The organism is Rhodococcus sp. LB1 (assembly GCF_001583455.1).
GTDB classification, from domain to species: domain Bacteria; phylum Actinomycetota; class Actinomycetes; order Mycobacteriales; family Mycobacteriaceae; genus Rhodococcus_F; species Rhodococcus_F opacus.
In genome coordinates this window covers 1-47463 of sequence record NZ_LTCZ01000053.1, presented here as the reverse complement: position 1 = coordinate 47463, position 47463 = coordinate 1, and the positions used below count along the sequence as shown (strand labels likewise).

Here is a 47463-nt window from a genome sequence, read left to right as displayed (position 1 = left end):
CCCCGCCTCATTCGTGGGTCTATCTGTTGCTGTCGAGAATCACCTGCGGAATACCCGCACCGACCGGGACGAACTCGCAACGAGCCAGCGGAGTCGCGTCCTGGTCGAGCGCCGCCCGGACGAGGTCGAGCGCGAACGGATCGTAGGGCGCCTGGAAATGTCCGGTGCCGTCCTGGGGGCATCGATCCTGGATCAGGATGTTGTCGGCCCCGGCGCCGTGGAGCGCCATGTTCGTGTACGGCTGGATCATCTCGTCGTACCGAGACCCGATCGTCGTGTACGCGACACCGGGCACGGTGTCACCGCCCGCGTTGAGGGCGTTCATGAACGGCGAGCCCTGCATCTGCTGACTGACGGCCACCGACGTCACCGTGCGGGCGAAGTCCGGTCCGCCGGGAAGCGCCTGCACGATCGGAACGAGGCCGTACATCACTCCCCCGTAGCTGGGCGACGCCAGTCCGACCCAGTGGTCGACGAACGGGGCGCCGCCGAGCTTGTTGACGTAGTACCGCGTGACGTTCGCACCCTGCGAGTATCCGACGGTGTCCACTTTGTCGGCGCCGGTCGCGTCGCGGACCCGGTCGACGAACCGGCCGAACTCCTCCGCGCTCGCGACGATGTCCTCGGTGCCGTAGGAATCGGCACCCGGTGCTCCGCCGTAGTTGAGCGCGAACACGCAGTAGCCGTCCGCGGCGAGCATGGGCGACAGGGCGGCCCAGTCCGCGTAGGCGCTGGCGTCGGTGCCGTGCGCGAGCACCACCGGCTCCGGGTGGTCCGGGGAGGGTGTGCAGGAGAAGTCGTTCGATCCCGCGGGTGCGCTGTCCGGGTGCTCGTGCGCATACGCGGCGGCGGCACTACGGCCGTTCTGAGGAAGCCCGGCCGTGGTGGGCACGACGGGCTGGGCCGGTGAGGCGTCGTCCGCGTGGGCGGTGGACACTGCGCCGGACATCAGCAGGACGACACCCGTGACGACCGCACCGGCACCCCGAAACCTCATGATCTCTCCCGACTTCGCCGTGACATTCCTGTGAACCTTCCCAGAATGTGCACGCGCTGTCGCGCCGAGTCGGCGGGCCCGCGGTGAGCCGTGGCGCCCTACGAGTCGGTGTCATCCTTGCCGGCTTCGCTCTGATCGTCTTCCGCGAGAAGGCGATACATCGCGCGCCGCGCCTCGGTGAGGATCTCGCCGGCACGCCGGACCTGGTCGTCGTCACCGACCGCGGCGACCTGACCCGCGGCACCCATCAGCAACCCGATCAGACCCCGCAGGTCCTCGGCGGGCCGGCCGACACTCTCCCGCACGTCGTCCCACGGGGTGCCGAGTTCGGTCTTGTTCGCTTCGACGAAGGCCTTGCCCTCGTCCGTCAGGCGTGCAGTCTTGCGACCCGCCACCTTTTCGATGAGCACCAGACCCTCGTCCTCGAGCTGTGACAACGCGGGGTAGATCGAACCGGGACTGGGCTTCCAGACCCCGTCGCTGCGTTCGACGATCTGCTGAATCAGCTCGTAGCCGTGCATCGGCTCCTCGGTGAGCAGCAGCAGGATCGCGGAGCGGACATCGCCGCGCCGTCCCCTGCCACCCCGTCCGCGTCCGCGTCCGAAGTGCATTCCCGGACCGAAGCCGGGATCACCCTCGGGGCCGAAGCGGCCTCGCCGGTGTCCGTGACGGTGGGGCCCCTCGGGCCCTCCCGTCCGTTCGCGTGTGAATCGGTCCCGTCGGGCACCCCTGTGTTCGAAATGGAAGTCTTCCATCATCAGCCTCCTTCTGTATCGCTGATGCATCAACGATATATCGTCAATTGGAACCCGACAAGACCCATTTCTGTGACGATCGTCAAGTCGGCCCGTACCCGAAGGGCGCTGTGGCCGGCTGAGCCCGGAGGCGTTCGCGCTCAGCCGGCGGCCGCGCCGAACCACCTGGGCAGTTGGCCGACCAGATCCTGCTGGTCTCCCCCGACCCATGCCACGTAGCCGTCCGGCCGCAGCAGCACCGCGGGCACGTCCAGTTCCTCGCTGACGTCGACGACGTGGTCGACCCGGTCTGCCCAGCCCGCCACCGAAAGCCGGCCGGTCTGGTCGAGCAGCAATCCGCGGCCACCGTGCATCAGCGCGTAGAGGCGCCCCCGCTTCAGCCCGATGTCGCGCAGCCGGCGGCCGAGCAGTTCGTGCCCCTCCCCGAAGTCGTAGCGGACCCCGATCGCGGTGACTTTCTCGGTCAGGTACCGGTTCACCTCCTCGAGGTCCATCAGTTCCGACAGCAGCCGTCGCACCGCCTGGGGACCCGGGGCGGCGGACAGCAGCTCGGACTGCACGCGGGTGTTGTTCAGCACGTCGGCCGCTACCGGGTGCCGTTCGGTGTGGTAGCTGTCCAGCAGCCCCTCCGGTGCCCAGCCGTTGACCTCGGCGGCCAGTTTCCAGCCCAGATTGAACGCGTCCTGGACGCCGAGGTTGAGGCCCTGCCCGCCCAGCGGTGGATGGACGTGCGCCGCGTCGCCGGCCAGCAACACCCGGCCGACCCGGTAGCGCTCGGCCAGCCGGGTGGCGTCGCCGAAGCGGGACAGCCACCGCGGTGAGTGCACGCCGAAGTCGGTGCCGGCGAACACCCGCAGCTGTTGCTTGAACTCCTCGAGGGTCGGCGGGACCGACCGGTCCTCGGCCACCCCCTCGGCGGGCACGACGACGCGGTACACCCCGTCCCCGGAGGGCCCGGCGCCGAACCCCTTGTGGGTCTTGCGGACCTCAGCCACCACCGCGTTCAGCGTCTCCGGCGGCGCGGCCACCTCCATCTCGCCCAGCAGCGACTCGACCCGGGTGGGCTCGCCGGGGAAGCCGACGCCGAGCAGCTTGCGCACCGTGCTGCGGCCGCCGTCGCAACCGACGAGGTAGCGCGAGTGCAGCTGTGTGCCGTCGGCCGGCAGGGCGGTCACCCCGTCCTCGTTCTGGCTCAGCCCGACCAGTTCGCAGCAACGCCGGATCTCGACGCCGAGTTCGGTGGCGTGCTCGATCAGCAGGCGCTCGGTGACGGGCTGCGGGATGCCGAGAATGTACGGATGTGCGGTGTCCAGCCGGTCGGGCCGCGGCTTGCTGATACCGGCGAAGAAACCGCCGACGGGGTACTGCTTGCCGAGCGCGAGGAACCGCTCCAGCAGACCGCGCTGGTCCATCACCTCGACGCTGCGCACGTGCAGGCCCAGCGACCGGACATGCCTGGTCGGCTCGGCCTCCTTCTCCAGCACGAGCACCTGCACGCCGTGCAGCCGCAACTCGCAGGCCAGCATCAGGCCGGTCGGTCCGCTGCCGGCAACGATCACGTCAATCATGAAAACCCCCACATACGCCGCGAACTGATTTCCGCAGGCTTGGCTTCGGTGGGAGATTCTGCGGCACGACCCGGGTCTTGCCGCAAGGCCCCCGGTGCGTTATATGGTGAAAGTGGCAGGGAGGGGTAAACCTCCGTGCCATTCCTTTGTGTCACCCCGGGGGCGGAACTAGCCGATCCGAATGGGGTCGATCTGGACCCGGGCAGGCTGCGAGTCCTTACGCGCGCTGCGCACCGACTGCGCCTCTCCCAGCACTTTGGCCAGCGGCTTTCCCTCGCCACGGGGCACCCGGATCAGCATCCGCTCCACGTCCGCCGGCTCCGGCGCGTCGCCGGTGAACGGCAGCCGCTCCCCCGCCGGCAACTCGACCGGACCGAGCAATTCCGCATTCGCCGGCAGATCGGCGAGCTCCAGGAGGTCGGCGATCGCCTTCGCGCTGCCGTCGATCGCCGCGAGGTGGATGGCGGGCGGAAATCCGACCTCCGCCCGCTCCTCGTACTGCGCACGGGCGTGACCGACCGGATCCCAGCGAACCAGCGCCTGCACGGTCGGAATCCCCGAATCGGCGACCACGACCACCTGACCGCCCTCGACGAACGGGCGCACGAGCGACGACGCCGTCATCCACCGCCGCAGCGTCTCCTCGGCGGCGCGCAGGTCGGGACGACCCAGCAGCGCCCAGCCGTCCAGCAGCAACGCCGCGCCGTAGCCGCCCGGCATCACCGGTTCGGCCCCGACCGTCGACACCACGAGGGTGGGACCCTCCTTCACCTCGTCGACGACGTCCGTGCCCCCCGACATCCGGACGGCGACCCCGGGAAACGCGCGACCCAGTTCCTCGGCGGTCCGTCCGGCACCGACCACGACGGCCCGCAGCGCCTTCGCTCCGCACGCGTGGCAGCGGTGTGCGGCGTCGGCGACGCCACACCACCGGCACGCGGGCGTCCCCGCCCCGTCCGGGCCGGCCGCTGACGGCAGCGCGAGAGGTCCGTTGCATCGTCGGCATCGCGCGGGCGCCCGGCACTTGCCGCACGCGAGGCTGGGCACGTAGCCGCGCCGGGGCACCTGAACCAGCACTCCCCGGCCGGCGCCGAGCGCCTCCCGGGCAGCCGCGAACGCGATCGCGGGCAGCCGGGCTGCGCGGGCACCGGGATCGCGGGCCAGGGCGTGGTCACTGTCAGCGAGTGCGGTGATCTTCGGGGCGGCCGCCCGCACCGAGTCCCGGGAGGCCACGAGATCGTGCGCCCACCCCGAGTCGACCAGCGCCTGGGCCTCCGCGGTGCGCGCATGTCCGGCCAGTACCACCGCGCAGCCACTGGCGTACGCGCGGAGCAGCGCCACCTCGCGAGCGTGCGGATACGGTGCGCGCGGCTCGGAATGGTTGTCGTCCCCGTCGTCCCAGACCACGATCAGCCCGGTGCGCGGCGTCGGCGCGAACACCGAACTCCGGGTCCCGACGACGACCTTTGCCGTCCCGCGCAGCGCCGCCAGCCAACGCCGGTAGCGCAGCGCCGGACCGAGACCGGCAGCGAGTCCGACGACCGCGTCCTTACCCAGCAGCTTTTCCACCGCCGCGACCACGCGGTCGAGATCGCGCTGATCGGGCACGACGACGACGGTGCTCGCCCCGGTGGCGGCGACGAGCCCCGACAGTTCCGCGAGACGCGCCGGCCAGTCCTCGCCGGGGAGCGCCTGCCAGACCGCGCGCGGGGCACGCTCCCCCGACAGTGCGGTCAGGAACGCGCCGCCGTGCACGTACCGGTCCCACGCCTCGGTCTCGATTGCGGTGTCCGGCACCTCGGGGGGCTCGGACGCGGCCTCGGACTCCGCCCGGGCGTGTCTCGGCGGGATCGCGAGCCGCAGGACGTCCGCGCGGGTTCCGGCGTATCGGCCGGCGACGAGGTCGACCACCCGGGTGATCTCCTCGGTCAGAACCCGCTCGGGCGAGATCACCCGTTCGAGCCAGCCGAAACGGCCCTGATGGTCGCTGGTCGCGTTCCGGGAGACGACGAACCCGTCGACGAGACGTCCGGCGAACCGGATGCGCACCCGGACCCCGGGCTGCGCCTGCTCGTCGAGGTCCTTCGGAACGAGATAGTCGAATTCGCGGTCGAGGTGGGCTAGCGGAAGCAGCGGCAGCACCCGGGCAACCGGATCTACTTCTGCCGCAACCTTTTCCGCGCTCACGCGGCGGCTCCTACCGCAGCGGCGCCCGCCGCGCCGTGACTACCGATCAGAGGCCCGCGGCTGCCCGAAGCTTCTCCGCCCGGTCGATGCTCTCCCACGGGAGGTCGATGTCGGTGCGGCCGAAGTGACCGTACGCCGCGGTCTGTGCGTAGATCGGACGCAGCAGGTCGAGGTCGCGGATGATGGCGCCGGGTCGCAGGTCGAACGTTTCGGTGATGGCCTGCTGGATCCGCGCCGGATCCGTCTTCTCGGTACCGAACGTCTCGACGAACAGACCCACCGGTGCCGCCTTGCCGATCGCGTACGCCACCTGGACCTCGATCCGGTCCGCGAGGCCTGCCGCGACCGCGTTCTTGGCCACCCAGCGCATGGCGTAGGCCGCCGACCGGTCGACCTTCGAGGGGTCCTTACCGGAGAACGCGCCGCCGCCGTGGCGGGCCATGCCGCCGTAGGTGTCGACGATGATCTTGCGACCTGTCAGGCCGGCGTCACCCATCGGGCCGCCGAGCACGAACTTGCCGGTCGGGTTGACGAGCAGGCGGATGTCCGAGACGTCGAGTTCGGGCATGTCGATTTCGGCGAGAACCGATCCGAGAACCTTCTCCCGCAGATCCGGGGTCAGCAGGTTGTCGAGGTCGATGTCCGCGGCGTGCTGCGTCGAGATGACCACGGTGTCGAGGCGAACCGCCTTGTCACCGTCGTATTCGATGGTGACCTGGGTCTTGCCGTCCGGGCGCAGGTACGGCAGGACACCGGACTTGCGGACCTCGGTGAGACGACGCGACAGGCGGTGCGCCAGCGCGATCGGCAGCGGCATCAGTTCCGGGGTGTCGGTGGTGGCGAACCCGAACATCAGTCCCTGGTCGCCCGCGCCCTGACGGTCGATCTCGTCGTCGCTCAGTTCGCCGGTGCGGACCTCGTGCGAGTGGTCGACGCCCTGGGCGATCTCCGGGGACTGTGCACCGATCGCGACGTTGACGCCGCAGGAGTTGCCGTCGAAGCCCTTGGCCGAGGAGTCGTACCCGATCTCGAGCACGGTGTCGCGCACGATCTTGGGAATGTCGGCGTAGGCGGTGGTCGTGACCTCGCCGGCGACGTGGACCTGTCCGGTGGTCACCAGTGTCTCGACGGCGACGCGGGCGCGCGGGTCGTCGGTGAGGAGCGCGTCGAGGATGGAGTCGCTGATCGCATCACAAATCTTGTCCGGGTGCCCCTCGGTCACAGACTCACTGGTGAATAGCCGACTACCGGACTGGCTCACAGAATTCCCTCTCGACAGTTGTCCTGAACAGCACTTGAAAACAGCTTAGCTGCGTAATACCGCGAACGACCCTAGCGCCACCCCGGCGGGAGTGACACCCTTCGAATCACCGAAACTCTGCCGGATCTTCCGTCAGAGTGTCCGGAACAGCTGGTCGACGGCGTCGAGCACCCGGCTCGCCATCAACGCCTTCGATCCGTGCTCGAGCGCGGACTCGGAACCGTCGGCTCCGAGCAGCCACCCGTCGTTGTGGTCGACCTCGAACGCCTTGCCCTCGCCGACCGCGTTGACGACGAGGAGGTCGCAGCCCTTACGTGCGAGCTTGGCCCGCGCGTACGCGAGGACGTCGCCGTCGGCGTCGCCCGTCTCGGCCGCGAATCCGACGATCACGGTCTTCGACGGGATCTCGCCGTCCCGCCGGGACTGCACCAGGCCGGCGAGGATGTCCTCGTTCTTGGTGAGTGCGATCGAGTCGGGCTCGCCCGCACCCTTCTTGATCTTGCTCGCCACCGTCGTCGACGGCCGGAAGTCGGCCACTGCCGCGGCCATGATCACGGCGTCGAATCCGGGCGCGTGCTTGGCGACCGCGACCCGCATGTCTTCCGCCGTGCGGACGTGCACCACGTCGACGGCGGCCGGGTCGGCGAGGCCGGCGGTGTAGCCGGAGACGAGGGTGACCTCGGCCCCGCGCTGCACGGCGAGCCGGGCGATGGCATATCCCTGCTTGCCCGAACTGCGGTTACCGAGGAATCGCACCGGGTCGAGTGGCTCGCGGGTGCCGCCCGCGGACACGAGGACCCGCCGGCCCTCGAGATCACGGGGCAGCGCGTCGGGACGCTCGACCAGCAGCGACGCCAACCCGACGATCTCGTCGGGTTCGGGCAGCCGGCCTGCGCCGGTGTCCTTGCCGGTGAGGCGGCCCGATGCGGGTTCGATGACGGTCACGCCGCGTGCGCGCAGCGTGGCGACGTTCGCGACGGTGGCCGGGTGCTCCCACATCTCCGTGTGCATCGCGGGAGCGAACACCACGGGACATCGCGCGGTGAGCAGCGTCGCGGTGAGGAGGTCGTCGGCGCGTCCCGCCACGGCGCGCGCCATGAGGTCGGCGGTGGCGGGCGCGATGACGACGAGATCCGCTTCCTGTCCCAGACGAACATGCGGAACCTGCGGAACGTCGGCGAACACACCCGTGTGCACGGGGTTGCCCGACAGCGCCTCGAACGTCGCCTTGCCGACGAACTCGAGAGCGGACTCCGTCGGGATGACCCGCACATGGTGCCCGGCCTCCGTGAAGGCCCGAATGACGGCACAGCTCTTGTACGCGGCGATGCCGCCACCGACACCGACGACGATCCGCTTGCGCGCTGCCCCCGAGGGAACCGGTTCCGGTGAATCCGTCACGTTCCCGGAGCCCGGGCCCGCTGCCTGTTCAGGCACGGCAGATCCTCCGCTCACTCGCCTTCGGTGTGCTCGAGAAGATCGGAGTGGATCTCACGCAGCGCGATCGACAGCGGCTTCTCCTGCAGGCCCGGCTCCACGAGGGGGCCGACGTACTCGAGGATGCCGTCACCGAGCTGGTTGTAGTAATCGTTGATCTGACGCGCCCGCTTGGCCGCGTAGATCACCAGCGCGTACTTCGACGACGTGCGAGCGAGAAGCTCGTCGATCGGAGGATTGGTGATGCCGAGCGGGGTGTCGTAAGCCGGCAGGGCGCCGTGGCTGGGTGTTGCGGACGCTACTGCGGGGGTGCTGCTCACTCGGTATCTCCTGAAATAGTTCTGGCTAGTTGATGTGAGATCTAGTGGGTCGACTCGGACTGTTCCGGTCGTCCAACCAACAAGGATACCAACTCGTCGCACGATCGGCTGACATCCTCGTTCACGATGACCTCGTCGAACTCGTCCTGCGCCTCCAGCTCGACTCTCGCGGTCGCGAGACGCCGCTCCACGACGTCGGCGGATTCGGTGCCCCGGCCGGTCAATCTCTCGACCAGCACGTCCCAACTCGGGGGCGCCATGAAGACGAGCAGCGCCTCCGGCATCGCGGCGCGGACGGCCCGCGCACCGGCGAGGTCGACCTCGACGAGCACCGGTTTGCCCTGTTCGATCGCCCGGCGGACGGGTGCGGCCGGGGTTCCCGACAGCTGGAGTCCGCCGTGGATCTCGGCCCATTCGAGCAGCTCACCGGATTCGATCATCCGCTGGAACTCGTCGCGAGAGGTGAACCGGTAGTCCTTGCCGTCCACCTCGCCCGGGCGTGGGTCGCGCGTCGTCGCGGACACGCTGAAGACGAGCTCCGGCATCCGTTCACGCAGGAGTCGCACCACGCTGGACTTACCGACGGCCGAGGGGCCGGCCAGTACTACCAGCCGACCCCTCCGCACTGCGGTCTTGCTCTCTGACACTTGTGCGTCAGCTACCACTGTCGTGCTCAGGCCTCGAAGTCGAACCTGGCGAGCAGGGCCTTCCGCTGCCGATCGCCGAGGCCACGGAGGCGACGGGTCGGAGCGATCTCCAGCTCGGTCATGATCTCCTGCGCCTTGACCTTGCCCACCTTGGGCAGCGCCTCGAGCAGTGCCGACACCTTCATCTTGCCCAGGATCTCGTCGTCCTCGGCGTCCTTGAGAACCTGCTTGAGGTCGGTGCCACCACGCTTCAGGCGCTCCTTGAGCTCAGCCCTGGCCTTGCGGGCAGCAGCTGCCTTCTCCAAAGCAGCAGCGCGCTGCTCATCAGTCAACTGGGGAAGGGCCACGGTTCCTCCGTCTCGTCGTTGGCAAATAGTCCAAACCACTGGATAACCAGCAGCGATAGCGACCGTACTCACGCCCGGCGCCGATTGCGAACCCACCCCCCGAGGTCAGAGCCGGATTCGGGTGGGCTATGAGAGTGCGGACTCGATCTCGTCGCGGACTTTGACGGCCGCTTCACGCAGTGCCGTCACCGACGGTCCGGCACCGAGAACACCACGAGAACTGTTCGGCAACAACAGTTTTCGAGAATCGGGAAAAATGTCGGCGAGATCACCGGGAGTCGCGCCCTGGGCGCCGAGACCGGGCGCGAGAATCGGTCCGGAAAAATTCGACAAATCCAGGCCGTGTCCGCGTGTCGCACCCACCACCAGACCCACCAGACCGGGTTGCGCGTCGTTGTGCCGGGCCGCCGCGTCCACCACGGACTGGGCCACGGACACTCCCCCGGCGGTCTGCGCCGCCTGCAGGTCGCCGCCCTCCGGATTGGACGTCCGGGCCAGCACGAAGAGCCCGCGGCCCTGCTCCGCCGCCAGGGACATCGCCGGGTCGAGCGCCCCGAACCCCAGATACGGCGACACCGTCACGGCATCGGACGACAGAGCCGACTGCGCACCCAGCCAGGACTGCGCGTACGCCGCCATCGTCGACCCGATGTCCCCGCGCTTGGCATCGGCGACGACGAGCGTCCCTGCCTCTCTGAGGACCGAAATGGTGCGTTCGAGCACCGCGTACCCGGCGGAGCCGTACGCTTCGAAGAACGCCACCTGAGGCTTCACGACGGCCACCTCACCGACGAAGGCCTCCACGCAGATCTCCGCGAACGTCTCCAGCCCCTCGGCGGAGACGGGCAGCCCCCACGCCTCGAGCAGTCCCGGATGCGGATCGATCCCGACGCACAACCGCCCCCGGTGCTCGACCGCCGACGTCAGCCGATGCACCCAGGAGTGGTGGTGATGGTGTCCGCTCACGACGACGCGGACCCGGTCGCGGGAGCCACGACCACGGCGGGCGACCGCAGCCGCGCGTGCAGCGCCTGGAGCGACTGGACACCGATGTCGCCGCGGATCGCGGCTTCGATGCCCTGCACCGCGGCGGACGCACCCTGCACGGTGGTGACGCACGGGATGTTCATGGCGACGGCCGCGCTGCGGATCTCGTAGCCGTCGACGCGCGGTCCGGAGTTGCCGTACGGCGTGTTGATCACCATGTCGACCTCGCCGTCGCGGATCGTCTCGACGATGGTGCGCTCACCCGCCTCCAGCTTCTCGCCGGAGTGCTTGTGCACCTCCTGGCAGGTGATCCCGTTCCGGCGGAGAACCGCCGCAGTTCCCTCGGTGGCCAGGATCCGGAAGCCCAGGTCGGCGAGCCGCTTGACCGGGAAGATCAGCGATCGCTTGTCCTTGTTGGCGACGGAGACGAACACCGACCCCGACGTGGGCAGCGAGCCGTACGCGGCCGTCTGGCTCTTCGCGAACGCGGTGCCGAAGTCGGCGTCGATGCCCATGACCTCGCCGGTCGACTTCATCTCCGGGCTCAGCAGGGTGTCCACCCCGGTGCCGTCGGCGCGCCGGAACCGGTTGAACGGCAGCACGGCCTCCTTCACGGCGACAGGCGCGTCCGCCGGGGTCGAACCGCCGTCGCCGGTGGCCGGGAGCACACCGCTCGCACGCAGATCGGCGATGGACTCGCCCAGCATGACGCGGGCGCACGCCTTGGCGAGCTGCACCGCCGTCGCCTTCGACACGAACGGCACGGTGCGGCTGGCGCGGGGGTTGGCCTCCAGGACGTACAGGATGTCGTCCTTCAGTGCGTACTGGACGTTGAGCAGGCCCTTGACGCCGATGCCCTTGGCGAGCGCCTCCGTGGAGCGGCGGACGTTCTCCAGGTCGGCGCGGCCGAGGGTGATCGGCGGCAGCGCACAGGCCGAGTCGCCCGAGTGGATGCCGGCCTCCTCGATGTGCTCCATCACACCGCCGAGGTACACCTCGGAGCCGTCGCAGAGCGCGTCGACGTCGATCTCGATGGCGTCTTCCAGGAACCGGTCGACCAGGACGGGCCGGTCGTCGGAGATCTCGGTGGCGCGGGAGATGTAGCTCTCCAGCGACGCCTCGTCGTAGACGATCTCCATGCCGCGGCCACCGAGGACGTACGACGGGCGCACCAGCACCGGGTACCCGATGCCGGCCGCGATCTCGCGGGCCCCGGCGAACGTGGTGGCGGTGCCGAACTTGGGAGCGGGCAGACCGGCTTCGACCAGCACCTTGCCGAACTCGCCGCGATCCTCCGCGAGGTCGATCGCCTCCGGGCTGGTGCCGACGATCGGCACACCCGCGGCCTTCAGCCGCTTCGCCAGGCCCAGCGGGGTCTGACCGCCGAGCTGCACGATCACCCCGGCGACGGTGCCCGAGAGCGACTCGGCCCGGTACACCTCGAGCACGTCCTCGAACGTGAGCGGCTCGAAGTACAGGCGGTCGGCGGTGTCGTAGTCGGTGGAGACGGTCTCCGGGTTGCAGTTGACCATCACCGTCTCGTAACCGGCCTCCGACAGCGTCAGTGCGGCGTGGACGCAGGAGTAGTCGAACTCGATGCCCTGACCGATGCGGTTCGGTCCGGAACCGAGGATCAGGACCTTCGGACGCTCGGTCTGCGGGGCCACCTCGGACTCGGCCGCCGGGTCGAGTTCGTACGTGGAGTAGTGGTACGGCGTCTTCGCCTCGAATTCGGCGGCGCAGGTGTCGACCGTCTTGTACACGGGGTGGACGTTCCACTGCTCACGCAGCGCCCGGACGGCGTCCTCGCCGCCGATCTCGGGGCGCAGGGCCGCGATCTGCCGATCCGACAGGCCGTGGTGCTTGGCGCGGCGCAGAACCCGCTCCGTCACCTCGGGCGCCTCACGCAACCCGTCGCCGAGCTCGTGGATCTGCAGGATCTGGTCGAGGAACCACGGGTCGATCTTCGTGGCGTCGAACAGCTGCTCGACGGTGGCACCGAGAGCGAACGCCTTCTCGAGGCCGTAGACGCGGCCGTCGCGGGGGATGCTCAGTTCCGCCAGGAGGCTGTCGAGGTCGGTGGCCTCCACCTCGGGGCCCGTCCAGTACCCGGCCCGCTTGGTCTCCAGCGAGCGCAGCACCTTCCCGAACGCCTCGGTGAAGTTGCGGCCGATGGACATGGCCTCACCGACCGACTTCATCGTGGTGGTGAGGGTGTCGTCGGCGCCGGGGAACTTCTCGAACGCGAACCGCGGAGCCTTGACGACGACGTAGTCGAGGGTCGGCTCGAAGCACGCCGGGGTTTCCTTGGTGATGTCGTTGACGATTTCGTCCAGGGTGTAGCCGATGGCGAGCTTCGCGGCGATCTTCGCGATCGGGAAGCCGGTCGCCTTCGACGCGAGCGCACTGGACCGCGACACGCGCGGGTTCATCTCGATGACGACGAGGCGCCCGTCGGTGGGGTCCATGGCGAACTGGATGTTGCAGCCACCGGTGTCGACTCCGACCTCGCGGAGGATGTCTATCGAGAGGTCGCGCATCGCCTGGTACTCACGGTCCGTGAGCGTCATGGCGGGGGCGACGGTGATCGAGTCACCGGTGTGCACGCCGACCGGGTCGACGTTCTCGATCGAGCACACGATCACGACGTTGTCGCGGCCGTCGCGCATCAGCTCGAGCTCGTATTCCTTCCACCCGAGGATCGACTCCTCGATCAGCACGTTGGCGGTGGGCGACGCGGCGAGGCCGCCGCCGGCGATCCGCGTCAGGTCCTCGTCGTCGTAGGCCATGCCGGAGCCGAGGCCGCCCATCGTGAACGACGGCCGCACGACGACGGGGAAGCCCAGTTCGGCGACCGTGTCGCGGACCTCGTCCATCGTGTAGCAGACACGGGAGCGCGCGGACTCGCCGCCGACCTTGGCGACGATGTCCTTGAACTTCTGCCGGTCCTCGCCGCGCTGGATGGCGTCGAAGTCGGCGCCGATCAGCTCGACGTCGTACTTCTCGAGGATGCCCTGCTCGTGCAGCGCCACCGCGGTGTTCAGGGCCGTCTGGCCGCCGAGGGTCGCGAGGACGGCGTCGATCGGGTGGCCCTTCTCGGCCTCGAGGGCGATGACTTTCTCGACGAACTCGGCGGTGATCGGCTCCACGTATGTGGCGTCCGCGAACTCGGGGTCGGTCATGATCGTGGCCGGGTTGGAGTTGACGAGGCTGACCCGCAGGCCCTCCTCGCGCAGCACCCGGCAGGCCTGGGTTCCGGAGTAGTCGAACTCACAGGCCTGGCCGATGACGATCGGGCCGGAGCCGATCACCAGGATGTGGGAGAGATCTGTACGGCGTGGCATTAGTTCTTGACTCCCTCGAGCAGGCTGGTGAAGCGGTCGAACAGGTACGCGGCGTCGTGCGGGCCCGCCGCGGCCTCGGGGTGGTACTGCACCGAGAAGGCGGATCCGTCGAGCAGGCGGACCCCCTCGACGGCACCGTCGTTGGCGCAGGTGTGGCTGATCACGGCCTTACCGAACGGGGTGTCGAACTCCTGCCCGGCCTCGCCCTCGAGCGCGAACCCGTGGTTCTGCGCGGTGATCGCGATGCGTCCCGTCTCGTGTTCGACGACCGGGATGTTGATGCCCCGGTGACCGAACTTCATCTTGTAGGTGCCGAGACCGAGAGCCCGCCCGAGGATCTGGTTGCCGAAGCAGATGCCGAACAGCGGCAGGCCCTGCCCGATGACTTCCTTCGTGAGGTGCACGGCACCGTCGGCGGTCGCCGGGTCGCCGGGACCGTTGGAGAGGAAGACGCCGTCGGCCTTCAGATCGAGGATCTGCTCGAGCGTCGCGTTGGACGGGAGCACGTGCACCCGGATGCCGCGCTCGGCGAACATGCGCGGGGTGTTGGTCTTGATGCCGAGGTCGATCGCCGCGACGGTGAAGCGCGATTCTCCCCCGGTCGGCTCGACGACGTAACCGCTGGTGGTGCTGACCTCACCGGCGAGATCCGCGCCGAGCATCGACGGCTGGCTCTTCACGCGGTCGAGCAGCACGTCGGTGTCGGCCAGTGCGTCGCCGGAGAACACCCCGGCGCGCATGGAGCCGCGGGTGCGCAGGTGGCGGACCAGGGCGCGGGTGTCGATGCCGGCGATCCCGACGACTCCCTGCTTCACGAGCTCGTCCTGCAGGGAGCCGGTGGCGCGCCAGCTGGAGGTGCGGCGGGCGGGGTCGCGGACGACGTACCCGGCGACCCAGATCTTCGCCTCGGCGCTGCTGCCGGTGGGACCGACGGACTCGTCGTCCTCGTCGTTCCATCCGGTGTTGCCGATCTGCGGCGCGGTGGCCACGACGATCTGGCGGTGGTAGCTGGGGTCGGTGAGGGTCTCCTGGTAACCGGTCATGCCGGTGCTGAAGACAGCCTCACCGAGGGTCTGGCCGACGGCACCGAACGTGGTGCCCCGGAATACCCGTCCGTCCTCGAGGACCAGTACTGCAGAGTCGGTGTCGTAGCCGCTCATGCGTTCTCTCCGTTCTGCTCGACCTCACCAGAGCTCGCCGCATTCGCTGAATCTTCACTGTCTGTCTTGCCGTCCGGCTCCCCTGCGCTGACCCAGGCGGGGTACACGGACTTGTCGTCGCTCCGGAAACCGGTGTCGATCTCGGTGCCCGTCGGCAGTTCCCACCGGATCACGAGGACGCCGTCCTTGCTCATGACCTTGCCCGCGAGACCGCGCTCGGTGCGCACGGCGCGGACCGCGTCCTGCGGGATCCAGATCGCCGACGCTCCGTCACGTTCGAGCAGGATCCCGGCTGCGTATCGGGAGATTTCCCCCGTCGCCCGGAAACCGAGGTCGCCGACCGCGATCCGGTCCTGCCAGCTCGGGGCCAGGGTGCTGCCCACGTACAGTCCGGTGGCCGGGGCGATCGTCTGCTCGCCGAGGTGCGCGGGCACGGGGGGAAGTTGCCCGACCCGGTCGGCCTGACGGCGGGCACGACCGCGCCACCCGATGTACATGAGGAAGATGGCCAGCGCCCAGAACGCGACGAGGCCGACTACCCACAGAATTCTCTCCACCGTCATCCCCTGCCGTTTCGCACCGGGACGCGGGCCTGGCCGTCGCTCGCGGTGATCCGGCCACGGAGGATCGTCGTGGTCACCCGCGCCGGCAGAGTCATCGACTCGTACGGCGTGTTGTGGGCGACGCTGGCGAGATCGGGGCCGTGGACCGTCCATTCGGCGTCCGGGTCGATCAGCACGAGGTTGGCGGGCTCGCCGACCTCGATCGGGCGACCCTGGTCGTCGAGTCCGACGATCTCGGCGGGCCGCTCGCTCATCACCCGGGCGACGCCGCGCCAGTCGAGCAGGCCCGTGCGGACCATCGTCTGCGCGACGATCGACAGAGCGGTCTCCAGACCCAGCATTCCGGGTCGGGCGGCCGCGAACTCGCAGCACTTGTCCTGCTCGGCGTGCGGTGCGTGATCGGTCGCGACGCAGTCGATGATCCCCTCGGCCAGTCCGGCCCGGAGCGCGGCGACGTCGCTCGCCTCCCGCAGGGGCGGATTCACCTTGTTCACGGCGTCGTAGGTCTCGAGCCGGGTGTCGTCGAGCAGCAGATGGTGCGGGGTGACCTCGGCGGTGATCGAAATGCCTTGGCCGCGTGCCCACTTCATCAGTTCGACGGTGCCCGCGGTGGAGGCGTGGCAAATGTGCACACGCGCCCCGGCGTCGCGGGCGAGCAGCGCGTCGCGGGCGACGATCGATTCCTCGGCGGCGCGCGGCCAGCCCGCGAGCCCGAGCCGGGCGGAGGTGGGGCCCTCGTGCGCGACGGCGCCGACGGTCAGCCGCGGTTCCTCCGCGTGCTGTGCGATGAGCACCCCGAGCGAACTCGAGTACTCGAGCGCCCGGCGCATGATCAGCGGGTCGTAGACGCAGTGGCCGTCGTCCGAGAACATGCGCACCCGGCCGATTCCCGACGCCATCGTGGCCATCTCGGCGAGCTGCTTGCCCTCGAGCCCGACGGTGACGGCGCCGACGGGGTGTACGTCGACGAGCCCGACTTCCTGGCCGCGGCGCCACACGTGATCGGTGACGACCACCGAATCGGCGACCGGGCTGGTGTTGGCCATCGCGAATACCGCGGTGTACCCGCCGAGCGCGGCGGCGGCCGAACCGGAATCGATGGTCTCGGTGTCCTCGCGGCCGGGTTCACGCAGGTGCGTGTGCAGGTCGACGAAACCGGGGAGCAGGATCTGCCCCGCCGCGTCGATCACCTCGACGTCCGGCGCGCTGTCCTTGCCCGCGTCCGCGCCGATGGCGACGATGACGCCGTCACCGAGCAGAACGTCGGTGGGCTCACCCTCGCCGTACAGCAACACGTTCTTGATGAGCACTGTCTCTCCTGTCACTGCACTGTCACTCATCCCGCTACCACTCATCCCGCAACTTCCTCCGCTCCGACCAGCAGCCGGAACAGCACCGCCATCCGCATGTGCACACCGTTGGTCACCTGCTGCAGCACGGCGGTTCTCGTCGAATCGGCCACCGCCGACGCGATCTCCATGCCGCGCAGCATCGGACCGGGGTGCAGCACCACCGCGTGCTCGGGAAGCAGCGCGAGCCGCTTCTCCGACAGGCCGTAATTGATCGAGTACTCCCGCTGGGACGGGAAGAACCCACCGTTCATCCGTTCCGCCTGCACGCGCAGCATGAGGACGGCGTCGAGGCCGGGAAGCTCCGCGTCCAGCGAATGCGCCACCGACACCGGCCAGGTGGACACCCCCACGGGGAGCAGCGTGGGCGGCGCGACGAGGACCACCTCGGCGCCGAGCATCGACAGCAACAGTGCGTTCGACCGCGCGACCCGGCTGTGCAGGATGTCGCCGACGATGGCGATGCGCTTGCCCTCGATGTCGCCGAGACGCTGACGCAGTGTGAGCGCGTCGAGCAGCGCCTGGGTGGGATGTTCATGGGTACCGTCGCCGGCGTTGATGACCGCCGGTCCGCCGTCGTCCTGATGCCCGGTCCACTTCGCGATCTGGTGCGCCGCACCCGACGCGGGGTGGCGCACGATCAGAGCGTCGGCGCCGGCAGCGCGCAGCGTCATCGCCGTGTCCCGGAGGGATTCGCCCTTGGACACCGACGAACTCGAGGCGCTGACGTTGATGACGTCGGCGCTCATCCACTTCCCGGCGACCTCGAACGACACGCGGGTCCGGGTCGAGTTCTCGAAGAACACGGTCATGACCGTCCGGCCGCGCAGCGTCGGGAGCTTCCGCACCTCACGTCCGAGGAGGGCTTGTTCGAAGCGTTCGGCCTCGTCGAGGAGTTCGACAGCCGAGTCCCGTGTCAGGTCCGCGATCGACAACAGGTGCTTCACTTAGCTCTTCCCCCCGGAGATCATGACCGCGTCGCGGCCATCGTGTTCGCTCAGGAGCACCTTGACGTCCTCGGTGCGGGCGGTGGGCACGTTCTTGCCCACGTAGTCGGCGCGCAGCGGCAGTTCGCGGTGCCCACGGTCGACGAGGACGGCGAGCTGAACGGCGCGCGGCCGCCCGAGGTCACGGAGGGCGTCGAGCGCCGAGCGGACGGTGCGGCCGGAGAACAGCACGTCGTCGACGAGCACGACCAGAGTGTTGTCGACACCGCCCTCGGGCACCGACGTGCGCTCGAGGGGACGGTGCGGTTTGGTGCGCAGGTCGTCGCGGTACAGGGTGATGTCGAGCGAGCCGACCGATGGGCGCACCCCGGAGAATTCTTCGACCTTCCCGGCGAGGCGCGCGGCGAGCGTCGTGCCCCGGGTGGGGATGCCGATCAGGACGACACGCGGCGCGTCACCGTCGGCGGCGTCCAGCGCGGTCTTCTCGATGATCTGGTGCGCGATTCGCGCAATGGTCCGTCCCACATCGGCTGCGGACAGCAGCTCGCGTGCGGGTTCGACGGACGGGGACGACTCTGGTGTTGAATCCGCCGGTTCCCCGGCGGGGCGAGACCCTTCGGGCACGCGCATACAACGACCTCCTTCTCCGCCTCACTGGACGGATCGTTAAAGGATGCCTGACGCGGACAGCTTATCAGCGCGTCGACTGCGCCAGGCCCGGACCCCTGACCTGCGGGCCCGCCGTCGCGGGCCCGCAGCGGGACACGAACTTACGAGCCTGCGTCGGTCGACTCGCCGCCGGCGGTCTCGGCGCGCCGCGACGTCGCGGCCGCAGCCGACCGCACCTGCGGGGCCACCAGCACGACCTGACCGAGGATGCCGTTCACGAAACCCGGCGACTCGTCGGTGGACAGCTGTTTGGCCAGCTCCACCGCCTCGTCCACGGCCACGACCGGAGGCACGTCGGTGGCGTGGAACAGCTCCCACACGGCGATGCGCAGGATGGCGCGGTCGACGGCGGGCAGCCGCTCGAGCGTCCAGTCCTGCAGGTGGGACGAGATCACCTCGTCGATGCGGTCCAGGTTCTCCGCGACCCCGGTCACCACGGTGACGGTGTACGGAGCGACCGGTGCCACGGAATCGTCCTTACCGGACAGGTCCGCGCGTTCGGTCGCGAGATCGACCGGATCGAGATCTCGCGCCTCGGCCTCGAAGAGGAAATCGACGGCGCGCTTGCGGGCCTTGTGCCGTGCGCCGAGTTTCTTATGCGTACCGGACACTCAGGAATTCACACGCCCGAGGTAGTTGCCGTCGCGGGAATCGACCTTCAGCTTGTCGCCGGTGTTGATGAACAGCGGAACGTTGATCTCGGCACCGGTCTCGAGGGTGGCCGGCTTGGTGCCACCGGTGGAGCGGTCGCCCTGCAGACCGGGATCGGTGTGCTGGACCACCAGTTCGACGGTGACGGGCAGTTCCACGAACAGCGGAACGTCCTCGTGCGTCGCAACCTGCACGGCCATGTTCTCGAGCATGAAGCGGGCGCCGTCGCCGACGGTGGCCTCGCTGATCGAGATCTGGTCGTAGGTGTCGCCGTCCATGAAGATGTAGTCGGTGCCGTCGTGGTACAGGTACGTCATGTCGCGGCGGTCGACCGTGGCCGTGTCCACCTTGACGCCGGCGTTGAACGTCTTGTCGACGACCTTGCCCGAGAGCACGTTCTTCAACTTGGTGCGCACGAACGCGGGACCCTTGCCGGGCTTCACGTGCTGGAACTCGGTAATCGTCCACAGCTGGCCCTCGATCTGCAGGACCAGGCCGTTCTTGAAATCACTAGTGGAAGCCACTTGCTTCGCGTCTCCTCGATAAGGTCGAAACCGTCTACACGACAGTCAGGTCTTTGGTGGTGAGTGTGAGCAGCTCCGGTCCCTGCTCACGAACCACGAGCGTGTCCTCGATCCGCACGCCTCCGCGCCCGGAGAAGTACACGCCCGGCTCGACGGTCACCGCCGCACCGTCCAGAAGTGTACCGGTGCCCAGCTTGCCGATTCCCGGAGCTTCGTGGATCTCCAGGCCGACGCCGTGTCCGAGCCCGTGCAGGAACAGTTCTCCGTAGCCCGCGTCTTCGATGACCCGGCGGGCGGCACCGTCCACGGCGGACACCTCCGCGCCCGGGCGCAGCGCGTCCCGTCCAGCCTTTTGCGACCGCGCGACCAGCGCATACACGTCCCGTTGCCAGTCGGCGGCCTGCCCCAGGACATACGTTCTGGTCATGTCCGAGTGGTACCCGCCGACCTCGGCGCCGAAGTCCAGCTTCACGAAGTCACCGCCGGCGAGCACCGCCTCGGTCGGGCGATGGTGCGGGATCGCCGAGTTGGCGCCCGCCGCGACGATGGTCTCGAACGAGATGCCGTCGGCACCGTGCGCGAGCATCAGCGCCTCGAGTTCCCGGCCCACCTCCTTCTCGGTGCGCCCGGGGCGGAGGCCACCACGCTCGATCAGCTCGGCGAGCGCGGAGTCGGCGGCCAGGCACGCCGCCCGCAGCAAGCCGACCTCGAAATCGTCCTTCACCATCCGCAGTTCCTCGACGAGACCCGGAACGGGATCGAGCCGCGCGTCCGGCGCGAGCACCGACCAGGCCGCGAACTCGTCCACCGTGACGACGTGACTCTCGAACGCCAGCGAGGACGGACTCCGCCGCCCCACCGATTCGATGAGGTGCGCGGCGCTGGCACGGGCGATCTCGGCCCGCAGATCGGGAACCTGTTCCCCGACCTGCGTGAGATAGCGGCCGTCGGTGCAGATGACGGTGCGCTCCTCGGCGCCCTCGGCGTCGGCGGCGTGCACGAGCAGGGCGGCGTTGGATCCGGTGAACCCGGTGAGATAGCGGATGTTCACCAGATTCGTCACCAGAAGCGCGTCGAGATCCCGGGCGGCGAGGGCCGCGCGCAGCGCCGCGCGCCGCGAACCATGATCAGCAGGCATGTCGTCAAACGTACCGGCAAATCGTCACCCGGAGGGCGCGGATCGACGGCACCCGTCCGGTGGAGAGAACAGGTTCCAGAGCGCGCCCGTGTGGGTTAGACCACACGGGTGAAAACCCGCTCGTTACGCTGTGCCCATGAATGCGTGGGTGGTACGCGGCCTCGGCATGGCCCTGATACATGTTTTCGTTCGTGTGATCCTCGGTGTGTCGATCACACAGTGGCCCCTTCAGGGTTCCGCTCTGAGATGGCTCGCACTGCTGATCGTCGTGTTCGTGGCACTGATCTGGGCCGGCATCGACGGCATCCGGGACCGTCGCCGGAACCCCGAGCCGGAGGACGGCGCCGACCTGACGATGCTGTGGCTGAAGGCGGCCCTGCTCGGCGGCATCGTCGCGGGTGTGGGGAGCTGGCTGGCCAACCTGATTCCGTCCCTCAACGTCACCCAGAACTCGTTCTTCTTCGAGATCACGTCGGGGGCCGCGTTCACGGTCCTGCTGATCTTCGTGCCGGCCATGCTCGCCGTGTTCCTCGGCCGGTTCTTCGTCAGCCGCGAGTCCAGGAAGACGCAGAAGGACCGCAGCGAGCGTCGGCCGGCGGTGCACGGCGTCGGCACGGCCGCAGGGGCCGCAGCGGGGGGAACCGCAGCAGCAGCCGTCGCCGACGACGAGGGCTACGGACAGAACTACCCAGGCCAGGCCTACGAGCAGACCGCGGACACCGGTTACGCCGGGTCCGACGCCGACACGGCGGTGTTCGAACCGGTGCACAACTACCGCGAGGACACGTCCGACCTCGATCAGCCGCAGGGCGGGGACACCGGGTGGCAGGATCCTGTCGACCTCGGGAAGCGCACCACCGACGACCAGCGCCGCGTCTCGCTTTCGTGCCGCTACGTCACAGCAGGACGGCACCGCCGGTGCCCGGCTTCTCTTCCCGCGCCACCGCGGAGTACGCGGCCACGAGCAGAGACGGGTCCGGACCCTCGAGCCGTCCGGGCTTCGCGAGCCCGTCGAGGACGACGAACCGCAGGACGCCCGCCCGGTTCTTCTTGTCGGTCTGCATTCCCTCGACCAACTGGCCGAACGCGTCCGCGTCGTACGTGGTGGGCAGACCCACCAGTTCCAGGATGGTGCGGTGCCGATCCGCCGTCGCATCGTCGAGGCGTCCCGCCAGACGCCCCAGCTCGGCCGCGAACACGAGCCCGACGGCGACCGCCGCACCGTGGCGCCAGCGGTAGCGCTCACGCCGCTCGATCGCATGCCCGAGGGTGTGCCCGTAGTTGAGGATCTCGCGCAGATCGGACTCGCGCAGATCGGCGGCAACGACCTTGGCCTTGACCTCCACGGACCGCCGGATCAGTTCGGGCAGAACGGTTCCCGTGGGGTCGAGAGCGGCTTCGGGGTCCTTCTCGATGAGATCCAGGATCACCGGGTCGGCGATGAAGCCGGTCTTCACGACCTCCGCCATCCCGGCGACGATCTCGTTGCGTGGCACCGTCTCGAGCGTCGCCAGGTCGATCAGCACCGCCGACGGCTCGTGGAAGGAACCCACCAGGTTCTTGCCGGCCTCGGTGTTGATGCCGGTCTTGCCGCCGACCGCCGCATCCACCATCGCGAGCAACGTCGTGGGCACGTGGATCACGCGCACACCGCGCATCCACGTCGCCGCGACGAACCCGGCGAGGTCGGTGGCCGCGCCGCCGCCCAGGCTGACCACGGCGTCGCTGCGGGTCAGCCCGATCCGGCCGAGGACCTCCCAGCAGAAGCCGGCCACAGCCAGATCCTTGCCGTCCTCCGCGTCCGGAATCTCGATGCGGTGCGCATCGATTCCCTTTTCGGCGAGCGCCGCGCGCACCGCCTCCGCCGTCTCCGCCAGCGGCGGCTGATGGAAGATCGCCACCGTCCTCGTGCCGGTGAGTTCGTCCACCAGCTCGCCGAGCAATCCGCGCCCGATGATGACCGGGTAGGGGTTCGCCGTCTGCACCTGTACGCGTACCGGTTCGGTCACTGTCTGCTGCTCCGCTCCGTCTTGTCCGAGATTCTCGGATGTCTCTGTTCCGCCGGGGTCGCCCATCACTCGGCGACTCCGCCGGGGTCGCCCATCACTCGGCGAGTTTCGCCACCAGCTGCTGCACCACACGGGCGGGGCTCCGACCGTCCGTGCGTATCCGGATGGACGCCACCTGCCGGTACAACGGTCGGCGCTTGCGCATCAACTCGGTGTACTTCTGGCGGGGGTCGCCACCGGCGAGAAGGGGGCGCGCGGTGTTGGTCCCCGTGCGCTTGAGCCCCTCGGCCACGCTGATCTCGAGATAGATCACGGTGTGGCCCTTCAACAATTCCCGGGTGCGCTCGGAGAGGATGGATCCACCGCCGAGCGACACGATCCCCTCGTGGCTCTCGATGGCCTTCCGGACGATCTCTTCCTCGAGCGCGCGGAAGGCGGGTTCGCCCTCCTGGACGAAGATCTCGGCGATCGTGCGTCCCGCCTCTTCCTCGACCGCCACGTCGGTGTCGAACAACGGAAGGTCCAGGGCCTGCGCGAGGCGCCGCCCGATCGTGGACTTACCCGCTCCCGGGGGGCCGACGAGTACGGCTTTCGGTGCCATCATCCGTCACCGCCCCGACGCGACGGCAGACCGGCTGGTCATCGCGCGAGCCGGGCTGCGACGCCCGACGCGTAACGCTCGTAGTTGGCGGTCGTCTCGGCAACCGAGTCGCCCCCGAACTTCTCGAGTGCCGCCTGGGCGACGACCAACGCGACCATCGCCTCGGCCACGACACCGGCGGCGGGCACCGCGCACACGTCGGACCGCTGGTGAATGGCCACGGCCTCCTCACCGGTCGACATGTCGACGGTGGCCAGTGCGCGCGGAACCGTCGAGATCGGCTTCATCGCCGCGCGAACGCGGAGCGCCTCCCCGTTGGTCATGCCACCCTCGAGACCGCCCGCGCGGTTGGTCGAACGCAGGATTCCGTCCGGGCCCGGACGCATCTCGTCGTGCGCCTGGCTGCCGCGACGGCGCGCGGTCTCGAAGCCGTCGCCGACCTCGACACCCTTGATGGCCTGGATTCCCATCAGGGCGGACGCGAGACGGGCGTCGAGGCGGTCCGCGCCGCTGATGAACGATCCGAGACCCACGGGGAGACCGTGGATGACGACCTCGACGACACCGCCGAGGGTGTCGCCGTCACGCTTGGCGGCCTCGATCTCGGCGATCATCGATTCCTCGGCGGCCTTGTCGAAGGCACGTACCGGGCTGGCGTCGATCGCCGCCAGATCCGACGCGGTGGGTTCTGGGCCGACGTAGGGGGCGGACGCGCCGATGGAGATCACGTGGGACAGCACCTCGACGCCGAACACCTGGCGGAGGAAGCTGCGGGCGAACGTCGCGGCCGCGACCCGGGCCGCGGTCTCGCGCGCACTCGCGCGTTCGAGAACCGGGCGGGCGTCGTCGAATCCGTACTTGAGCATGCCCGAGTAGTCGGCGTGACCGGGGCGCGGGCGGGTGAGCGGCGCATTCCGCGCCTGATCGGCGAGCAGTTCGGCGTCCACCGGGTCCGCGGACATGATGGTTTCCCACTTGGGCCATTCCGTGTTGCCCACCTCGACGGCGATCGGTCCGCCGAGCGTCCGCCCGTGGCGCACGCCACCGACGATGGTGACCTTGTCGGCCTCGAACTTCATCCGCGCACCGCGGCCGTAGCCGAGGCGGCGTCGCGCGAGTTGGGTCGAGATGTCCTCGGACGTCACTTCGACGCCCGCGACCATCCCCTCGAGCATCGCGACGAGGGCGGGACCATGGGATTCTCCGGCAGTTATCCAGCGCAGCACGCCCAATATCCTTCCATGTCGCCGCGCCCGGCAGTGACGGTGGTCCTCCCAACCGCGTGCCGGGCGCGGACTCGTTCAGGTGACGTGCGCGGCGAACAGCGCAACCAGTGTCGCGGCACACATGGCAGGGCCGTGCGGGAGCGGCGGCGGCGAACGCCGGACGGCGAGGACGATGCAGCCCGCCAGCGCTGTCAGCGCCGGCGCGAGCCCGGCCGCGAGCACCCAGACCTCTCCCCCGGCCAGCCCGGCAGCCGCGCCGACTCCGAGTGCGAGTTTCACGTCACCCGCACCGACCGCACCGGGTGCGCCCAGGTACAGGGCGAGATACGCCGCCGCCAGCAGGAACCCGCCGATCACGGCGGCGGCCGCGGATCCGGTCGCCGCACCGCCGACGACGATCGCGAGGAATCCGGGCAGGGTCAGTAGGTTCGGCAGCCTCCGCGCACACAGATCGGTGGCGGCGAGACTCACACACCACCACCAGAACGCGAGCGCACACGGCAGCACCCACGGGGCGGATGCGGCGGAGGCGGCCCACACCGTGACGGCGACGCCGACGGCGCACACCGCCTCGCACCAGCCCGGCCGCACCGTGCCCACGAACAGACAGGCCGTCCGGCGGGCTGCCCATCCCGCACCCGCACCTGCCACCACACTCGCCGCGATCAGCCACCACATACCGAGCAGCATGCATGACCGGGTCACGGTGTCGATCACCGTGACCTGGCACGACAATCGACCTGTGGACGGCGGTCCGGCCTGTGGACAACTAGCCCAGAGCGGCCGCCATCGCCTCGCGCGGCGCCGGGCGACCGGTAAACTGCTCCACCTGACCGAACGCCTGGTGCAGGAGCATCGAGAGCCCGCCGACGACGGTGCCGCCGGCCGCCTCGACCGCGGCGGCCAGCGGGGTCGGCCACGGGTCGTAGATCGCGTCGAGCACGAACGGCGCCCGCCCGAGAAGGTCCGCGTACTCGGTGATCGCCGCGGACGGAACGGTGCTGACGAGCGCGGACGCCGCCGCGCACCGGGCACCGAGTTCCGGGCTGTCGAAGCCGAGCAGCCGGACGTCGAGCCCCACCGATTCTGCGCACCCCAATGCACCTGCCGCGCGACCCGCGTCCCGTGCCACCACGGTCACGGATTTCACGCCCATGTCGGCGAGCGCCACGAGCGCGGGCCTGGCCGTTCCCCCGGCGCCGACGACGACCGCCTCGGCGCCCGCGATGGTTCCGACACCACCCGCGGTGAGCGCACCGCTGACCCCGTCGACGTCGGTGCAGTCGGCACGCCAGCCACCTTCGATACGGACGAGGGTGTTCGCCGAGCCGATCGCCACGGCCCGTTCGGTGCGCTCGGACGCGAATTCGAGTGCGGCGATCTTGCCCGGCATCGTGACGGACAGACCGACCCATTCCGGGCCGAGCCCGGACACCAGGCCGGGCAGCCGCTCCCCGTCGCACTCGATCCGGTCGTAGGTCCATCCGGTGAGACCGAGCGCCCGATACGCCGCGAGGTGCAGTTGCGGCGAGCGCGAATGCGCGATCGGGCTGCCCAGCACCGCAGCTTTGCGTGCGGTCACCACTTCATCGTCCACTGTTGAGAATCCCGTTGTTGAGAGCCTGGTCGATGTTGGCCAGGTGTTCGTCGTAACTCTTCGTGAACAGGGTCGTGCCCTTCGAATCGACCGTCACGAAGTAGATCCAGTCGCCCGGCGCCGGTTGTTCGACGGCCTGCAACGCCCCGATGCTCGGCGAGGAGATCGGCGTCGCAGGCAGCCCGGGGCTGGCGTACGTGTTCCAGGGTGTCACCTGTGCGCGGTCGGCGTCGGTGGTCGCCAGTTCGGTGGTGTCGAGCGCGTAGTTGACCGTCGAGTCGAACTGCAGCGCCTGGTTGACCGCGAGCCGGTTGAGGATGACGCGAGCGACCTTCGAGAAGTCGTCCGGCATCGCCTCCCGCTCCACCAGCGACGCCGCGATCAGCATCTTGTACGGCGTGAGGCCGACCTGGTTGCCCGCGGTGAGGATTCCGGTCTTCTCGTAACTCGCGGAACTGTCCGTGACCAGTCGCTGGAGTATGGCGGCGGGGCCGGCGGTCGGATCGAAGTCCCAGCTTCCCGCGGCGATCAGTCCCTCGAGCTGACGGTCCCGGTCCGGAACACCGGCGACCGCGTCCTTCGCCCAGTCGGGCACCCCGAGCGCGGACAGGTCGCCCGCACCGGCGGCGTTGAGGTCGTCGTAACTGATGCACTGCTCCTGGCCGGCGTCACCCATACAGCTGGCCTCGGAGATCAGCGTGTAGATCCCCTTCTTCTTGGCCCCGGTCTGCACATCGGTGGTGTCGTGGAGTTGCCTGCCCTCGGAGATGATCATCTGCCCGACACGGGAGGCGGGGTCGACCAGTTCCTGCACGGCGTCGTCCGCCGGAATCTGGGTCGAGAGGCTGTAGAAGCCGGGTTGCACCGAGTTCATCGCATTGCTCTGGACTGCGGCGTTGAAGAAGGCCGATCCGCTGGCGACGATGTCCCGCTCCGCCAGGGTGGAGGCGATCTCCTCGGCGGTGTCGCCCGGATGCACCTGCACGACCACTTCGGGACCACCCGGGCCCGCGTAGTCCGCGGGGGCGTCGGGCCCGCCGAAGAACATCTTGCCGCCGACGAACACGATGCCGACCAGCACGATCAGGACCGTCGCGGCCGCGAGGGCGCCGAACAGTTTCCCTCGGCGAGCGCGGCCCTCGGCCTGTTTGCGGCGGCGGGCCTGCGTGCGGGCGTGGGCGCGCGACGGCGGGATCTCCTCGGGGATCGCCGAGATTATCTGCGTCTCGGCCTCCGCGAACGCGACATCGGGCTCGTGGGGCGGTGTGTCGTAGCCGTCGTCGGGATAGGCGTGGGCCTCGTACGGTTCGTCGACACGTACGGGCTCGTCGACGTACGCGTAGTCGTCGTACGCGTGGTCGTCTGCTGCCGGTTCGCGGTAGGCGCGGGCGTCGCCGTACGAGCGGGGACCGTATCCGTCCTCGTAGACGGGCTCGGGGTCGAACGGTTGCTCGTACACCGGCTGCTCGTACACCGGGTCCGCGTAGTCGGCGTGGGGTTCGTCGACTACACGGTCGTCGTACACCACCGCGTGCCTGCCCGTGGTGACGACGTCGTCGTCCTCGGGGGGCGGCGCGTAGTCGACCTGGTCGTCGTCCTCGTCGAGGTAGCGGTGCCGTCGGGGTTCGCGGGGGACGTACTGGAATTCGGGTCGCTCACCTGAGGGTCGGCGATGATTGCTCACTGGCCTCCCTCCGGTAGCTGCACGTCCCTACCTGAATCCCCTGCGTTCACCGACCCGCTCCGCTCGTCCAACCATCCCTGCAAGATCGCCACCGCCGCAGCCTGGTCGATCACAGGACGCTGGCCCCTCGCACTGACACCGCTCTCGCGAAGCGCCCGCGCGGCCGTGACGGTCGTCAGACGTTCGTCCGCCATCCGCACCGGTATCGGGTCGACCTTCCTTCGCAATCGCTTCGCGAACACAGTAGCGATCGAGGCGGCCTTCCCCCGTTCACCCCGCAAGGTCTGCGGCAGACCGACGATAACCTCCACGGCCTCGTATTCCTCGACAATGTCGGCAATGCGCCGGATATCCGGCGCGTCGGGTCCCCGCTCCTTGGACCGGGGCACCGTCTCCACGGGGGTGGCGAGGATCCCGTCGGGGTCGCTCGACGCGACGCCGATCCTGACGCTGCCCACATCGATGCCGATGCGCCGACCACGCCCAGGGTCGTCGACTCCCGGTCGATCCGGACCCTGTTCCGCGTGATCCACTGCTACTGGCTCCCCACCTTGTCCGCCACTTGTCCCCGGACAGCGTCGAGGGCGGCCGCAATTCCGCTGGTGTCGGAGCCGGAACCCTGGGCCATGTCGGCCTTTCCGCCTCCGCGGCCGCCGATCTTCGGACCGAATCCCTTCACGAGGTCGCCGGCCGCCAGGCCGAGTTCCTGTGCCGCCTTGTTCACGGCCACCACGAACGGAACCTTGCCGTCGACGTCGCCGAGCAGCACGACCACGGCGGGCTGGGTGCCGAATCTGCCGCGGATGTCGGTGACGAGCCCACGCAGGTCGTTGCCGCCGACGCCGGCCGGGGCGGAGTCCGCGACCAGCAGCACGGGCCCGACCCGCTGCGCCTTGTCGACGAACGTGCCCGCCGCGGCGAGGACCGCCTGCGCGCGGGTCTGCTCGAGTTCCTTCTCCGCCACCCGAAGTCGCTCCACCAGCGCCTCGACGCGGGCAGGCACTTCTTCCGAGGGCACCTTCAGCGACGACGACAGACCGGCGAGGAGCGCGCGTTCCTTGGCCAGGTACCGGTACGAATCGAGCCCGACGTAGGCCTCGACGCGACGCACACCGGAACCGACGGACTGCTCACCGAGCAGTGTGACGTTGCCGATCTGCGAGGAGCTACCCACGTGAGTTCCACCACACAGCTCCATCGAGAACGGTCCGCCGATCTCGACGACCCGCACCTCGTCGCCGTAGTTCTCGCCGAACAGCGCCATCGCACCCATCGACTTCGCCTTGTCGAGGTCGGTGACGAACGTGTTCACCGAGTAGTCGGCGGCCACCGCCTCGTTCGCGACGACCTCGATGTCCTGCTTCTGCGCTTCCGTCAGCGCGCCCTGCCAGGAGAAGTCGAAACGCAGGTAGCCCGGCTTGTTCAGCGAGCCGGCCTGAACCGCGTTGGGGCCGAGCACCTGCCGCAACGCGGCGTGCACCATGTGCGTGCCGGAGTGCCCCTGGGTGGCACCCTTGCGCCACGCGGCGTCGACCTGCGCGAGCACGACGTCACCCTCGGTGAGCTGACCCTCCTGCACGGTCACCTTGTGGACCCACAGCTTCTTGGCGATCTTCTGGACGTCGTTGACCTTCACCCGCAGTCCCGGGCCCGTGAGGGTACCGAGGTCGGCGATCTGTCCACCCGCCTCCGCGTACAGGGGGCTGCGGTCGAGGATGACCTCGACGTCCTGGCCGGCCGTCGCGACGGGGACCCGCTGCCCCTGCGAGATCAGCGCGAGAACGTGTGCCTCGGAGACCAATTCGTGGAATCCGGTGAACTCGGTGGGTCCGCGATCGAGAAGTTCCTTGTAGACGGTCAGGTCGGCGTGCGCGTGCTTACGGGCCTGGGCGTCGTCCTTCGCGCGCTGCCGCTGTTCCGCCATCAGCGTGCGGAAGCCCTCCTCGTCGACGGTCAGGCCCGCCTCGGCGGCCATCTCCAGGGTCAGGTCGATCGGGAAACCGTACGTGTCGTGGAGTGCGAACGCCTGGTCGCCGCCGATCGTCGACTTACCGGACGCCTTCACCGACTCGGCGGCGCCTTCGAACAGCTTCGAGCCGGACGTGAGGGTCTTGAGGAACGCGGTCTCCTCCCCCACCGCGACCGTCTCGATGCGGCCGAAGTCGGTGTCGAGGACGGGGTACGACGGTGCCATCGTGTCGCGGACGACGGTGATGAACTCACGCATGCTGGGCTTGTCGGCGCCGAGCAGCCTCGCGGACCGGACGATGCGCCGCAGCAGGCGGCGCAGGACGTAGCCACGCCCGTCGTTGCCGGGGTTCACACCGTCGGCGATGAGCATCGCGGCGGTGCGCGCGTGGTCGGCGATCACCCGGAAGCGCACGTCGTCGTCGTGGACGGCGCCGTACTTGCGGCCCGACAGTTCCTCGGCCTTCGCGATGACCGGGCGCACGAGGTCGGTCTCGTACACGTTGTCGACGCCCTGGAGCAGGAACGCGACGCGTTCGACGCCCATGCCGGTGTCGATGTTCTGCTTCGGCAGCGGGCCGAGGATCTCGAAGTTGTCCTTGCTGATGCCGAGGCCACGCTCGTTCTGCATGAACACGAGATTCCAGATCTCGATGTAGCGGTCCTCGTCGGCCTCCGGGCCGCCTTCCTTGCCGTACTCGGGGCCGCGGTCGTAGTAGATCTCCGAGCACGGGCCGCAGGGGCCGGGAATGCCCATGGACCAGTAGTTGTCGGCCATGCCTCGGCGCTGGATTCGCGATTCGGGAACGCCGACCTCGTCGCGCCAGATGTCGCGGGCCTCGTCGTCGTCGAGGTAGACCGTCACCCAGATGCGCTCGGGATCGAAGCCGTAACCCCCGTCGTCGACGCTCGAGGTCAGCAGCGACCATGCATGCTTGATCGCGTCGCGCTTGAAGTAGTCGCCGAACGAGAAGTTGCCGGCCATCTGGAAGAACGTGTTGTGCCGTGTGGTGATGCCCACATTCTCGATGTCGAGGGTGCGCACACACTTCTGGACACTGGTCGCCCTCGGGTACGGCGGCGTCTGCTGGCCGAGGAAGAACGGCACGAACTGCACCATCCCGGCGTTGACGAACAGCAGGTTCGGATCGTCGAGAATCAGCGAGGCGCTGGGTACCTCGGTGTGGCCTGCCTTGACGAAATGGTCGAGGAAGCGCCGGCGAATCTCGTGGGTCTGCACGTCAGTGATCCTTATTGTCTGTCTCGAGGGCAACGATGGGTCGAACTACAGGGTCGAACCGGGGGTCCAGCCGCTGGGGTGCGGTCGCCGGGCAGCCGGGCACACCCGGCGGTTCGGCAACATTCAGCTTAACCGGCCACCCTGACGGTTCGTGCCGCGGACGATGGCGCGCAATTTGTCCACGCGCCCCGCGATGTCCCGCTCACCGCCGTGAGTGGTGGGCTGGTAGTAGTCGACGCCGACCAGCTCGTCCGGCGGATACTGCTGCGCCAGTACCCCGTCGGGATGGTCGTGGGGATAGCGGTACCCGACGGCGTTGCCGAGTTTCGCCGCCCCCGCGTAGTGGCCGTCGCGCAGATGCGGCGGGACGAGTCCGGCGTTTCCGGCGGCGACGTCCGCCATCGCGGCGCCGAGCGCGGCGATGACGGCCCCCGACTTGGGAGCGGTCGCGAGGTGGATCGTGGCCTGCGCGAGGGCCAGGCGGGCCTCGGGCATACCGATCAGCTGCACCGCCTGCGCGGCGGCGGTCGCGGTCTGCAACGCGGTGGGGTCGGCCATCCCGATGTCCTCGCTGGCATGGACCACCAAGCGCCTCGCGATGAAGCGGGGGTCCTCGCCCGCGGTCAGCATCCGCGCCAGGTAGTGCAGGGCGGCGTCGACGTCCGAACCGCGGATCGACTTGATGAAGGCGCTGATCACGTCGTAGTGCTGATCGCCGTCGCGGTCGTAGCGGACGGCCGCCTTGTCGACGCTCGCCTCCACGGTCGCGAGGTCCAGCAGCACCGGACGGTCCGCGTCACCGGCCTGGTCGAGCGCAGCGCCCGCCGCCGCCTCGAGCGCGGTGAGCGCCCGGCGGGCGTCGCCGGCGGCGAGGCGCACCAGATGATCCATCGCGTCACCCGCGATCTCGATCTCCCCGCCGAGACCCCGCTCGTCGGTGCGGGCCCGCTCCAGGAGGTTCTCGATGTCGTCCGCCGTCAGCGACTGCAGTTGCAGGACGAGTGAGCGGGACAGCAGCGGGGACACCACGGAGAACGAGGGGTTTTCGGTGGTGGCGGCAACGAGCAGCACTATCCGGTTCTCCACCGCCGCCAGCAGGGCGTCCTGCTGGGTCTTGGAGAAGCGATGCACCTCGTCGATGAACAGCACCGTCTGCTCGCCCGCAAGGAGGCGGCGGCGTGCCAGTTCGATGACGCCGCGCACTTCCTTCACCCCGGCGGACAGCGCGGACAGTGCCTCGAAGCGGCGGCCGGTGGCCCCCGAGATCAGCGACGCCAGCGTGGTCTTGCCCGTGCCTGGCGGACCGTACAGGAGGACGGACGCGGCCCCCGACCCCTCCACGAGTCGTCGCAGCGGCGCACCGGGGCCCAGGAGATGCTGCTGCCCGACCACCTCGCCGAGCGTGCGGGGACGCATGCGCACGGCCAGCGGTGCGTGGTGGTCGACCGTCACCGGACCGGGAACCGATCGCGGGGCCGCCGCCTCGTCGGGCTGCGCCGTCTCGAACAGGCCTGCCGACTCGTCCTCGCCGACATCCGAACCGAAAAGATCGCTCACAAGTTCGACGCTACTGGAACCGCACCGTCCGACCCAGTCCGGCCGGACCGCGGGTCAGCTGACGGACAGTCCCCGGATCTTGTCGGCGATGACGCGGGCGTGGTGGGCGACCACCGTGTTCCCGGCGTGATCCGCCGAACGCGCCAGCTTGTCCCAGCGCTGGGTCAGCGCCTCGGACCGCGGCACGGACAGGTGGTGCTCGCGGACGGCGGCGATCCGCGTGTGGTTCTCCGGCAGGAACAGGTAGGTGCTGAGCCACACCCAGATCAGCTGCGCCTCGACCATGCGGGCGGCGAGCACGTTGTCGTCGGCGAGCGCGGGCCACATCCCCACGACCTCCGCGCGCCAGGCCTCGATCATCGCCTGTGTCCGGTCCTCGGACAGGTCGATGCTGCACAGGCAGCCGGGGAACGAGACCAGCGCGTACGCGATGTCGAGCATGGCGTCGCGGAAGCCGCCCCACTCGTAGTCGAGGAACCGTACCCCCTCGTCGTTGACGATGATGTTGTCCGGGCACAGGTCGGAGGGGCTGAACGCCCGGAACCGGCCGCTCTCGAACAGCTTCGCGGCGCGCGCCACCTGATCGGTCAGGTCCGGCGAGACGTCGACGCGGAGGATCTCGGACAGCAGGCCGGGCACGGCGGGCACCGCACGCTCCACCTGCTCGGCCACGGTGTCGTCGCAGTGCGCCACCTCGGCTCGGCGCAGCAGCGCGGTGAAGTCCTCCTCGCGGCCCACAGTGGCCGCGTGCATGCGCCCCAGTGCCTGGGCCATCGCCATCAGGGTGTTGGTGACGGTGTCGGAGTCGGAGTGCTCGAGGAGGGCGCTGATCGGGGTGGCGTCCCCGAGGTCGCTGAGCACGAGGAGCCGGGCGTCGAGGTCGGATGCGAGCAGTTCGGCTCCGGGGCGGCTGTCCGTCGCCAGCGCGGTCGCGAACTGGTACGAGACGGCCTCCCGAAGGAAGGCGCTGCGGCTGTCGCCGGTGAGATCGTCGGGATCGACGGCCCGCGCGCCGGACACCCCGGACTCCTCGCGGACCTGCTTGATCACCAACGTCCGCGGCAGGGAGAACGGATTCTCCGCCACGCGCACACGGAGCACGATGGTGCGGCCACTACCGCCGAGATCCACGGGATCCACCAGTGTCACGGGTGCCCCTGTGCGACGGGTGAGCAGCTTCTCGGCTGCGGCAACTACCTCTGAAACGGGGTCTGCCAGTATTGCAGTCATCGCGGACCAACTTACCTGCTAGTGACACGGATCATCGAGTCCTCCACCGGAAGCCCGGATGAATTTCAGCATTTCGGCTGATCCGGCGCGAGCACTTCCATGGGCGCGACGTCAACCGACACCGCAATGGTGCTGTTTCGTGCCTCTGTGTATATGACACCCCGCAGCGGCGGCACATCAGCGTAGTCCCGACCCCACGCGACCACGGTGTACCGCTCGTCGACCAGCTGGTCGTTGGTGGGGTCGAAGGCGAGCCACCGGTCCCCCGGCATCCACACGGCGGCCCAGGCGTGGGTCGCGTCGACGCCGATCATCCGTTCCTTGCCGGGCGGCGGCTGCGTCGCCAGATAGCCGGACACGTACCGGGCCGCGAGTCCGCGCGACCGCAGGCAGACGATGGCGAGCCGGGCGAAGTCCTGGCACACCCCCGACCGCTTCTCCAGCACCTCCGCGACACGCGTGGAGACCGACGTCGACCCCGACTTGTACTGGAAGTCGCGGTGGATGCGCGTGGTGAGATCGACCACCGCGTCGACGAGGGGCCGTTCCGGCGGGAAACTCGGCGCCGCGTACTCGCGGACCGCATCGCTGATCTCGGGGGGTTCGAGGTCCAGCACGAACTCCTGCGCCATCGCCCCCTCGGTTCCCACGGGGCGGGACAACTCCCACGGCGCGTTCGCCGGTGCGGCGGCGAGCCTGGTCTTGTCCGGACCGTAGACCTCGATCTCGGACTCCGCCGCCACGACCAGTTCCTCGTGCGGGGTGCTCACCTGGAAGTACAGGTCCCGGTTGCCGTACACGTCGGACCCGGTGGAGCGGTCCGCGGGGACCGGAGAGATGTCGACGACGGAACTGACGCACCGCTGTTCCTCGGTGTCGCGGGGCAGGAGGTAACCCCGGCCGTACGACGAGGACACCGGCCCCGAGTACGTGTACGTGGTGCGGTGGGTGATCTTGTATCGGCGCAGCACCGGCCGTTCCGCTGCCTCGTCCGTCCGGGGCGACACGCCGGTCATGCGGGAACCCCTCCCTGCGAGGCGCTCCACGTCGTCCCGCTGCCCCACAGCGGCTGGGTGCCGCCCGGCAGCGACAGCTGACCTTTCAGCATCACGTCGGACAGTTCGCTCAGCAGCGCGCGCATCGTGGTCGTCAGCTCACCCAGCTCCTTCCGGGACCCGTTCGCGTCCACCGATTCGAGTCGAAGGGGGTCGACGCGGCGCACGGTGTTGACCATGTACTCGACGAGCCGCTCCGCACGCGACGCACCCGAGGCGTCCGGCAGTGCGGCCAGATTCGCGCGGAGCGCCTCGAGTTGGAACGCCAGCGACCGCGGGTTCTTCACGTCGAACAGCAGCAACTCGGCCACGGCGGCCGGGCGAATGCTCCGATTGCGGCGGCGGTAGACGACCGAACTCTCGGTTGCGACGAGAAGCGATTCGATCACCGCCCGCTCGGTCGCCGGATCCGTTCTCCGCCGCAGCGTGGACTCCACCAGCGCAGTCAGCGTCGATGCCCGCTCGATCCGCTTGCCGATGTCCATGACGTGCCAGCCGGTGTCCCGGACCAGCGATTCCGCGGCGACTCCCGACAGGGCGAGCATCCCGCCGAGCACCGCGGACTGCGCCTCGAACAGCACGGACCCGTCGTCGACCGTGTCGGCAGCGACCTGTCCGAGCACGCGTTCGACGGAACTGAGGACGGCCCAGATGTCGTTCGACAGTTGCCCGCGCACGGCCCGCGCGGCCTGCTCGACGCCGCGGACCGCGTGCGCGAGCGACCCGTCCCGGTCGGGGTCGATCGTCAGCGAACGGAATTCCGAGCGCACCCGCAGCTGGTCGGCGACCGGATCCGAGCCGGACTCGGCACCGCGACCGGGCCCCTCCGGGCGGTTTCCGGCGTCGGCGACCCGCAAGACCGTGTCCAGCAGGACCGGGAGGCTTCCTCCGCCCGCGAGCCACGGTCGCAGGCGGTAGTCGCGGTACTTCTCGCCGACGGCGATCATCAGGCGTGCCGCACCCTCGGCGCGCTCGGCGAACCGGCCCATCCAGAACAGTTCGGTCAGTGCGCGCGGCGACGTCATCAGATCGGACGTCGTCGCCGCATACGTGGGCAGCGCTTCCCCGTCACGGTCGGCGCCGTCCCCCGGATCGGTGGACGCGGTGCGCTGGGCCAGCCGGATCCAGACGTCTTTCGCGCCGGCATGGCGCCGGTCCCCGCGCTCGGCCCCGGGAACGAGGGACGTGCCGAGACCTCCGGCCATCGGGGTGAATCCCACCTGCTGCGCGACACCGAACAGCCGCATCCCGACCGGTGCGAGGAAGACGTCCCCGGATCCGTCGGCTGCGGGCGCATACGAGGGGTCCGGCACGATCTGCCCGACCCACCGCTCGGGTTCGGCCCGCACCCGGTCCAGCAGGGTGTCCCGGTCGGCGGCACCGAGCTCGGCGGGCACGATCGGCGAACCCCTGTGCACCGCGCGCAGCACCATCGACGAGGCGTTCGCGAGGATGTGCGACAGCTCCGACCGGTCGCCACCCCAGAAACTCGGCACGGACGGCAGCAGCAGGTCCTCGTCGAAGAGACGACGGCACAGGTCCGGCAGCAGCCGGGTGAGGGCCGGGTTCTCCAGGATTCCGCTGCCGAGGGGGTTGACGACGGTCACCGCTCCCCGTCGCAGCACCTCGACGAGCCCGACCACGCCGGACCGGGAGTCGGGCCGGAGGTCGAGGGGGTCGGCGAGGTCGGCGTCCACCCGCCGGACGATGACGTCGACACGTTCCAGATTGCCGAGGGAGCGCATCCACACATGGCCGTCGCGGACGACCAGGTCGGCGCTCTCCACGAGCGGGAAGCCGAGGACTGTCGCGAGATACGCCTGATCGAACGCCGCCTCGGACCGGGTACGGGGGCTGAGGACCACGACCAGGGGGTCCTCGGTGCCCGCGGGGGCGGCGTCGATCGCCGCGAGCCGCATCGACTGGGCGAACGAGGACAGCGGGCGCGGGCCCACGGTCTCGTAGATGCCGGGCATCGCCCGGGCGACGACGCGGCGGTCCGCCATCGCGTAGCCGGCGCCTGCCGGGGACTGCGTGTGGTCGCGCAACGCGTGGAACGTGCCGTCCGCCCCGCGGCCGACGTCGAGTCCGTGCAGGAACAGTTGATGGCGGCCCGGCACCGTGATGCCGTGCGCCGCACGGACGTAACCCGGGTGCCCGAACACCGTGCGCGCCGGCACGGCGCCGCTCCGGACGAGCGCCATCGGTCCGTACAGATCGGCCAGTACCGCGTCGAGGAGGCGGGAACGCTGCACGAAGCCCGCCGCGAGTTGCTCCCACTCCTCGGCCGCGACGATCAGCGGGACCGCGTCGATCTCCCACCGCGGCGGCGCGGTCGGGGCGTCCGATCCGTCGAGGGGGTTGTAGGTGATCCCGTGATTGTCGACGAGAAGCCGGATGCGGGACTGCAGGCGGCGGACGGAGTCCGGTCCGCCGCCCGTGAAGTCCTGCGCCAACTCCGCCCACGGTTCCCGGACGTCGCCGCCGTCGCCGAAGAGTTCGTCGTAGCCCGCGCCGTCGTGCGGTGAGACGATCATCAGGCCCTCCGCCTCTGTGCCGGCGAGCGCTCTTTCCGCGCCTGTTCGAGGAGCCGGCGGGGATCGCCTCCGCTGCGCAATCGCAGTGCCAGAACCAGGACGCCTGCGATCACGATGCCCACCATGTTGACACCGAGCTGCAGCGCCGCCAGCGCCGCCACGCGCCATTCGCCCACGGTGACCGCGACGACGGCGAATCCCGCCGCGGGAACGGTGGTGACCGAGATGAAGACGCCGACGAGTGCCGCCGACTTCGCGGACACGAGCGCGAGCATGCCGGCCGCGCCGGCGAGGAGCGCGACGATCAGTGAGAGCGGTCCGACCCGGTAGATGAAATCGACCTGGTCGAGGGACTCGATGCTCTCGAACTCCATCCAGCCGACCCGCTCCATCAGCAGCGTCGCGACCAGCGTCGCCGCCATCGCGAACGGGAAACCGAAGAGCAGGGCGATCAGCGACCGCCGGGCCAGACCGAGCTTGCGCCGCATCAGCGCGACGGCGAGCGCGGCGAGCGGACCGAACTCCGGTCCCACCACCATCGCCCCGACCACGGTGATCGGCGAGTCGGTCACCACACCCACCGCGGCCAGCAGGCAGGCGATGGTGAGGAACGCGAGGAAGGTGCCGTTGAGTGTCGACTCCTCGCGCGTCCGGCTGACCAGTTCCTCCCACACGACGCTGTCCGCGGGATCACCCGGGGCCGCCTTCTCCGCGTCGTGTGCGGATTTCGACAGCACCGTTTCGACGGGCTCCACCGTGATCGCACCGGTGCGGTCGATTCCCAGGGCCTCGAGCGCGTCGATCACGTCGTTCGCGGCCTCGCGGGCCACGTCGGTCTGGATCGCGTCACCGGCGGGGTCGATCGCGGCGGCGCGCAGCACCACCACGTGGGTGGCGCCGGGTTCCGCCGCGAGCACACCGAGGACGTCCTCGGTGCGCTCGGCCGGACAGATCACTCGCAGGTGCAACATCGTGTCCCCCGGCTGTTCCGCGTCGTCCGGTCAATCGAGTCCTGCCGGCAGATCGCGCCGGCGGGCCCGCCTACTTGGCTGCGGGTGCGTCGGGCTTGGCCGCCGCGGCCTCGCCCTTCGGCTCCGGCTTGGCGTCCACCCCGGACTCCTTGCGCTGCTGCGCGGTGATCGGAGCCGGAGCATTGGTCAGGGGATCGACGCCGCCGCCCGACTTCGGGAACGCGATGACCTCACGGATCGAGTCGACACCGGCCAGCAGCGCGGTGATGCGGTCCCAGCCGAACGCGATGCCGCCGTGCGGCGGGGCGCCGAACGCGAACGCGTCGAGCAGGAAGCCGAACTTCTCCTCGGCCTCCTCGTGGGAGATGCCCATCACCTTGAACACTCGCTCCTGAATGTCCTTGCGGTGGATACGGATACTGCCGCCACCGATCTCGTTGCCGTTGCAGACGATGTCGTAGGCGTACGCCAGCGCGGAACCCGGATCGGTGTCGAACGTGTCGAAGGACTCCGGCTTGGGCGAGGTGAACGCGTGGTGCACCGCCGTCCAGGCGCTGTAGCCGAGCGCGACGTCGCCGCTCGCGGTGGCGTCCGCGGTCGGCTCGAACAGCGGTGCGTCGACGATCCACACGAACGCCCACGCGTCCGGGTCGATGAGGTCCTGCTTGCGGGCGATCTCGCCACGCGCGGCGCCGAGCAGCGCACGGGACGACTTGGTGGCACCGGCGGCGAAGAAGATGCAGTCGCCCGGCTTCGCGCCGACGTGCGCGGCGAGCCCCTCGCGTTCGGCGTCGGTGAGGTTCTTGGCCACCGGTCCGCCGAGCGTGCCGTCCTCGCCGACGAGCACGTACGCCAGGCCCTTGGCCCCGCGCTGCTTCGCCCATTCCTGCCAGGCGTCGAGCTGCTTACGCGGCTGGCTCGCACCGCCGGGCATGACCACCGCGCCGACGTATTCCTGCTGGAAGACCCGGAAAGTGGTGTCCTTGAAGAACTCGGCGCACTCCACCAGTTCGACACCGAAACGCAGGTCCGGCTTGTCGGAACCGTAGCGACGCATCGCCTCCGCGTACGTCATCCGCGCGATCGGCGTCTTGATCTCGTGCCCGACCAGTTTCCACAACGACGACAGCACCTCCTCGGCGAGGAGGATGACGTCGTCCTGGTTGACGAAGCTCATCTCGATGTCGAGCTGGGTGAACTCGGGCTGGCGGTCCGCGCGGAAGTCCTCGTCGCGGTAGCAGCGCGCGATCTGGTAGTAGCGTTCGATGCCACCGACCATGAGCAGCTGCTTGAACAGCTGCGGGCTCTGCGGCAACGCGTAGAAGCTGCCCGGCTGCAGTCGCGCGGGAACCAGGAAGTCGCGGGCGCCCTCCGGCGTCGACCGCGTCAACGTGGGCGTCTCGACCTCGACGAACTCGTGGTGCGCGAGCACGGCGCGTGCCGCGGCGTTGACCTTGGACCGCAACCGGATGGCGTGACCTGGGCCCTCACGGCGCAGGTCCAGGTAGCGGTACTTCAGGCGCGCTTCCTCACCGGCCTGGTCGTCCAGCTGGAACGGCAGCGGCGCGCTCTCGTTGAGGACCTCGAGATCGGTGACGTTGACCTCGATGGCCCCGGTGGGGATCTCGAAGTTCTGGTTGCCCTCGGGACGCACCTCGACCACACCGGTCACCTTGACGCAGTACTCCGCGCGCAGACGGTGAGCCTGCTCGGCGGCGGCGCCCTCCCGGAACACCACCTGGGAGACACCCGACGCGTCACGTAGATCGATGAAGATCACCCCGCCGTGATCACGACGCCTGGCAACCCAACCGGTGAGGGTTACGGTCTGCTGGGCCTGCTCGGCTCGCAATGAACCGGCGAGATGTGTGCGCAGCACGGGATTCCTTTCGAAACATGGGGCAAGCTACTTCGTTGGCTGAGATCCTACGGAGACACCGTGCGTGAGCGGAAACGCATACCCGCTTCACGTGCGAGCCTCGATCGGCACGCACCGGAAAACTGACGAGAAAGCGACGACACATGACCTTCAACGAGGGCGCCCGAATGGACTCCGGCCGGGTGTCGGTCGGGGGCGGGGGCGGCGGTGGTCTCGGCGGCAAGTTCGCGATGGGCGGCGGCGCCGGCGGTCTGATCGTGCTGGTCCTCGCACTGCTCCTCGGCGGCGATCCCGGCTCGCTGCTCGGCGGCCTCAGCGGCACCACCGATTCCGCCGGCCAGAATTCCGGCGCCGGCCTCGCCGGATGCGAGACCGGCGCGGACGCCAACCGCGACGTGAACTGCCGAGTGGTGTTCACTGCAGGCAGTCTCGACTCCGTGTGGGAGCAGGAGCTCGCGAAACAGACCGGCACGGCGTACGTGCCGCCAGAGGTCGTGCTGTTCTCCGGTTCGGTCAACACCGGCTGCGGCAACGCCACCAGCGACGTCGGACCGTTCTACTGCCCGGCCGACTCGACGGCGTACTTCGACACCAGCTTCTTCCAGCTCCTCGTCGACCGCTTCGGGTCCAGCGGCGGACCGCTGGCACAGGAGTACGTCGTGGCGCACGAGTTCGGCCATCACATCCAGAACCAGCTCGGCGACATCGGGCGGGCTCAGGCCGACCCGCGGGGCGCCGACTCGGCCGCGGTGCGAACCGAGTTACAGGCCGACTGCTACGCGGGCGTGTGGGCCCACTACGCCGACACCCTCCCCGGCCCCGACGGCGGGCCGCCGTTCCTGAACACCCTCACCGACACCGACATCGACGACGCCCTCTCCGCCGCCTCGTCGGTCGGTGACGACCGGATCCAGCAGTCCGCGGGCGCCCGGGTGAATCCCGAGGGCTGGACGCACGGCTCCTCGGAGCAGCGCCAGAAGTGGTTCGCCACCGGGTACCGGACGGGTCAGGTCCAGGCCTGCGACACCTATTCGGCACGCGATCTGAACAACCCGCCCGCGCTGCGCTGACCACTCGACACCCGACAATTATTTTTGTCTTGACAGAATTTACTGTCGGTGCGACAGTTGACGCATGTTGGACGTAGCAGTGATCGATCAAGCGGCCGCCGCCGAGATCTCCCTGGACCCGGTCCGGGCACGGCTCCTGGCGGCGCTGGCCGAACCCGGTTCGGCGAGTTCCATCGCCGCGACGGTCGGATTGACGCGACAGAAGGCCAACTACCACCTGCGGGCGCTCGAGGAGCACGGCCTCGTCGAACTCGTCGAGGAACGCAAGAAGGGCAACGTCACCGAGCGGGTCTTCCAGGCCACCGCGGCGTCGTACGTCATCTCCCCCGCCGCGTTCGCCGCCCTCGCACCCGATCCCGACCGGTCGCCGGACCAACTGTCGGCCCGCTGGCTGGTGGCACTGGCCGCTCGCCTGGTGCGTGAGGTCGGCGAGCTGATCGCCGGCGCCACCGCGGCGCGTCAGCCGCTGGCCACCTACGCGATCGACAGCGAGATCCGGTTCGCGTCCGCGGCCGACCGGTCCGCCTTCGCCGACGAACTCGGCGAGTCCGTGAAGCACCTGGTGGCCCGATACCACGACGAGAACGCCCCGAACGGCCGCAGACACCGACTCGTCGTCGCACTGCACCCCAGCCTGAAAACACCGTCCGAGCAAGCGAAGTCACCCGACAACCGTCACGAGGAGAGCTAGCCATGTCCGAGAACTTCGAGATTCGCCGCGAGGTCGTCCTGAACGCCACTCCGGAGGACGTGTTCGCCGCCGTCACCAGCGGCACCGGCGGGTGGATGTTTCCCTCCGAACTCGATCCCGGCGTCGGCAGCGAGGGACCGGACGACCCGACCGTCGTCGCGTGGGAGCCGCCGCGGAAGTTCGCCGTGCGCCAGGAAGGTCCCGACGGCTGGTTCAACGCCCTCGAATACCTGATCGAGGCCCGCGACGGCAGCACCGCGGCGCTGCGCTACGTCCACAGCGGCATCTTCACCGACGACTGGGACGCGCAGTACGACGGCGCCGACAAGCACACCACGTTCTACCTTCACAGCCTCGGCCAGTACGTCCAGTACTTCGCAGGCCGCGCGGCCACCTACATCACGACCGGCGGCCCGGATACGTCCACCGGTCCCGGCGCAATGGCCACACTCCGCGGCGCGCTCGGTCTGACCGATACCTCGACCGCCGGCGACACCGTGTCCGTCGCCGTCCCCGGTTTCGGCACCGTCGACGGCGTCGTCGACTACCTGACGCCGCATTTCATCGGCATCCGGACCGCCGATGCGCTGTACCGGTTCTACGGCCGGAACGCGTTCGGCGGGACAGTCGACGCGGCGCACCACCTGTTCGCCGCGGGTGCCGACCAGGAGAAGTCGCAGGACGCGTGGAAGTCCTGGCTGGACAACGTCTTCGCCTGAACCCGCAGCACCGACACTCAGGTCGCCGTGAACTCGCCCCGACCCGGAATGTTCGGGGTGCTCGTGGTGATCTCGATGCTGACCCGGCCCGCCCCCGGATCGAAGTACACGGCTGTCGGCGCGCCCGGACCGTCCCACCCGCTCAACGCCCACTGCTTCGTTCCGGAGGCACCGGTGTCGAGATTGCGCCAGAGCAGGGTTCCGTCGACCAGGCAGACCCGGGAGGGGCCCACGAAGTATGTCTTCAACAGCACGTAGTTCGGCCCGTACGACTCCGGGTAGTCGGACGACGCCTGGGCGTCGATCCGCCCTCCGCACACGCTGATGTCGCCGGGGTTCAGACCGTGCCCGATCGTGTAGGTGGGGGTCAGCGTCACCGTATCCGCCCCGGCGGCGGCCGGTGCACCGAGCAGTGCGGCCGCGGCGAGCGAACCCACCACCGCCGATCGGACAACCAGATTTCCCACAGGCATGACGCTCCTCGGTCGGTGTGCGTCGGGCGAACCCCCTCTCCCCTTGTCTCCGGGAAGGCGGGGAGCGTTACTCGTCCGCTTGGCTAGTGTCGACACAGGGACATCGGTTGACATCGAAGAGGAGATTTCCATGTCGTTCACGGACGAAGAGATCGCCTACCTGCGGTCGCAGCCGATCGCCCGCGTCGCCACCGTGGGCGCGGACGGGCAACCCGACGTGGTTCCACTCGCCTTCGAGTTCGACGGAACGGACTTCTGGGTGGGAGGTTCCGGACCGTCCGTCGCCGGTACCCGCAAGTTCCGGAACATCCGGGCCGGGAGGAACAAGGTGTCGCTGGTCGTCGACGACCTGGTGTCGTTCGAGCCATTCGTCGCGCGCTCCATCCGCGTCTACGGCTCGGCCGATCGGCCGGTGGAACGGGACGGAATGGTCGGTCCCGGTCTCTACGTGCGCATCGCACCGACCGTCTCGTGGAGCTGGAACATGGCGGGAGAACCTGCCGGCGCCGAATGGTACGAGCCGAGACGGACCGTTCACGTCAGAACAGAGTGAGCGCCGGTCCGGGACGACCGACACCGACCAGTTCACCGCGATCGGACTCGACGGCCTCGCTGCGCCCGGCCTCCCGATGGTTCGCCCCGCCACCCAGACCGTACCGGTCGACGAGTGGGTCGACACGCTGCTTCAGCCACGACTTGTATTCGGGCGGAACGTAGGCCGCCCGCCCGTACAACTGCCGGTACTGACGGACGAGCGCGGGATGCTCCGTCGACAGCCAGTTCATGAACCAGCCCTTGGTACTACCTCGCAGGTGCATCGGGAAGACGGTCACACCCGAGGCGCCCGCGTCGGCGATGGATTCGAGCAGCCCGTCCAGATGCCGTACCGAATCGGTCAGGAAGGGAATGACGGGGGCCACCATCACATTGCAGGGCAGTCCGGCGTCGGTGATCGCCCGGATCAGATCGAGACGCGCCTTCGGAGAGGGCGTGCCCGGCTCGATCGACTTCTGGAGGTCGGGGTCGTGGATCGCCAGCGACACGCCGATGCTCACCGGCACCTGCTGGGCTGCGAGCGTCAGCAGCGGGAGGTCGCGCCGCAGCAGCGTCCCCTTGGTGAGTATCGAGAACGGGGTGGCGGATTCGGCCAGCGCCCGAATGATGCCGGGCATCAGACGGTACCGGCCCTCCGCTCGCTGATAGGGATCGGTGTTGGTGCCGAGCGCCACGTGCTCCCGCTTCCACGACCTACGTCCCAGTTCCTTGCGCAGCACCGCCGCGACGTTGGTCTTCACGACGATCTGACTGTCGAAATCGCGGCCCGCGTCGAGGTCGAGGTATTCGTGGGTGGGCCGTGCGAAGCAATAGCGACACGAGTGTGAGCATCCGCGAAAAGCGTTGACAGTGAAGCGGAAAGGCAGTTGCGACTCCTCAGGCATCTTGTTCAGCGCACTCTTGCAGAGCACCTCGTGGAAGGTGATGCCGTCGAACTCGGGTGTCTGCACGCTGCGCACGAGCCCGGCGCGCTCCAGCCCCGGCAATGCACCGTCGTCGGCGTCGACCGCTTGCCCATCCCACCTCATGAGTACATGCGAACATTTGTTCTAACCGCTGTCAAGACTTCGACCCGCGAGGAGACCGGACCGTCGAGTACGACCGCGCTGGTGAGCGCCGAATCGAGGCTTGCGACAATGTCGCTCATGTCGAACAGAAACAACGTCTCGTCCGGTTCCGAGTGGGAAGCCAAGATCGGCTATTCCCGAGCCGTGCGGATCGGTCAGCTCGTGTCCGTGTCAGGCACCACTGCGTCGGGTCCCGACGGGCCCGTCGGTGGAGACGATCTCGGAGAACAGACCCGGGAGGCACTGCGCCGAATCGAGGCAGCACTGTCGGAGGCCGGCGCGAGCACGACCGATGTCATCCGCACCCGCCTGTACCTCACCGACATGAGCCGGTGGGAAGAGGCCGGCATCGCGCACGGCGAGGTCTTCGGCGAGATCCGTCCCGCCACCACGATCCTCGAGGTCAGCGCGTTGATCGCCCCCGGCCTGCTCATCGAGATCGAGGCCGACGCCGTCATCGGCGACTGACTCACCCGGGAGGCGGCTCCTCACCCAGCGCTCACGCCGCACGCAGCAGCGTGATCATCACCGTCTCGACTCCGGGTGTCGAGCGGCTCCATCAAATCCACCGCAACAGCCGGGTTTGCGGTCAGGTCAGGGAGTCGACCGGTAGGGCCGCCAGCCGCCACTCGAGCATGCCGTCGGCCAGCCGCGCTGCGCGGCGGCCGTGGTCGGTCAGCAGCCGGACCGCGTCGTGGGCGAGCACGCAGTAGGCGCCGCGGCAGTAAGCGACGATCTCCTGATCTTCGGGCAGGTCGGCCAGGTGATCGGCCAACTCGTCCAACGGAATCGACACCGCCCCGGGGATGTGCCCGGCCTGGTATTCCTCGCGGGGGCGCACGTCGAGCACCGTCACCTTCCCCGATCGGGCCCGCTCGAGCAGCTGGTCCTTGCTCACGTATTCGGTGTCGGCCGGGCCGAGATACGTGGTGCGGGCGGCCTCGACGTCGGGCAGGTGTTCGTTGGCGACCGTACGGACCAGTGCGAACAGCTGCGCCACGTCCTCGCCGGCGAGCCGGTAGAAAACCTTGGTGCCCTCGCGGCGGGTGGCCACCAGATTGGCCTGCTTGAGGGTCTGCAGATGCGCGGACGCGGTGGTCACTCCCAGCTCGCAGGCGCGGGCAAGGGCGTCGACGGTGCGTTCGCCCTGAGCCAGCAGATCCAGCAGTTCGAGCCGCTTGCCGCTGCCCAGGGCCTTGCCGACCCGGGCGAACTGGTCGAACAGTTCCGTCTTCGCGATCCGATCACCCATGGCATTCTCCAATCATCTTTGGAATAGTGTAGAACATGTCAGGTCGGGGCATTGCACCGCGACACGGTCGACACAGGAGAGACGCCATGGCCGGAATCGATCTGGTACCGCTCGTCGACGACGGACTCGGCAACTCCGCCTACCTCGTGGATCTCGGCGACGGTCGCGCGTTGGTGGTCGACGTCAGCCGGGACCTGCGCGCGGTGCATGCCGCGGCCGCCCGCCGCGGGTTGACCGTCGCGTTCGCCGCCGACACCCACCTGCACGCCGACTTCCTTTCCGGCGCCCACCAACTCGGCGCCACTATTGGGACGCGCGTGCTGGCCTCAGCCGCCGGGGACCGGGAGTTCCCCCATACCGGGCTGCGCGACAGCGACGAGGTGGACCTGGGCGGGCTGCGGCTGCGGGCCCTGATGACGCCCGGGCACACCCACGAACACCTCTGTTACCTGCTCCTCGACGGCGAGAAGGAGGTCGGGGTGTTCACCGGCGGCTCGCTGCTGGTCGGCTCTGCCGCCCGTACCGACCTGATCTCTCCGGAGCGCACCGAGGCCCTCACCCGCGCCCAGTACGCCTCCCTGCGCCGTCTCGCCGCGCTACCCGGCGAGGTGGCGGTGTGGCCCACGCATGGGGCGGGCTCGTTCTGCTCGGCCCCGCCCGGCGCCGAACGCACCAGCACCATCGCCCGCGAACGCGCCACCAACCCGTTGCTCGCCGCCCGCGACGAGGACGCGTTCGTCGACCAACTGCTGGGATCGCTGGGCAGCTATCCGCCGTACTTCCGCCGGCTCGGGGAGGTCAACCGACTCGGTCCTCCACTCCTCGACCAGGATCCGGCGCTGCCGGCGCTGACCGTCGACACCGTCCGCGCCCAGTTGGCCGGGGGCGCCGCCCTGATCGATGTGCGCGCGCTGGCCCGGTTCGCGGCCGAACACATCCCCGGTGCGGTGTCGATCCCGCTGCGGCCGGTCTTCGCCAGCTGGCTGGGCTGGCTCGCCCCGGCCGACCGGCCCCTGATCATCGTCCGCGACCAAGACCAGGACGTGGACGAGATCGTCTGGCAAGCAATGAAAATCGGGTACGACAATCTGATCGGTGAACTCGACGGCGGCCTCGCCGCCTGGACCGCCGCCGAACTCGCGGTGGCCGCCACGGCGCTGACCGGCCCCGACGGGGTCGGCAATGTCCGGGTCCTCGACATCCGTCAACGCCCCGAATACCTGGCCGGGCA

42 protein-coding genes and 1 pseudogene are annotated in these 47463 nt (G+C 69.2%); 7 read left to right on the top strand and 36 right to left on the bottom strand.

Annotated elements, in window-relative coordinates; genetic code table 11:
- Positions 1-19: 19 nt before the first annotated feature.
- The 19 genes from AZG88_RS10140 to AZG88_RS10050 all read right to left on the bottom strand — a co-directional run bounded on the left by AZG88_RS10140 (position 20) and on the right by AZG88_RS10050 (position 20851).
- Positions 20-997: an esterase/lipase family protein gene (locus AZG88_RS10140; protein ID WP_025432529.1), complete on the bottom strand. Its 978-nt coding sequence runs from the start codon at positions 995-997 to the stop codon at positions 20-22.
- Between the two features lie 98 nt (positions 998-1095).
- Complete coding sequence (locus AZG88_RS10135; RefSeq protein ID WP_061045027.1) at positions 1096-1752, bottom strand: PadR family transcriptional regulator; 657 nt, start codon at positions 1750-1752, stop codon at positions 1096-1098.
- Positions 1753-1892: 140 nt separating this feature from the next.
- Positions 1893-3320 carry a rifampin monooxygenase gene (gene rox / locus AZG88_RS10130; protein WP_061697601.1) on the bottom strand — a complete coding sequence of 476 codons (1428 nt, stop codon included), beginning with the start codon at positions 3318-3320 and terminating at the stop codon, positions 1893-1895.
- Between the two features lie 168 nt (positions 3321-3488).
- Positions 3489-5507 carry a primosomal protein N' gene (locus tag AZG88_RS10125; protein WP_082833273.1) on the bottom strand — a complete coding sequence of 673 codons (2019 nt, stop codon included), beginning with the start codon at positions 5505-5507 and terminating at the stop codon, positions 3489-3491.
- Positions 5508-5553: 46 nt separating this feature from the next.
- Entirely contained in the window at positions 5554-6768 is a 1215-nt protein-coding gene (gene metK / locus AZG88_RS10120) for a methionine adenosyltransferase (protein WP_005241739.1), read from the bottom strand.
- A 132-nt stretch (positions 6769-6900) separates the two neighbouring features.
- The gene (coaBC, locus tag AZG88_RS10115; RefSeq protein WP_061697599.1) at positions 6901-8205 is read right to left on the bottom strand and encodes a bifunctional phosphopantothenoylcysteine decarboxylase/phosphopantothenate--cysteine ligase CoaBC; all 1305 of its coding nucleotides are present in this window, start codon (positions 8203-8205) and stop codon (positions 6901-6903) included.
- 14 nt (positions 8206-8219) lie between these two features.
- Positions 8220-8525, bottom strand: coding sequence for a DNA-directed RNA polymerase subunit omega (gene rpoZ / locus AZG88_RS10110; protein WP_005241734.1), 306 nt, complete (start codon positions 8523-8525; stop codon positions 8220-8222).
- A 41-nt stretch (positions 8526-8566) separates the two neighbouring features.
- The gene (gmk, locus tag AZG88_RS10105; protein ID WP_025432524.1) at positions 8567-9190 is read right to left on the bottom strand and encodes a guanylate kinase; all 624 of its coding nucleotides are present in this window, start codon (positions 9188-9190) and stop codon (positions 8567-8569) included.
- Positions 9191-9198: 8 nt separating this feature from the next.
- The gene (gene mihF / locus AZG88_RS10100; protein WP_005262298.1) at positions 9199-9519 is read right to left on the bottom strand and encodes an integration host factor, actinobacterial type; all 321 of its coding nucleotides are present in this window, start codon (positions 9517-9519) and stop codon (positions 9199-9201) included.
- Positions 9520-9645: 126 nt separating this feature from the next.
- A complete protein-coding gene (gene pyrF / locus AZG88_RS10095) occupies positions 9646-10485 on the bottom strand; it encodes an orotidine-5'-phosphate decarboxylase (RefSeq protein ID WP_179443187.1) in 840 nt (279 codons plus the stop codon).
- A complete protein-coding gene (gene carB / locus AZG88_RS10090; RefSeq protein ID WP_037179238.1) occupies positions 10482-13850 on the bottom strand; it encodes a carbamoyl-phosphate synthase large subunit in 3369 nt (1122 codons plus the stop codon). Before carB ends, pyrF begins: the two co-directional genes overlap by 4 nt.
- A complete protein-coding gene (gene carA / locus AZG88_RS10085) occupies positions 13850-15010 on the bottom strand; it encodes a glutamine-hydrolyzing carbamoyl-phosphate synthase small subunit (RefSeq protein WP_005241721.1) in 1161 nt (386 codons plus the stop codon). Before carA ends, carB begins: the two co-directional genes overlap by 1 nt.
- Positions 15007-15573 (bottom strand): PH-like domain-containing protein, encoded by a 567-nt coding sequence (locus tag AZG88_RS10080; RefSeq protein WP_061697598.1) that lies wholly within the window; start codon positions 15571-15573, stop codon positions 15007-15009. The genes carA and AZG88_RS10080 overlap by 4 nt, the downstream gene beginning before the upstream one ends.
- Positions 15570-16913, bottom strand: a complete 1344-nt coding sequence (locus AZG88_RS10075) for a dihydroorotase (protein ID WP_061697597.1) — start codon at positions 16911-16913, stop codon at positions 15570-15572. The genes AZG88_RS10080 and AZG88_RS10075 overlap by 4 nt, the downstream gene beginning before the upstream one ends.
- An 11-nt stretch (positions 16914-16924) precedes the next feature.
- Complete coding sequence (locus AZG88_RS10070) at positions 16925-17869, bottom strand: aspartate carbamoyltransferase catalytic subunit (RefSeq protein ID WP_025432522.1); 945 nt, start codon at positions 17867-17869, stop codon at positions 16925-16927.
- Positions 17870-18499 carry a bifunctional pyr operon transcriptional regulator/uracil phosphoribosyltransferase PyrR gene (pyrR, locus tag AZG88_RS10065; protein WP_025432521.1) on the bottom strand — a complete coding sequence of 210 codons (630 nt, stop codon included), beginning with the start codon at positions 18497-18499 and terminating at the stop codon, positions 17870-17872.
- Positions 18500-18639: 140 nt separating this feature from the next.
- Positions 18640-19149, bottom strand: a complete 510-nt coding sequence (gene nusB, locus AZG88_RS10060) for a transcription antitermination factor NusB (protein ID WP_005241711.1) — start codon at positions 19147-19149, stop codon at positions 18640-18642.
- Entirely contained in the window at positions 19150-19713 is a 564-nt protein-coding gene (efp, locus tag AZG88_RS10055; protein ID WP_005241702.1) for an elongation factor P, read from the bottom strand.
- Between the two features lie 34 nt (positions 19714-19747).
- Entirely contained in the window at positions 19748-20851 is a 1104-nt protein-coding gene (locus AZG88_RS10050; RefSeq protein WP_005241688.1) for a M24 family metallopeptidase, read from the bottom strand.
- Between the two features lie 136 nt (positions 20852-20987).
- Here AZG88_RS10050 and AZG88_RS55270 point away from each other — a divergent pair.
- Positions 20988-21725, top strand: a pseudogene (locus AZG88_RS55270) (B-4DMT family transporter); the annotation flags it as partial.
- A 22-nt stretch (positions 21726-21747) separates the two neighbouring features.
- Here the strand turns inward: AZG88_RS55270 and aroB are convergent.
- The 14 genes from aroB to aspS all read right to left on the bottom strand — a co-directional run bounded on the left by aroB (position 21748) and on the right by aspS (position 40405).
- Positions 21748-22860, bottom strand: a complete 1113-nt coding sequence (gene aroB / locus AZG88_RS10040; RefSeq protein ID WP_005262316.1) for a 3-dehydroquinate synthase — start codon at positions 22858-22860, stop codon at positions 21748-21750.
- A 94-nt stretch (positions 22861-22954) separates the two neighbouring features.
- Positions 22955-23461 carry a shikimate kinase gene (locus AZG88_RS10035; protein WP_005241678.1) on the bottom strand — a complete coding sequence of 169 codons (507 nt, stop codon included), beginning with the start codon at positions 23459-23461 and terminating at the stop codon, positions 22955-22957.
- A 38-nt stretch (positions 23462-23499) separates the two neighbouring features.
- Entirely contained in the window at positions 23500-24687 is a 1188-nt protein-coding gene (gene aroC / locus AZG88_RS10030) for a chorismate synthase (protein WP_025432519.1), read from the bottom strand.
- 75 nt (positions 24688-24762) lie between these two features.
- Positions 24763-25422 carry a prepilin peptidase gene (locus AZG88_RS10025; RefSeq protein WP_025432518.1) on the bottom strand — a complete coding sequence of 220 codons (660 nt, stop codon included), beginning with the start codon at positions 25420-25422 and terminating at the stop codon, positions 24763-24765.
- A gap of 34 nt (positions 25423-25456) precedes the next feature.
- Positions 25457-26284: a shikimate dehydrogenase gene (locus tag AZG88_RS10020; RefSeq protein ID WP_005241670.1), complete on the bottom strand. Its 828-nt coding sequence runs from the start codon at positions 26282-26284 to the stop codon at positions 25457-25459.
- Positions 26274-27968, bottom strand: a complete 1695-nt coding sequence (locus AZG88_RS10015; protein ID WP_061697596.1) for an endolytic transglycosylase MltG — start codon at positions 27966-27968, stop codon at positions 26274-26276. Before AZG88_RS10015 ends, AZG88_RS10020 begins: the two co-directional genes overlap by 11 nt.
- A complete protein-coding gene (gene ruvX, locus AZG88_RS10010; protein ID WP_061045035.1) occupies positions 27965-28501 on the bottom strand; it encodes a Holliday junction resolvase RuvX in 537 nt (178 codons plus the stop codon). Before ruvX ends, AZG88_RS10015 begins: the two co-directional genes overlap by 4 nt.
- Positions 28502-28503: 2 nt before the next feature.
- Entirely contained in the window at positions 28504-31176 is a 2673-nt protein-coding gene (alaS, locus tag AZG88_RS10005) for an alanine--tRNA ligase (RefSeq protein WP_005241652.1), read from the bottom strand.
- A gap of 123 nt (positions 31177-31299) precedes the next feature.
- Positions 31300-32733 carry a replication-associated recombination protein A gene (locus AZG88_RS10000; RefSeq protein ID WP_025432517.1) on the bottom strand — a complete coding sequence of 478 codons (1434 nt, stop codon included), beginning with the start codon at positions 32731-32733 and terminating at the stop codon, positions 31300-31302.
- A 54-nt stretch (positions 32734-32787) separates the two neighbouring features.
- Positions 32788-33963, bottom strand: a complete 1176-nt coding sequence (locus tag AZG88_RS09995) for a phosphotransferase family protein (protein ID WP_005241649.1) — start codon at positions 33961-33963, stop codon at positions 32788-32790.
- A 65-nt stretch (positions 33964-34028) separates the two neighbouring features.
- Positions 34029-34979 (bottom strand): transglutaminase family protein, encoded by a 951-nt coding sequence (locus AZG88_RS09990; RefSeq protein ID WP_025432516.1) that lies wholly within the window; start codon positions 34977-34979, stop codon positions 34029-34031.
- Positions 34976-37555, bottom strand: a complete 2580-nt coding sequence (locus AZG88_RS09985) for a circularly permuted type 2 ATP-grasp protein (protein ID WP_061697595.1) — start codon at positions 37553-37555, stop codon at positions 34976-34978. Before AZG88_RS09985 ends, AZG88_RS09990 begins: the two co-directional genes overlap by 4 nt.
- On the bottom strand, positions 37555-38526 hold the full coding sequence (locus AZG88_RS09980) for a DUF389 domain-containing protein (protein ID WP_061697594.1): 972 nt from the start codon (positions 38524-38526) through the stop codon (positions 37555-37557). The genes AZG88_RS09985 and AZG88_RS09980 overlap by 1 nt, the downstream gene beginning before the upstream one ends.
- A 70-nt stretch (positions 38527-38596) precedes the next feature.
- Positions 38597-40405 carry an aspartate--tRNA ligase gene (gene aspS, locus AZG88_RS09975; RefSeq protein WP_061697593.1) on the bottom strand — a complete coding sequence of 603 codons (1809 nt, stop codon included), beginning with the start codon at positions 40403-40405 and terminating at the stop codon, positions 38597-38599.
- A gap of 143 nt (positions 40406-40548) precedes the next feature.
- Between aspS and ypfJ the strand changes: the two genes are divergently transcribed.
- From ypfJ to AZG88_RS09960, 3 genes are all read left to right on the top strand, one after another.
- Positions 40549-41475: a KPN_02809 family neutral zinc metallopeptidase gene (gene ypfJ / locus AZG88_RS09970; protein ID WP_061697592.1), complete on the top strand. Its 927-nt coding sequence runs from the start codon at positions 40549-40551 to the stop codon at positions 41473-41475.
- A gap of 64 nt (positions 41476-41539) precedes the next feature.
- Positions 41540-42166 (top strand): ArsR/SmtB family transcription factor, encoded by a 627-nt coding sequence (locus AZG88_RS09965; protein ID WP_061697591.1) that lies wholly within the window; start codon positions 41540-41542, stop codon positions 42164-42166.
- A 2-nt stretch (positions 42167-42168) separates the two neighbouring features.
- Entirely contained in the window at positions 42169-42885 is a 717-nt protein-coding gene (locus tag AZG88_RS09960) for an SRPBCC family protein (RefSeq protein ID WP_061697590.1), read from the top strand.
- A gap of 17 nt (positions 42886-42902) precedes the next feature.
- On the opposite strand, the gene AZG88_RS09955 is transcribed toward AZG88_RS09960, so the two are convergent.
- The gene (locus AZG88_RS09955) at positions 42903-43358 is read right to left on the bottom strand and encodes a hypothetical protein (RefSeq protein WP_061697589.1); all 456 of its coding nucleotides are present in this window, start codon (positions 43356-43358) and stop codon (positions 42903-42905) included.
- Between the two features lie 130 nt (positions 43359-43488).
- Here AZG88_RS09955 and AZG88_RS09950 point away from each other — a divergent pair, with 130 nt between their 5' ends.
- Positions 43489-43911, top strand: coding sequence for a PPOX class F420-dependent oxidoreductase (locus tag AZG88_RS09950; RefSeq protein ID WP_061697588.1), 423 nt, complete (start codon positions 43489-43491; stop codon positions 43909-43911).
- Here AZG88_RS09950 and AZG88_RS09945 read toward each other — a convergent pair.
- Entirely contained in the window at positions 43898-44941 is a 1044-nt protein-coding gene (locus AZG88_RS09945; RefSeq protein ID WP_061697587.1) for an Rv2578c family radical SAM protein, read from the bottom strand. The genes AZG88_RS09950 and AZG88_RS09945 overlap by 14 nt on opposite strands.
- 108 nt (positions 44942-45049) lie before the next feature.
- On the opposite strand from AZG88_RS09945, the gene AZG88_RS09940 reads away from it, so the two are divergent.
- The gene (locus tag AZG88_RS09940) at positions 45050-45448 is read left to right on the top strand and encodes a RidA family protein (RefSeq protein WP_061697586.1); all 399 of its coding nucleotides are present in this window, start codon (positions 45050-45052) and stop codon (positions 45446-45448) included.
- Between the two features lie 121 nt (positions 45449-45569).
- Here the strand turns inward: AZG88_RS09940 and AZG88_RS09935 are convergent, their stop codons facing one another.
- Complete coding sequence (locus AZG88_RS09935; RefSeq protein WP_061045041.1) at positions 45570-46232, bottom strand: ArsR/SmtB family transcription factor; 663 nt, start codon at positions 46230-46232, stop codon at positions 45570-45572.
- A gap of 86 nt (positions 46233-46318) precedes the next feature.
- Between AZG88_RS09935 and AZG88_RS09930 the strand changes: the two genes are divergently transcribed.
- On the top strand, positions 46319-47463 hold a 1145-nt coding region (locus AZG88_RS09930; protein ID WP_061697585.1), incomplete at its 3' end, for an MBL fold metallo-hydrolase.

Coding starts and splice junctions, on each gene's coding strand:
- AZG88_RS09985 (WP_061697595.1), bottom strand. CDS start 37,555: ATGATCGTCTCACCGCACGACGGCGCGGGCTACGACGAACTCTTCGGC.
- AZG88_RS09950 (WP_061697588.1), top strand. CDS start 43,489: ATGTCGTTCACGGACGAAGAGATCGCCTACCTGCGGTCGCAGCCGATC.
- AZG88_RS09955 (WP_061697589.1), bottom strand. CDS start 43,358: ATGCCTGTGGGAAATCTGGTTGTCCGATCGGCGGTGGTGGGTTCGCTC.
- AZG88_RS09995 (WP_005241649.1), bottom strand. CDS start 33,963: ATGACTGCAATACTGGCAGACCCCGTTTCAGAGGTAGTTGCCGCAGCC.
- AZG88_RS10035 (WP_005241678.1), bottom strand. CDS start 23,461: ATGGCACCGAAAGCCGTACTCGTCGGCCCCCCGGGAGCGGGTAAGTCC.
- AZG88_RS10080 (WP_061697598.1), bottom strand. CDS start 15,573: ATGACGGTGGAGAGAATTCTGTGGGTAGTCGGCCTCGTCGCGTTCTGG.
- AZG88_RS09980 (WP_061697594.1), bottom strand. CDS start 38,526: ATGTTGCACCTGCGAGTGATCTGTCCGGCCGAGCGCACCGAGGACGTC.
- AZG88_RS09965 (WP_061697591.1), top strand. CDS start 41,540: ATGTTGGACGTAGCAGTGATCGATCAAGCGGCCGCCGCCGAGATCTCC.
- ypfJ (WP_061697592.1), top strand. CDS start 40,549: ATGACCTTCAACGAGGGCGCCCGAATGGACTCCGGCCGGGTGTCGGTC.
- pyrR (WP_025432521.1), bottom strand. CDS start 18,499: ATGCGCGTGCCCGAAGGGTCTCGCCCCGCCGGGGAACCGGCGGATTCA.
- carB (WP_037179238.1), bottom strand. CDS start 13,850: ATGCCACGCCGTACAGATCTCTCCCACATCCTGGTGATCGGCTCCGGC.
- AZG88_RS09990 (WP_025432516.1), bottom strand. CDS start 34,979: ATGACCGGCGTGTCGCCCCGGACGGACGAGGCAGCGGAACGGCCGGTG.
- AZG88_RS10075 (WP_061697597.1), bottom strand. CDS start 16,913: ATGAGTGACAGTGCAGTGACAGGAGAGACAGTGCTCATCAAGAACGTG.
- AZG88_RS09940 (WP_061697586.1), top strand. CDS start 45,050: ATGTCGCTCATGTCGAACAGAAACAACGTCTCGTCCGGTTCCGAGTGG.
- AZG88_RS09935 (WP_061045041.1), bottom strand. CDS start 46,232: ATGGGTGATCGGATCGCGAAGACGGAACTGTTCGACCAGTTCGCCCGG.
- carA (WP_005241721.1), bottom strand. CDS start 15,010: ATGAGCGGCTACGACACCGACTCTGCAGTACTGGTCCTCGAGGACGGA.
- AZG88_RS10135 (WP_061045027.1), bottom strand. CDS start 1,752: ATGGAAGACTTCCATTTCGAACACAGGGGTGCCCGACGGGACCGATTC.
- AZG88_RS09945 (WP_061697587.1), bottom strand. CDS start 44,941: ATGAGGTGGGATGGGCAAGCGGTCGACGCCGACGACGGTGCATTGCCG.
- AZG88_RS09960 (WP_061697590.1), top strand. CDS start 42,169: ATGTCCGAGAACTTCGAGATTCGCCGCGAGGTCGTCCTGAACGCCACT.
- rox (WP_061697601.1), bottom strand. CDS start 3,320: ATGATTGACGTGATCGTTGCCGGCAGCGGACCGACCGGCCTGATGCTG.
- AZG88_RS10050 (WP_005241688.1), bottom strand. CDS start 20,851: ATGCCTGCTGATCATGGTTCGCGGCGCGCGGCGCTGCGCGCGGCCCTC.
- AZG88_RS10140 (WP_025432529.1), bottom strand. CDS start 997: ATGAGGTTTCGGGGTGCCGGTGCGGTCGTCACGGGTGTCGTCCTGCTG.